This is a genomic window from Thermoanaerobacterium calidifontis (assembly GCF_055381745.1).
On record NZ_AP042436.1, the window covers coordinates 1,864,291 to 1,921,961 of the forward strand.

A 57,671-nucleotide genomic window follows, 5' to 3' on the forward strand; every position below is an offset into this window, starting at 1 on the left:
TTCCCAATGTTACTGGATGATTTTTGTCATATTTTTTTATCTCATTAGACAGTATATAATTCCACAGCCATGCATCGTGTCTCGACTCTGCTTTGACATAGTTGTCAGGCTCGTTGGAAAGATCCCAAAATAAAATCGCATCTTCATTTTTATATTTTTCCGCAAAAAAACCGACGAGTTTTACCTCTTGCCTTAGCATGAAAGAGTCATTGTATATGCTTTTGCCATTTCTCCAATTTACATCGAAATTTTCTCCACTCATGTGCCCTACGAAAAATGTAGGGATAATTTTAATGTCCACATCATGGCATATATTTATAAGTTCATCAAACTTACCGATAGCATCTTCTGATATAATATCAGGCTGTGGCTGAAAATCCTCCCACAAGAGATTTATCCTCATTACATCAAGTCCTAACGATTTAGCCTCCACAAACTCCTTTTTGATTTCTTCCTTATTCCATCTTTTCCACATGTCAATACCATAATTTCTTGGCCAATAATTAGCGCCTATTATGAATTTGTGAAAATAGTTGCCATAAGACGTACCCATTCTGTTGTCATCCCCTTCAATTATCATCTTTTTAAAAGATAGTCTTAGTCTTTTAAGCCGGTAAAAGTAATTCCTTCAATGAAATACCGTTGAGCAATAAAGAATAAAACAAGCATAGGAAGTGCTATCACAATTGACATAGCCATTAGATAATTCCAACTTGGTTGTTCATTTACACCACCCATGAAAAAGTACATACCAAGAGTCATCGTGTACTTATTCATATCATTTAGGTAAAGGACGGGCCCTAAAAAGTCGTTCCAATATCCTCTAAATGTAAACACGCAAATGGCCAAAAGAGCTGGTTTAATCTGAGGCAAAATCACATGAACAAAAGTCTGCAATGGAGTTGCACCATCAATTTCTGCAGCTTCATCTAATTCAAAAGGAATTCCCATCAAAAATTGTCTTAAGAGAAAAATGTAAAAGGGTCCCCATGCCGTCCATGCTCTTATAACTAAAGGATCAAATTGTCCTACAAGACCTAATTTCTGCCATATCAAATAAGTAGGTATCAATGTTACGTGAAAAGGCAACATCATCGTGCTTAAAAGTATGAAAAAGATCAAATCCCTTCCAGGAAACTTAAAGCGTGCAAACCCGTATGCTACCAAAGTTTCACTCGTTATCTCAGCAATCATTCCTAAAACAACAATAAATATGCTATTTATAAGGTAAATATTAAACGGCATAGCATGCCATGCTTTTGCAAAATTTCCCCATAACGCAGGTTTTGGAAAGAAATCCGGCGGCCATGCAAAAATATCCGCATTAGACTTTAAAGCCGTCGACAGCATCCAAAAAAACGGCATTAAAATTACTATGGCTATTGCTGAAAGAACAATGTACAAAATAGTTTTCTTTGTAATATTGCGAATTCTGTTAGACTTTTTATACATGCTTAATATGTCCACCATAGCTTAACATCTCCTTAATTACCTTTTGATTTCCCCTTCGTAGTGCACCCATGCTGGTGTAGATTTGAAAACTAAAAGCGTAAAAGCTAGTATTATTATAAACAATACCCAGGCTATGGCTGATGCTTGCCCCATGTGCAATTGTGTAAAACCTCTATTGTAAATCAATTGATTCATAAATATTCCTGCTCCTGTTGTAGGTCTTACAAACATCGCCACTGTAAATATTTGTAGAGCACTGATAATCCCCATCACTACCTGCAAAAGTATCACCGGTGATATCTGAGGAATAGTTATTTTCCAAAATTTAATCCACGAACTTGCACCATCAAGTTCGGCAACCTCGTAAAGGCTTCTTGGAACCCCTTGAAGTCCTGCGAGAAAAACAACCGTATTCGTTCCAAAAATTCCCCATACACTCATTATTATGAATGCCCATAAGACATATTTAGGATCACCAAACCAATCGATTTTCCCTATATGAAAAATCTTAAGGAATGGCGAAAGAACATAATTGATTAATCCTGATTGACTGTTAAAAAGCCATCTCCATATTAGTGCTACTGCCACATCTGGCATCACAGCAGGTAAATAATAGATTGTTCTAAATGTTCCTATCCCTCTTATGCGATTATTCAACAGCATTGCTATCATAAGAGAACCTATCACACCTATGGGAACTGTAAATATAGCATAAAGCAAAGTCAGTCTAACAGAAGGCCAGAATTCATAATCATTAGTAAAAATGTATATATAATTGTTTAATCCAATCCATTTTGGTGTACCAAATAAACTATAATCAGTAAAACTCAAATACAAAGAATAAATCAATGGAAATGCTGTGAAAATAATAAAACCTATAAGCCACGGCGATACTAATGCAAAACCAGTAGCAGCCCTTACCTTCCATCCAAATTTTCTTAGCACAAAATAAATCATCAAAGCTAAAAACATGAGAACTACAGGTGTTAAAAACCATCGTTCTGTAGTCCCTAAATATTGTTCCATTTGAATTCCTCCTTTTGTTTTAAAAGGAATGCCAATCTTATACTAATTAAGAATAAACGTGCTTATCTCATTAAATGGAAAGGAGGATAAACCTCCAATCCACTTATTTACTGCTATTATATTGTTTTAAAACATTGTCCAATTGCGGTTTGACTTTTGGAATAAGGTCATCAGGATTTGCTTTATTGTTGATTATTGGGTCCATAAGCTGATTCCAGAATATATTATCCCAATCCGGATAGTTTACAAAGTATCTAAAGCCTTCAGCGTAAGACATAGATTTTACTATAGTACCCAATGTATCTGTACTTCTATCTGGATGCAACTTCTTTAATGCATCTACATTTACTTCTGATTTTAAAGGTGGAACTACTTTCCACTCTTGAATTGCATTTGTTAAGTCGATAAACGCTTTAAACGCTACATCCGGATTCTTCGTCTTTGCATTTATTGCCATTCCGTACAAGTCTCCGAAAGTAACTTTTTTACCAGTAGGTCCTGACGGCACTTCATAAACACCGCAATTAAACTTTACTTGCGTCTCTAAGCTGTCTGCAGCACCACCCATAAACATAGCAACTTCTTGATTTTTAAACATTGTATCAAAACCTTGGTCTTTAATGGTCTGTTGTGAAGGTACTGCCGGACTATTTATCAACTCAGAGTAGAATTCAAAGGCCTTTTTTGCTTCAGGAGTATCTATAGGTGAACTTTTGAAGTCTGGTGTTATAACTTCACCGTTATTTTGCCATACAAACATCTGCACTGGCGGCCAACCATTAAGTGTGAAACCCCATTGTTTAATGTTATTCTTATCAAATCCAACTTCACCTGGATGTTTACCATTGGCATCAACCGTCAATTGCTGAGCAACGCTTAAGAATTTGTCCCAGTTCCATGTACCATCTGGATATGAAATTTTAGCTTTGTCAAACATATCTTTATTAATGTATAGAACTACAGGATTTTCAGCCCATGGCAAACCGTATATTTTATTTTGATATTTAAACGGTGCCAATGCATTTTCATAATAATCTGAAACATTAGCTGCTTTATTATCGGATTTAGATAAATAGTTTGTTATATCAAGTAATGCACCTTGTGCTGCAAGTTGTGTTGCTCTTTGTGCTGACACCCAAAAAAGATCTGGTCCACTGCCTGCTGAAAGCTGTGTCGTTATTCTTGTATCATAGTCAGCAGGATTTGAATTTTGCTCTATTACGTAATCTTTTGAGTTAGCATTTAATTTGTCGATAATTGTTTGCAATTGTTTTGCCTCGTCTGCTCCTGCCCATGTAGACAATTTTATAGTCACTTTATTATTTGTGCTCTTAGAAGCATTGGAAGAAGAATTCTGTTTATTTGAGCTGCTTGAACAGCCACTTACGAGTATTGATAAAATCATCAAAGCCGATATCAAAATCGAAATCCTCTTTTTCATCGTAATCGCTACCTCCTAAATTCAAATTAATTTCCGTGAGATAAGCACGTTTACATAACTGACTTAAGTCACTACTTCAATTCCTTTACAGATCCTCTTTCAATTAATTTGACTTCCATTCTTATATGGTCAAACGGATCTTTAATATTATTCATCCTCCACAAGAGCTTTTGAACTGCTTTGACTCCCATTAGCTCCTTATTTACATGAACTGTAGTCAATGGAGGAGTGACAATTTTGCATATATCAATGTCATCAAATCCAACAACAGAAATGTCATCAGGCACTCTCAATCCTAAAATGTTCAATGCATTGTAAAGCGTTATAGCTGCACTGTCGTTTGAACAAACCCATGCAGTCGGAAGCTTTTCCATCTTTGAAATAATATTCGCCACTTCTTTGTAGTTTTTGCTTAAAACGTATTTTTCAACTTTCCCTATGACACAGTACCCTGGATTTACATTTAATATAGGGTCAATGTTAAGTCCTGATGCTCTCATGGCTTCATTAAATCCAAGCCATCTCTCTTTAAAACTCAAAGAGAAGTCTATTTCCCCGAAAAAACCTATCTGCGTATGCCCTTTTTCAATGAGATATTTTGTAGCCATATACGAGCCAGGCATATTTTGAGTCAAAACTGCATCTGTATTTATCAAAAATGATGAATGATCGACTTGTACTATTGGTATCCCATAATCCAGAAGCATCCTTAAGTGTTGATCTTTTATCGTTCCTACAACTAATATTCCCGAAACTTTTCTGCTTTCAACGCTTTTGGGTATCTGAAAATCATCTTTGTTCATGAAGTTTACCAAGATGTCAAAATTGTTTTTTCTGGCCTCGTTTTCTATTCCAAGTATTACTTTTGTGTAAAAATGAGTATCTCGAAAATTTCTTTCCTCTATAATGAGACAAATATTTTTAAAGTGATTTTTGATGATGAACGATGGATTCTCATCAAAGTAGCCCATTTCATCAGCCGTTTTTAAAATCAGGTTTTTTGTATCTTCGCTTACTCCAACTTTATCGTTTAGTGCTATCGATACTGCATTTACAGATATATTCAATTTTTCTGCTATATCTTTCATTGTAACCTTTTTCTTTTTGATTGCCGGCAATCTAAACACCTCGGTGTAATTTTTTCTTGCAATTTTATTATACGTTATGCATATATAACTTTCAAGCAATTTTTACTTGAATTTATCATGATTTTACTTGAATTAAGTCTTATATTCATTCGAATAACGATTACTAATGCAATTTATACCAGATTTAGTATTTTGTTAAGTTTATAATTAAAGTAATTCAAGTAACCATTTAAAGAGCTTAAACAAGCACAAAAAAGCCGGCTTATACTTTACCGGCTTTATGCTTTATCTTAAACTCTATTCTCCATAAGAAGGTCTAAAAGCTCTCTATCCACTTTATATCCACGAAAGTCTTCGTATTTTGCGCCATCTCGGCCATGTTCTATGATTCCAAATGGACCTTTAAAGTTCCAGAGGGAATAACCCCATTCAAATTCTTTGTACAAACTTAAAAGGTCCTTAAACCATCTTAAAGCAACATCATTTGGTGTTTTGTTGAAACATCCAAATTCACCTATATGCACCTCAACGCCTTTTTCTTCCACATCTCGCCATGGCTTGTAGTACGCTCTTATGGTATCTTTATTCCACACCTTCCCGTCCCACACAAGATCTGGATATGTAGGCATCGGCAGCCCTTTGTAGCCATTCCACCATGTCGCTTCATAATGTGTTAAAGCCATTGGCTGATATCCTCTCCCACTGTGTATAACGCCAATATCAGTTAACTCAGGCATGGCTATATTTCCACCACCTAATCCATCTATGACTATTTCTCTTTCAGGATCAATTTGGCGTATTGCCTCAACAGTGCGCTTAATCACTGATGCGTGTACCTCGCGAGTCATGCCGTACTGCCCTATATCTGGCGGCTCATTTAAAAGGTCAAAGCTTAAATATTTACTCGGCACTCCCTTGTACCTTTTAGCAAATACCTGCCATTGATATACAAATCCGTCTTGAGCAACTTTATCAAGCCATAAATTATCGCGCTCAAGGTCATTGCGGTTAATGCAGTATCCAGGTCCTCTGTGTATATTGAGGCACATGTGAATATTTCTCTTTTTACACTCTTCCAAGTACAAATCTATATATTCAAAAACTCTTTCATCAGGATTTAAATAATCGAAATTCTTTATCCAAAATCTATAATCTGTCGGTATCCTTACGAAGTTAAAGCCTGTCTCCGCCAAAAAATCCAAAGCTTTTAAGTCTGGCTTTAAAGGTGACTTGCCTTCATCCCACACGTATATCCACTGAAAATTAAATCCATATTTTTTCATCAAATTCAACTCCTAAAATTTATTAAATATAAAGCTTTTTATCTCATATTTAATCCAAGGTTTTTCTTAATAAGCTCCTTTCTCTGCTTTACACAATCTAAAGATCTAAGTGCATCCGGTGGTGTGTTAAAGGCATAGTCTAAAAGCTTCTCGACAGTTGTAGTAGCAACGTGGATTCTGGTATCAGATGAGGCATAGTATATGTACACATCCCCATTATCCCTTGCAATTACACCATTTGTAAATACTACGTTAGAAACGTCGCCGACTCTTTCCTCGCCTCTCGGAGCAATTAAATAACCTCCTGGAGATGCTATGACTTTGCTTGGATCATTTAGATCTGTCACAAACAAGTATATGACGTATCTCAATCCTGCAGCAGTGTTTCTGACACCGTGTGCTATGTGTATCCACCCTTTTTCAGTTTTTATAGGGACACATCCAGCTCCATTTTTTACTTCTGTGATAGTATGGTAAACTCTTGGGCTCACAAGTTTTTCTTCGTCTATTGTTGGATTTTCTATGTCATCGCACAAACCAAAGCAAATTCCACTGCCGCTTCCTGCTTCTATGAAATCATCTTGAGGTCTTGTGTAAAATGCGTACTTCCCGTTTACAAACTCAGGATGTAAAACAACGTTTCTCTGCTGCGGTGATTTCGTCTTAAGATTAGGAAGCCTTTCCCATCTTTTAAGATCTTTCGTGCGAACTATCCCTGCACTGGCAATAGCAGACGATAAGTCACCTAAAGGTGCATTTGGATCTTTGCTTTCAGAACAGAATACGCCGTAGATCCATCCATCTTCATGCTTTGTAAGCCTCATATCGTATACATTCGTTTCTTCAGGGTACATATCATCAAACTCTACCGGATAATCCCAAAATTTAAATCCATCTACACCGCTTTCGCTTTCTGCTACAGCAAAAAACGATTTCCTGTCATATCCTTCAACACGAGCAACAAGATAAAACTTTCCATCTAATTCTATCGCGCCTGGATTAAATACAGCATTTACGCCAAGCCTTTCCATAAAATGTGGATTAGTCCTTTCATCAAGGTCATATATCCAAAAAAGCGGCACGTGCTCTCTCGTCAAAACAGGATACTTGTACCTTTCAAATATGCCATTGTACTCTTCTGTCTTTTCATTTTTCCTGCTTATTAGATCCTCATATTTGCGCAGTTCCAGCTCATACCTGTCCTTAAACCTCATTGTTTTTCACCCTTTCTATGATTTCTATGCACATTCTGCCATTGTGATACGGACATTTCCAAGGCTCTACGATAGGCATACTAAATGGATTGCCCTTTTCATCCACCTTCCAGTGCCATTCCCCTCCATCTCTTTTATCAATAACATATCTTTTTATATATTCCCAGATGTTCTTTGAAGCTTCCATGAATCTTGCATCATTTGTCTTTTGATATGCATTAAAAAAACCTACTACAGATTCAGCCTGAACCCACCATACTCTTGATTTATCGTCTACGCCATTGACAGTCTCATTTATGATGCCATCTTGAGAGTAGATATTTTCTAATATGTTTTTAGCAATTTGTGTAGTGTAATTTTTTGTCATGATTTTTAATTCATCATCGCCTAATACATCAACAGCTTTATCTAAAAGCCAACTTGCTTCTATATCGTGCCCATACGATTTTATATCGATGGTGGTGTTCCAATTGTCATCGAAAAATACTTTTAGATATTTTCCATCTTCACTGTATATTCTATCCTTAAAAATCTTGAGAAGATATTTTATGCTTTCTTTTAAGCTGTCATCTTTCCACACATCATATAGCAACGTGTAAGCTTCCAATATATGAAGGTGTGTATTCATCGTGCGGCTGGATATTACGCCATGCTCGCTAAGCTCATAATTTTCCTTTATATTCCATTGACGATCAAACTCCTCTAAATACCCTCTATCGTCTTTGCACTTATCTTCAATCATCTTATACAAATCAACTGCTGTATCTAAAGCTTTTTTATCACCTGTCGCTTTATAGTATTGAGCTAAACCATATATGCCAAAAGCCTGACAGTAAGTATGTTTTCTGGCATCAGCGACTTCACCTTTATAATCTACCATCCAATAAAGCCCGCCGTATTCATGATCTAAGAAATGATCTCTCAAAAATTCATAAGCGTGTTTTGCCATCTCTAATGATTTTACATTGCTGTCTAAGTTGTACAATGCCGAAAAAAACCACAGTATCCTGGAATTAAGTATTGAACCTTTTAATGCTTTCAAATCTATATTTAAATCGTAATCAACATATCCATAAAAGCCGCCGTTTTCTTCATCTTTTAATTTGCTCCAAAACGGGAAAATCCTTTCTTTCAACTCCAAATACATTTCTTGCTTTAATTTATCCATTTTACACGTCCTCTCCCTGTGAATTGCATCTAAAACGCGAAAACTAACTTATGCTCTTTACAGAATTTCTAACGACTAACTTTGTGTACAACCTAATATCTTCGTAAGGTTTATCGAGATTATTCATTCTGTACAAAAGTTGATTGACAGCCTTTTCACCCAAAGAGCTTTTTGGAATATCTACAGTCGTAAGAGCAGGATGAGAATACGCACTCATTTCAATATTGTCAAATCCTACAATGGAAACATCATCAGGCACTTTAACTCCTAAGTCTTCCAAACTTCTCATAAATGCCAATGCAATCTTATCATTTGCGCAAACCCAGCCAGTAGGGAACTTCTCAGCCACGGTAATCTTTTTCTTGAAGTAATCGGGATCTTTAAAAAATTCAGCACCTTTAAGGTTTATATCAAGCCATACATAATCTTCGTCAATACTAAGATCCAGATCTTCCATAGTCCTTACATAAGCATAATACCTTTCCCTAAAACTAAATGCCCATTCATTGTTGCCTATAAATCCAATCTTTCTATGGCCGTTGTCATAAAGATATTTTACAGCTTTGTACATTCCATTTTCATTTGCCGTATTTATGTAGTCGCAATCAATCCCATTGCTATAATGGTCTACAGCAACAAATGGTATTTTTGTCGCCTTAATCTTTTTGATAAATTCATCATTTAAAGTACCTACTATTATGATTCCGTTTGTGGTATCTTTTGTGATAGTGCTGGGAATGCTTAAATTTTCCTCCCCTTCTTCATCAATGCCTGTAATGCTTAATTTTAAATTGTTGTTTCTGGCTGCGTTTTCAATTCCATATAAGACATTGGACCAAAAAGTAGATTCAACGAGGAAATCTTCTCTGCAAAGTATGGTTACATTTAAGATCTTATTTGGTATGTCTTTGATCTTTTTGTACCCCATCTTCATAGCCGTCTCTAAGATGCGATTTCTCATTTCTGCACTTACACCTTCAGCACCTCTAAGTGCTTTTGATACGGTATTTTTTGATACGCCTATGACCTCTGCGATATCTTGTAAGGTTACTTTTTTCATGTTTATCACCTGCATTCGTTTGATTTGCACTTTATTTTTTTGCTTAATTTAAGTATAATGTAACTTTTATTTAGTGTCAACACGATTTTAAAATTTGATTTGTAGAAATCGTATCGCATTTATTGTACAAAATACAAGTAAATTAAAAGATAGGCTGCTTATCATCTAATACAGCCTATCTTGTCTTTTCACTTAAAAGCGTTTACTATTTTATACACCAATTTACACACTCATGTAACGTCTTCAAAAACGACTCGTTTAACAGTCCATCTTCCCTGTGGGCAGGAGTCAAGCAGCACACCTTGCCTTTACCAAAGTGATGATACCATCCTGCTATGGATTGTCCGTATTTAGAGAAAGAACGCAAAAATACATTTGTATCATTTTCTTCGCATTTGACGAAATAATGTTCATCAACAAACTCAAACGTCTGGATAGCACTTTCAAATTCTCCTAGCATATCTTTTTGTGGTACGTACTGTACAACATCGTTTTTTTCAGGATGATGTAAAAAATATCCCTTTAGCATTTTATTGTATTCTCCATCTTCCGGATATGATGATAGGCCAGAATGCCATGCAAATAAGCTTCCACCGTCTTTTACGTAGTTTACTATTTTCTTCTCTATCTCTTCTGTCATCCAGAGATTAACACTCTCTGACTGTGGATTTAATCTATTTTCTTTAAATAATATTACGCAATCAGGTTTTGATTCTAATTCCTTTTGTAACTCATCAATATCTATAAATCTAAGATTTACATTGCCAAGATTATTTATGACTCTATATAGAGATCTTTTTATAATTTCCTCATTGTGGTAAAAATCACCTAAAATCGCAACTATCTCTTTCACAATATCATCCCTTTTTTTAAAAATTCTCTAAAAGCTCTATGATTACCTTTAACTTCGAAAAAGTATCTATGTAAGCATATCTTCCACCTTCGTAATCGCCTTTTTGGACTAGGCTCATCTCATTTTTCTCTAATGCTTTTATCTTTTCATCCATGTCTTTTACTTGAAACGCTATATGATGTACACCTTCCCCGTGTTTATCCAAAAACTCCCTCCAAGTGCTTATGTTTTCATCTGGCTCAATAAGCTCTATTTGAACTTGCCCCATATCAAAAAAGGCAAGCTTTGCACGAGCATCAGATGGTTTTCCATTATATTCTGCATGTGACTTCTCATAGCCATCTGTCCAATTCCACTTAGGCTTTTCCACTCCAAAAAAGTCTGCAAAAGTCTTTGATGCTTCATCAATGTCTTTTACTATTATACCTATCTGCGTGACGATGTTGGTACCTAATAAATTTTTGTCCATAAATATCCCCCTAATATAAATTTTTAATTGAACTTACTGTAACTCATCTAATAAAATTATACACCTTCCATAATTTTTCCCAAAAAAAAGAGGAGAAAATCTCCTCTTTTTTACCTTATCAATACCTCAACTACTTTATCTTTTAACATCTCTTTTATATTTTTCAAAAATTCAATATCACACTGTTTTTCGCCGCACAAGTCTTTATCTAAAACACCGTCAGAATACTTGTAAGCTTGAAGCACATATCTTCTGCTGCCAGAAATCAAATCACCAATAGACGAAAAATCTTCTAAGCTAAATATCTTGTCATTTACAGTTGTCCTGAATTCATAATCTATTCCAGAGTTTTTAATTAAATCAATGCTTTTTACAATTCTCTCTATATCTTCATTGTTTTTTACGAATAAACCGTATTTATTTTTAGGTGCCTTTACATCCATAGCAATGTAGTCTACCAAATCATCTCTTAAAAGCCTTTCTATGACATCAGGGCGAGAACCATTTGTGTCTAGCTTGACGCTGAATCCTAAATCTCTTATTGTTTTAATGAAGTTTTTCAAGTCTTTCCACAGTGTTGGCTCTCCACCTGTTATACAAACGCCATCTATTAGATTTTTCCTTTTATTCAGATATTCCATGAAGTCAGCTTCACTCTTAACAGGTTTTTTGCGCTTAATAAGCTGGCTATTGTGACAGTATGGGCAAACAAAGTTACATCCACTTACGAATACCGTCGTAGCTATTTTGCCTGGATAATCCACCATAGACACCGGCAAATAATCATACATCATATTACAAATTCCTTCCTGTCAGAAAACTCCTCTCTTTTGCCTTCATTCCAGTTTTGAAGCGGCCTGTAGTATCCTACAACTCTGCTGTATACTTCGCATTCATTGCCACATTGCGGACAGTTAAAATGTTCTCCAGATATATAGCCATGGTTGTCGCATATTGAAAAAGTCGGCGTTATTGTGTAATAAGGAAGCCTATAATTGTAAGCTATCTTCTTCACCAATGCTTTGCATGTATCAGGATCGTTTATGTTTTCACCTAAAAAACCATGAAATACTGTTCCGCCTGTATATTTTGTCTGAAGTTCGTCCTGCAAATCAAGAGCCGTAAATATGTCATCTGTAAAGTCGACAGGAAGCTGTGTAGAATTAGTGTAATACGGCACATCTCCTCCTGCAGTGATGATGTCTTTGTATAACTCTTTGTCTTTTTTTGCCAATCTGTACGACGCACCCTCGGCAGGCGATGCTTCAAGGTTGTAAAGGTAATTTGATTCTATCTGATAGTCTTCCAATCTATTTCTCATGAAGTCCAAAACTTCCAATGCGAAATTTCTGCCTTTTTCACTCGTGATGCCGCATCCCATGAAATTTAAAAGTGCCTCATTCATTCCTATCAAGCCGATGGTATTAAAGTGATTCTGCCAGTATGAGCCAAATCTCATCTTTATATCTCTTAAGTAAAATTTAGAATACGGATAAAGCCCCATTTCAGTCATATTCTCCAGCACTTTTCTCTTTATCTCAAGGCTCTTTCTTGCTACATCCATTTGCTTTCCTAATCTTTCAAAGAACTCTTCTTTTGAATTTGACAAATATCCAATCCTTGGCATATTTATCGTTACAACGCCAATTGAACCTGTAAGTGGGTTTGCTCCGAAAAGACCGCCACCGCGCTTTCTAAGCTCTCTATTATCAAGCCTTAAACGACAACACATTGATCTTGCATCTTCTGGGTTTAGATCGCTATTTACAAAATTGCTGAAATACGGAAGGCCGTATTTTGCAGTCATTTCCATTATTTTATCAATGACAGGACTTTCCCAATCAAAATCCTTCGTTATATTGTAAGTTGGTATTGGAAATGTGAATATCCTTCCATTTGCGTCCCCTTCCATCATGACCTCAGCAAACGCCATATTAAGCATGTCCATTTCCTTCTGAAATTCTTTATACGATCTATTCATGGCTTTGCCGCCTATTATTACAGGTTCGTCAGCCAGTATGTCTGGCACCACAAGATCCATCGTTATATTTGTAAATGGCGTCTGAAAACCTACTCTTGTTGGAACATTTATGTTAAAAATAAATTCCTGTAATGACTGCTTTACTTCTTTATACGAAAGCTTGTCATAATATATAAACGGTGCCAAATAAGTGTCAAAATTAGAAAATGCCTGTGCACCTGCAGCTTCTCCTTGAAGTGTATAGAAGAAGTTAACTATCTGTCCTAAAGCAGATCTAAAATGCTTTGGAGGTCTACTTTGCACTTTTCCCTCTACGCCGGTAAATCCAGATACGAGGAGGTCTTTCAAGTCCCATCCACAGCAGTACACAGATAAAAGGCTTAAGTCGTGTATGTGCAAATCGCCATTTACATGAGCATCTCTTACTTCTTTTGGATATATCTTATTCAACCAGTAATTAGCCGTTATCGTACTTGCTATGTGATTATTCAAGCCTTGGAGAGAGTAGCTCATGTTGCTGTTTTCATTTACTCTCCAGTCAAGCTTACCTATGTATTCGTCCACCATTTTTTCAATGTCCATAAACATATTTTTAAATTCTCTTATGTCCTGATGTTGTTTTCTGTACAATATGTAGGCTTTTGCCGCTTTTGCAAATCCGTGTTTTATCAAAAATTGTTCAACAATGTCCTGAATTTCCTCTACACTTGCACGCCCTTCAAAATTATTTCCTATGTACTCTGTAACTTCTTCAGCTATCTTTGAAGCATCACTGTACTTACCTTCGCCGACAGCTTCAAATGCCTTGTATATAGCATTTGCGATTTTCTCTTTGTTAAATCCTTCTTCTTTACCATTTCTTTTGACTACTTTCATTTCCTTATCCAATTTCAAAACCTCCATTACTTTATCATCTGTAAAAATGATTCAGCAAATACCCCGATTAAAAGTTAATCAAATAAGCAAACATATCTGAAATTTTCTAATATTGACTCTATATATTGTATTTAATTAAATTATAACATCAATATATAGTATATCATTGATACATCCTTCAGTCAATAAAAATTTTCAAAAGCCAAAGGCAATTAAAAAAGGCGGAGCATTAAGCTCCACCTTAGTATAGATTTTTTATCTAAACAAGGATGCAAACACAAGTGTGATAGTGCTTATAAGTTTTATCAAAACGTGCAATGACGGACCTGCCGTATCTTTAAACGGGTCACCTACTGTATCGCCTACAACACCTGCTTTATGCGCATCTGACTTCTTACCGCCATAGTTTCCTAATTCGATGAACTTCTTAGCATTATCCCATGCACCACCACCATTGTTTAAGAACAAAGCCATTATTACACCGGATATTGTGCCAACCATCAAAAATGCTGCTGCAGATTCTTTTCCAAGCAAAATTCCTACTAAGATAGGCGCAACAACAACAATAAGACCTGGAATTACCATCTCTTTCAATGCGCCTTTTGTAACTATATCGACTGTCTTAGCGTAGTCTGGCTTTGATGTGCCCTCCATGATGCCGGGATTTTCTTTAAACTGCCTTCTAACTTCCAGTATGACGTACTGTGCCGCTTTACCAACAGCTCTTATGGCTGTAGAGCTGAAAAGAAATACTATCATAGCGCCTATAAATGCACCAATAAACACCTCTGGTTTGCCTATGTCTACAGCAAACCAAGAATCGATAGGTTTGCCTAATATCTTCTTAACTTCATCAAGGTATGCAGAGAAAAGGAGGAATGTTGCCAATGCCGCAGATCCTACTGCATAACCTTTTGTCAATGCCTTTGTCGTATTTCCGCATGCATCAAGCCTATCTGTGACAATCCTTACAGATTCAGGTGCTTCAGACATTTCAGTGATTCCACCTGCGTTGTCAGTTATAGGGCCAAAAGTATCCATTGCCAAAATATATGCCGTCGTTGATAACATTCCCATTGTAGCTATAGCAGTACCATAGAAGCCCGCTGTAGCTATATTTGGAAGTGCCAATTCACCAAGCCTGTATGCTATGATTATTGCTGCAGATATGAACAATACTGGAAGTGCTGGTGACTCCATGCCTACGGAGATACCAGTTATTATGTTTGTAGCTGCGCCTGTCGTTGAAGCCTTTGCGATCTCCTGAACAGGTCTTGTGCTCATAGATGTGTAGTAGTTTGTCAAAAATACAAATACGTAGCTTAACAATATGCCTGCTACTGCTGCACCGTATAGAAGTAAATAATTTACACTATTTCCATTTGCTAAATGACCTGAAAGCATAACCTTCACAGCGAAGAAAAGTACAATTATATTTATTATTGTGGTTACAAAATATCCTTTGTTTAAAGCAATCATAGGATCTTTTGATTCGTCTTTCGTGTTTACGAATACAATGCCGATGATTGAAGCGATAATACCAATAGCACGTGCTACAAGCGGGAACAATATGCCTTTTAATCCAAAGACAGGATACAAGCCTACACCCAAAATCATAGCACCTATATTTTCAGCGGCTGTTGATTCAAACAGGTCGGCTCCCCTTCCAGCACAGTCTCCAACGTTATCGCCAACCAAATCAGCGATTACTGCAGGATTTCTTGGATCATCCTCTGGAATGCCTGCTTCTACCTTGCCGACAAGGTCAGCCCCTACGTCAGCAGCTTTTGTGTATATACCACCGCCTAACTGTGCGAAAAGCGCAACGAAAGAAGCGCCAAATCCAAAACCTACTATCAATGATGGAGCATTTTTAACCAATTCCTGTTGTCCAGATGCTCCACCGTAAGCAAAAAACAAAGTCGCAACGCCAAAAAGGGATAATGCTGTAACCGCAAGGCCTGTAACAGCCCCACCTCTTAAAGCGATCTGTAAAGCTTTGTTAAGGCCTTTTCTTGCACCACTGGCTGCCCTCACATTTGAATTGACTGCCATGTACATGCCTATGTAGCCAGATATAGCAGAGCACAAAGCTCCAGATATAAATGCCAATCCAACATGCCATGCATAGCTTATAGCAGAGCCAACACCTTCTGCCTGATGTCCGTAGTAATTGGCAATTATTATTATGACGGCAACTATCAGTGCAAGGACTGTTATCGTTTTATACTGCCTGTTTAGAAAAGCCATTGCACCTTCTTTTATGGAGTCTGAGATCTGCTGCATCTTCTCGTCACCTTTGTCTTGACTGAAAATAAACCTAATAAAACCAATGATGGCAAGAGCTGCAATAATGACAACTCCATAGATGATAAATAGATAGGAATTCAATTAGACCATCTCCTTTAAATTTATTAATATGTTTATTAAAGTATTATTTCTACACTGGATAAAAAATTCCTTCATGTTTTTAAAAATATTTTATATTTTTTATTGACCAGTCAGTATCAATCGCGAAGTGGTTATGACCTTAGAATATTTTTTGTATAAAAAAAGGCTTTTGCACTATGACATATTCAGTCAATCGTGCAGAAGCCTTTCTTATTCTGCATCAAAAATATTCTTTAATGCTTCTTTGCTTTCATCGCTTACGACGCTTAAGACCTCATCCCCCGGTAAGATGTAAGTGCTGCCATCTGGAAGCAAAACCTTGTTGTTTCTTATTACCGACATAATGACGCAGTTTTTCGGCAGCATCAAGTCTTTGATCATCTTATTGGCGGCATTGGAGCCTCTTTCAATGATGCTCCTTACGATAGAAATTTTCCCTTCTGAGAGATTTATTATTGTCGTAATTCCACTTATTTCAGCTTCTTCTTCTATCAATCTTGCGATTATCCGGGCACTGCTTACAGCCGCATCCACCCCCATATCTTTAGTAAAAAGCCAGTCATTTTTTGGATTGTTTATCCTGGATACTACTCTCGATACCCCAAACTCGTATTTTGCCAGTTGACAAATTATAAGATTATCCTCATCATGTCCTGTCGCTGCGACGACAATATCCGTTCCTATTATTCCAGCTTTTTTTAAAACATCCGAGTTGCAACCATCTCCAACCACTACTTCACAATTTAATTCCTTCCTTAACTTATCCATCTTTGACTCATCTTTTTCAACAACTACGACTTTTTCTTGCCTTTCCTTCATCAGTTGAGCAAGATACAAGCCTAACCGACCAGCACCGACAATCATTATTGACATGATTATAACCTGCGACTTGGAAACACATTTATTGTTTCCGTCAGGTTTTTCACCTCCTTACCAATATTTACATAAACATCTGTTTCATCTTTGTCTTTCCAAAAGCCGTAACAGCTATAAATATCTTGTCTCCTTTTTTTACAACAGTGCTTTGTGTTGGAATCATAGCGATGCCATCCCTCACTATGCTGACTACATTCACTTCTGATGGGATTACTAAATCTTTTACGTATCTTCCATCCAGATAAGCCGAAACTTCCGTCTCCACTATCTCCACTTCACCGCTGCCAAAAGAAGAAACCCTAAAAAGATCTGGATGGCAAATCAAATCCTTCATCTTGTTTGCACCCCACAATGTAGGGGAAACAGTATTGATGCCCATTTTTCTGTATATCTCCGCTCTTATAGGGTCATATATCCTTGCCACAATAGTAGGAACATTGAACTTCTTTTTTGCAATCAAAGCCGTAACGATATTGGTGTTATCACCGTTTGTAGTTGATGCAACGGCATCTGCATGCTCAATGCCTGCTTTTATTAAAGTAGCCTTGTCAAAAGCGACTCCTTCAATGAACTTTCCTTTAAAAGAAGGCTTCAATCTTTTAAAGGCATTTGCGTCTTTGTCTATGACTACGACGCTATAACCATCTGAATCTAACATCTGTGCCAACTCAGCTCCAAGCCGGCCGCATCCAGCAACAATTATATTCATAAATCAGGCTCAAATAGAGCCTTTCACCTCCTTTTGGTTTGATGCGATTTTCCTCCGCAATAAATATTTCCTTATCTCTTCAGCGCCTATGAGTATAGGCATAAAAGCCACATAAAACAACCAATTCTTAAATGGCACCGGATACGTGTCAAATATCTTCTGCAAAAACGGAACGTATATAAGCAGCGCAGTTAAAACCAGCTCAAAAACTACACCGATGTTTAGCAATCTATTTTTGAAGAAACTTACACTGAACATTGAAGCAACCTCTGTGCGACATGCAAATACGTTTGCTACCTGCATAATGACTATCCCCAAAAAGCTCATTGTAGCAGCCTTTCTTGCCAATGGGTCAGACAGAGGAAGCGTCATTCCCCAATGCCATCCACCGCTATACAAAACCCAGAAATATCCAGATAAAACAGCTATTGAGCTTATTATGCCCAATAACACGTAGCCTCTTAAAAATAGCGATAGATTTAGAAGTTTTTCTTTTGGCGATCTTGGTGGCCTGTCCATGACGCCGGGTTCAGGTGGCTCCACGCCAAGAGCAAGAGCCGGCAACGTTTCAGTACCTAAATCTATAGCCAATATCTGCATTACCGTTATCGGCACAGGAATATTAAACAGTGAAAACAAGATATAAGGTATTGCCTCTGGCGTCAAGTGTGCAAAGATGTACGTTATAAACTTCCGCACATTGTCGTAGACTGCCCTGCCTTCTTCGATGGCATTTACGATGCTGGCAAAATTATCATCTGTCAGAACCATCGTAGCCACTTCCCTTGCCACATCCGTTCCTGATTTGCCCATTGCTATCCCTATATCGGCTTTCTTCAATGCAGGTGAATCATTGACGCCATCACCTGTAACAGCCACCACTTCACCCATATCTTTCAATGCAGCCACGACTTTCATCTTGTGCTCAGGTGCAACTCTTGCAAATATTATCTCATTATTTTTCAGTTCTTTTTTCAGATCCTCGTCAGACATCTTGTCCAATTCATTGCCTGTTATTACCCTTGGTCTTGGTCCTTTTACTATGCCTATTCTTCTTGCGATCGATTCAGCCGTCAATCCATAGTCACCTGTTATCATGATGATCTTTATACCTGCTTTGTGTGCATGTTTGACAGCCAATTCGACTTCAGGCCTTGGCGGATCCATCATTGCCACTAAGCCTACAAAAATCAAGTCGTTTTCCACATTTTCAATGCTATAATCTTTAATCTCATTATCTATTTTCTTGTATGCCATTGCAAGCACTCTAAGACCTGATTCAGCAAATTTGTCATTTTGCCTAACTATGTCGTCTATATCCGACTGCTCCAATTTTTTGATGCCGTCATCGCTTAAAATGTAATTGCATACTGAAATGGTTTCTTTTGGTGCACCCTTAGTAAACGCGTAAAATTCTTTTCCATACTTATGTACGGAAGTCATCCTTTTCCGCCTTGAGTCAAACGGCAGTTGAGATATTCTCGGGTACTCTCTCAACATTTCTTCTAATATAAATCCTGCCTTCTCCGCCAGTACCACCAATGAACCTTCTGTAGGATCGCCTATTATACCCCAAGACGGATTTTCATTCGTAGGTCTGACTAACCGGCTGTTGTTACAAAGTAAACCTATTTTTAATAACAATGAAAGTTCATTAGGCAGGTTTTTGACATCTACCTTTTCGTCGCCAACGTAAAAATCACCTTTTGGTTCATATCCAACACCACTTACATTGTAATATGCCACTTTAGTCCAGATTTCCCTTACAGTCATCTCGTTTTGCGTCAGTGTCCCTGTCTTGTCTGTGCAAATGACCGTTGCACCGCCTAATGTCTCAACGCTGGAAAGCTTCTTCACTAAAGCATGTCTTTTCGCCATTCGCTGTACGCCCATTGCAAGGGCTAATGTTACAGTAGGCAATAATCCCTCAGGCACATTTGCTGTGATTATACCTATTGCAAACATAAATGTATCAACTAATGACCTTCCCATCAAAAGACCTAAAAGGAAGAAGAATACTCCCATCACAAGAGACAAATACGCTATCACTTTTGCAACTCTCGTAAGCTGCTTTTGCAGTGGGCTTTGCTCTACGCTTATTGTTTGTGTCAATGAAGCTATCTTGCCAAATTGGGTATCCATACCTGTAGCATAGACAACTGCCGTTCCAGAGCCAGATGCGACATTTGTACCCATAAAGACAAGATTTGGCGCTTGTATAAGCGATACATCATCGTCTAAGACAACATCAGACGTTCTTCTGACAGGTTCTGATTCTCCTGTCAACGCAGCATTAATAGTCCTCATCTCAAAAGCTTCGATAAGTCTTGCATCAGCAGGCACATGGTCGCCTTCTTCAAGGTATATAAGATCTCCTGGTACTAATTCACGAGCTAATATTTGTTCTTGTTGTCCATCCCTTATGACTTTCACATACGATGGCAGCATCTTCTTAAGGCTTTCTGTAGCTTGTTCTGCCTTAAACTCCTGCCAGAAGCTAAACAAAGCATTTACGATTATTACAAGTATTATCGCCCACCCAAGCTGTGGCATTCCACCTATAAATGAAAGTATGCTGGCTATCCAGAGGAGTATCGCCAATAAATGCGTAAAATTTGCTATAAACCTTGAAAACATGGATGTCTTTTTGACTTCTTTTATTTCATTATAGCCATACTTTTCCAATCTTTTGCTGGCTTCTTCTTTTGAAATGCCCTTTATGGATGTGTTTAGCTCTTTAAACAATTGGTCTTCTGTAATTCTAAATATATCATCAGTTTTCAAAGCACCAAACCTGTATTAAACAGGTTTCACACCTCCCTCTATAATAATATTCTATAGTAAACACTTTGGAGAAGTGAAAATACTTCATAAAGGCATAATAATCACCTCATACATTTTTCTCCAGTATAGCATTATTCTGCTGCATAGTTAAACTTCAATTTAGCCTTATTATCCCTAATTAAAGCTATACAATCTTCTTCTTATGAAGCTTATAGCTTATTTTGTCTTGCAATCTTCATTTATCGCATAAAATCACACTTTTGCAAAATAAAAAAACCATAGCAAAATCATGCAACGCAAAATTCGCTACAGTAATTCTATATCATATTATTGATTCTGCAAAATCTCATGAAATTCTTTTTCACATCTTAAATCATCAGAGATTTCTGCAGTTTGCTCTTTATACGATTTAATGACGACAATAGGCGTCTGCTGTTCTGAATTTCCTGACGGATTGTCTAAAAAAAGCCTCTCAACGTATGATTTTGAAACACCTTTGGATGCACCGATGCAATCAGCACAGTGCAAATCATTTGCATCGATTATAACAGTATCGATGCCTGTTTTCTCTTTTATCATATCGCATACCAAGTCAGGTTCAGCAGGACCTAATACTATGTACTTGTGATAAGGTGCCATGGTTCCTGCCACGTCATCTATAAGCGCAACTTTTCTCCCTGCTATCTTGAAAAAAAGTCCTCTTTTCTTAAATATTTTGCCTATTGCACTTACAAGTGCAGCCACAAAAATCCTAAGCCAACCAACCTCATTTATGGCACACTGCATGGCTTGTGGCGAAGTTAGGCTCCCATTTCTCCCCGTAAACCTGCATAAGATTTTAGCCAAAAATCCCACTTTTATCTCATCAGGCATATATGCCCTTCCCTGGGTAATAGCCACAACGCTTTCTGCAATGGCTATCAAATCCCCTTCTTCTGCAATATCTTTTGTGTATCTTGATACCACATCAGCTATATCGTCATCTTTTGTTATAACATGGGTCCTTATAGGAATTTTCCCGTATGGCAATTAATATAACCCCCAATAAAACTTATTTCCATTTTCTTGATGTTGTGATATATTAAGGTTGTACATAAATAATTATATCACAAATGTATCAAATTTATGTCAACAATATAAGAAAGAAGGAGGTCTTTTATTTGAAAAGTATATTGACAAACATCAGGCTTGATACAAAAGCCGCAAATAACTGTATAAAGGAAAATAAAAGTTTAATAGGCTTTGACTTTTATACAGATATTCCGGAATACAGCGTAGAAAAATCGGATGGTGATTATATAATTGTATTTAAAGATGCTTCAATAAATATGCCAGACGGAACATATACAGTTGATGACGGCATCGTCGATAAGGTCATATTGAAGTGCAATGAAAAAAATGTAGATGCCACGATCAAACTGTCCATGGAATCAGATAGCGACATTAAAGTGTCAAATGGAGTACCCGCTAAGATGGATTTCTACGTTGACAGAACACCACTTAAAAAGATTTTATCAGACAAAAAAATCGCACTAAATCCTGTACATAAAAAAACTACTAAAAGCCCTACAAATCTTTTACCTCAAGTGCCAATGAAGGATATCGCAAAAAAGACAAGTGAATTGCTTAATTTGCTATATGCAAAGCCACATATAATAGGAAGCAATTACAGCGACTCATTTGCCATAAATGATGATGTAGAATACGATATTGCAATAAGTTTTGCAACCGAAGCATCTTTAAAAGATGAAAGCGGATTTAAGATATACTACGACGAACAAAATGACAAATCCATAAGGCTTGCTGAAATCCTCAATAAAGCTTTAGAGCGAAAATCTCCATTGAACAATTTGGGAATACATGCAAAAAAATACAAAGATGAATTTTTTGAAATACCTATTGTGACAATTGTACCTGCCATAGAAAACAGCAGATTAGATGATGCACATTTAAGAGACATAGACTACAGAAGCAAAATTGCATTAGCAGTATTTAATGGAATACTGGAGTATTTTAAATCTAATTAATAAAGCAAGTAAAAGCTATAATATAATCTGTATTAAATTTTATTTCTACTCTAAAAACAAGAAAAACCGCCCTGCTAACTCCAGAGCGGTTTAAAATATTCTACTTGATTTTTTCCTATTTTTCTCCTTATACATATTTTTATCTGCCATGATTATCACATTTTCCAGATTGCAAACAGAATTATAATATGCTGTTCCCGCACTTATTTCAATACGAATATCCCCAGTTTTGCATCTTTTGTTGATGCTTTTTCTGATTCTATTTATTACCATTTGTGCTACATACATTTTATTACTTGAAATCAATATAAAGAACTCATCACCTCCGTACCTTATTGCAATATCATCTTTTCGTATACTTTCCTTAATAGACTGTCCAACGATCTTTATAACTTTATCTCCTTCTAAGTGTCCCTTATTGTCATTAATAAACTTAAGATTATCAATATCAATGATGATTAAATAAAATCGTTTATGTAAATTTGCTTCCGATATTTTTATTTTTAATTGCTCCCAATAATTTCTGTTATACAATCCTGTTAAATAATCTCTATATGCATATTTATATAAATTGTCTTGTAATCTAATAAAGGCTAAATAGTACATTGTTTTGTCCAAATTAAATTTATAAACAGTCACTTTATAATATTTAATTTCATAACTAATAGTATTATCAAAAGGAAGATAATCAAATATATGTAATTCAGATAAATGTTCTTCGGCAATAGTTTTATCAACATTGCTATAACAAATGCTACGTTGCTGATTTATTAAAATGCATATTATATCTTCAGATTCAGTAATCTTATCCATTTTCATTCTCCTTTTAAAGTAATTGTGTGCTTTATTAGAACATATATTTATAAAATTTGAGTTAAACTAAAAATGTTCTAATTAAGCACGAAGGTGGTTAATATGAAACTAATACTTGACAATGATAACCGAAATATTATTGGTCCTCGCTTAAAAACCATAAGATTAAAAAATAAATTGACTCAACAACAATTATCTGCAAAATTAGAAACAATAGCTGTATACATAGACAGAGCAAGTATCTCTAAAATTGAGCAACAAAAACGCATCGTTACCGATTTTGAATTACTTGCTTTATCCGAAATACTTAAAGTCAGCCCTAATTGGTTGTTAGGACTTGAAAAATAATTTTGTTCTTTATTAGAACATTATATCATTTGTTTTATCTTTTGTAAATCAATTTTATTTCCATTATATTATATTGAATTAATAAATTTACTGCACTATAATTATAGTAGCGCGAGTTTAATAAAATCCAGATGAGGATGGCGAGAGACACCTTTTAAGGTGGCCGAAGGAGCAATATGAAGTGGGTCACGGCTTCATAAAATCTCTCAGGCAAATTAATCGCTATTTGATGGGACTCTGGAAAGCCGTATGGCACCGATGGGGCAATACCTTTTGGTAGAAACTCTCAGGTCATGATACAGAGGAATATGATGACACTTGTCTTCATATTCCTTTTTTGTTGACAAATTTAATTAGGAAGGGATGAACTGATTGGACAGCTTAAAAAGAACTCCACTTTACGACATCCATAAAAAGTACGGCGCAAAGATGATAGATTTTGCAGGATTTGAAATGCCTGTACAGTACGAAAGCATACTTAAAGAACACGAAGCAGTCAGAAAGAACGCAGGTCTTTTCGATGTATCACACATGGGTGAAATAATTGTAGAAGGTCGTGACTCTGAAAAATTCATAAACTACATGGTTACAAATGACATCACAAAAATTGGTGCAAACCAAGCAATGTATTCTCCTATGTGCTATTCTAATGGCACAACAGTAGACGATTTATTAGTGTACAAATTTTCTTATGAAAAATACATGTTAGTAGTAAATGCCAGCAATATAGATAAGGATTACAAATGGCTATGGGAAAACAAAAATGACTTTGATGTGGAAATAAAAGATGAATCAGGAGAGATCTCAGAGCTTGCTTTGCAAGGGCCAAAATCGCAGGAAATACTTGAGAAAATTACAAATTACGATTTAGACAGTTTAAAATACTACCATTTTGATTACATGGACTTAGACGGGATAAATTGCCTTGTTTCAAGGTCTGGCTACACTGGCGAAGACGGCTTCGAAATATTTTTAAAAAACGAATATGTAGCATTGATGTGGGAAAAAATCTTATCTGTCGGAGAAAATCTTGGCATAAAGCCCGCCGGCTTAGGGGCCAGAGATACGCTGAGATTTGAAGCAGGACTTCCACTATACGGCAATGAACTTTCTGATGACATAACACCATTAGAAGCTGGATTAGGTTCATTTGTTAAACTTGATAAATCGTTTTTAGGAAAAGAAGCTCTTTTAAATCAAAAAGAAGAAGGACTTAAAAGGAAAATAGTGGGATTTGAAATGGCAGATAATGCTATACCGCGCCATGGTTATGATGTTTATGCAGAAGGCGAAAAGATCGGATATGTGACAACCGGATATCTATCGCCTACGCTAAAGAAAAACATAGGTATGGCGTTAATAAATAGTCAATTTACCACTATTGGCAATGAAATAAACATAATAATACGCAACAAGCCATATAAGGCTTTTGTGACAAGCAAAAATTTTTACAAGAAAAATTACAAAAAATAGGAGGTTATTTTTATGAAAATTTTAGAAGGTCTTTATTACTCAAAAAATCACGAATGGGTAAAAGTTGAAGGCGACAAGGCATACGTTGGAATAACTGATTTTGCTCAGCATTCATTAGGCGACATAGTCTACGCAGAACTTCCTGAAATTGATACAGTATTAAATGCAGGAGATACATTAGGCACTGTTGAATCAGTAAAAGCAGCATCTGATGTCTACTGCCCTATAAGCGGCAAAGTAGTTGAAGTAAACCAAGCCGTCGCAGACGATCCATCACTTTTAAACAGCGATCCATACGAAAACTGGATGATTTGCATTGAAATAAATGACAATGGTGAATTAGACCAGCTTATGTCACCGGAAGAATACAGCGATTTTTGCAATTAATCAAAATTTTTCTAAAAGGAGTGGGTATAGTGCACAAATACATCCCAACATCCAATGCCCAACAAAGCGAAATGCTTAAATCTGTGAATGTAAAATCAATCGAAGATTTATTCGTGGACATTCCAGAGGATATAAGGTTAAAGCAGAAGCTTAATGTGGAAGGTCCTATGTCAGAGGCAGAGCTTATAAAAAGCATGAAAGAATTGGCTAAAGATATTAAGACGACAGATGATCTTATTTGTTTCTTAGGTGCAGGCGTATACGATCATTTTATACCATCTGTTGTAAAGCACATAGTATCAAAGCCTGAATTTTATACAGCTTATACGCCGTACCAACCTGAGATAAGTCAAGGTACATTGCAAGCCATATATGAGTATCAGACGATGATATGCAACTTGACTGGTATGGATGTTTCAAACGCATCTATGTACGATGGTGCTACAGCTTTAAGCGAGGCTGCAAAAATGGCCTCCGTTGTTACAAACAGAAAAAAAGTGCTTGTATCATCGTCAGTTAATCCTGAGGCAAAAAAAGTACTTCGTACATACATGAGATTTAGCGATATAGAAATTGTTGAGATAGATGATAAAGAAGGCACGATAGATGTAGATCTTTTAAAATCTTCTATTGACAGCAATACGGCAGCATTCATAGCACAAAATCCGAATTTCTTCGGCATAATAGAAGATTTTGATGATATAGAAAAACTTGTTCATAAAAACGGTTCACTTCTCATCATGTACGTTGAACCTATATCATTGTCTATATTAAAAACTCCTGGCGAAATAGGTGCTGATATAGCGGTTGGTGATGGTCAACCACTTGGAAATAGTCTTAACTTCGGCGGTCCTCACCTGGGATTTTTTGCAACTACGCAAAAATTAATGAGAAAATTGCCAGGTAGGATTATAGGCGAAACAAATGATGTAGATGGAAAAAGAGGGTTTGTATTGACGCTGCAAGCAAGAGAACAGCACATAAGGAGAGAAAAAGCCACATCAAATATTTGCACAAATCACTCACTGAACGCATTGACTGCCGCCGTGTATATGGCAACACTTGGAAAACATGGCATCAAAGAGGTTGCTTCACAGTGCTACAAAAAGGCTCATTATGCATATAATAAGCTACTAAAAACTGGAAAGTTTAAGCCTCTATTTGAAAAGCCATTTTTCATGGAGTTTGCAATTAATTGTGAAAACAACGTGGATGACTTAAATGAACTTCTTTTGTCAAATGGCATAATTGGCGGTTATAACCTTGAAAAAGAGTATAAAAAGTACAAAAATTCAATGCTTATCTGCGTCACTGAAAAAAGGACTAAAGAAGAAATTGATAAGCTTGTGAATGTCATGGGAGGTGCAAGTGATGAGCTACGATAAACTTATATTTGAAGTATCAAAACCAGGCCATACAGCGTACAGCCTTCCACCATTAGATGTAGACGATTTTGAATTAGAAGAATCCATTCCAGACGAACTTTTAAGGCATACAGAGTTAATCCTTCCTGAAGTCAGCGAGGTAGAGCTTGTAAGGCATTATACAAATTTGTCATATAAAAACTACAGCGTCGACGAGGGATTTTATCCATTAGGGTCTTGCACTATGAAGTACAATCCAAAAGTAAATGAAGATATTGCCAGCTTTGAAGCATTTACTGATATACATCCACTGCAAAGTGAAAGCACTGTACAAGGCGCTTTAAAGCTTATGTACAATTTGCAAGAAATGCTAAAAGAAATAACAGGCATGGATGGGATAACGCTTCAGCCTGCTGCAGGAGCTCATGGAGAGCTTACTGGAATGATGATAATTAAATCATACTTCGAAAGCATCGGTGAATACAAAAGAAAAAAAATCTTAGTACCTGATTCTGCCCACGGCACAAATCCAGCCAGCGCCGCGACAGCCGGTTTTGAAGTTGTAGAAGTAAAATCCGGGCATGATGGCCTTATAGACATAGATTCATTAAAATCAATGCTTAACGATGATGTGGCAGGGTTAATGCTTACAAATCCAAATACTCTCGGCCTTTTTGAAAAAAACATCATAGAAATAGCTAAGCTAGTTCATGATGCTGGAGGCCTTCTGTACTATGACGGAGCAAACATGAATGCCAACATGGGTATAACAAGACCAGGTGACATGGGATTTGACGTGGTCCACATAAATCTCCATAAGACTTTTGCCACACCACACGGTGGAGGCGGGCCTGGAAGCGGACCAGTGGGAGTTAAAGGCAATCTTGTAGATTTTCTGCCTGTACCTGTAGTTGAAAAAAACAATGATAAATATTATTTTAAGTATGATTTACCGCATACAATAGGAAGAGTAAGGAGTTTTTACGGCAATTTCAACGTACTTGTCAAAGCGTACGCATATATATTGACTATGGGTGCTGAAGGACTTAAGTTTGCCAGTGAAATGGCTGTTTTAAATGCAAACTATCTTAAAGAAAAGCTTAAAAGCCACTATGATCTTCCATATGATACAATATGCAAACACGAATTTGTCTTAAGTGGCCTCAAGAATAAAGAAACTGGCATAACAACGCTCGATGTGGCAAAAAGATTGATAGATTATGGATTCCATCCTCCTACTATCTACTTCCCTCTCATAGTTGACAGCGCACTAATGATTGAACCGACTGAGACCGAAAGCAAAGAGACTTTAGATGAGTTCATAGATGCGATGAAATCAATCGCTAAAGAAGCAGAAGAAAACCCAGAAATATTAAAGACAGCACCTCACAATACGCCTGTAAGAAGGCTTGATGAAGTAAAAGCAGCAAGAAATCCAATAGTAAAAGCCAGTGTCTAATGACACCGGCTTTTATAATATTATTCTACAACAACGTCTGACAAAACTAACTTTACAGGATTCGCTATAGAATCACCTACTGGGCATGTTTTTTCAATAAACTTTGCAAACTCCTCTGCTTTTTCTTTTGAAGCATCTGTCTTAATGTGCATCTTAAATCTTATCTCTTGGAAGCCTGGTCTTACGTCGGATTTTCCCATGAAGCCATCCAAATCAATATCGCCTTCTAGTTCTACCCAGAAGTCTTGAAGATTTATGCCTTTTGCCTTTGCAAAAGCTGATGCTACAATGGTTTGGCAAGAGCCCAAAGCACAAAGCAATGCCTCTACAGGATTCATTCCTTTATTTGTACCGCCCATTTCTTTCGGCTCGTCTAAAACCATCTTAAAGCCTCTTACTTCGCTTTCCACTGCCAATCCTTCCGGCAATTTTTTAGAAACCGCCTTAAAAGTTTCCACTGCCATTTTAATTACCTCCTTATTTATTTCAAAGCTTTTATATAAGCTTTGATCGCTATTTACACTTTATGTATCGATTCTTTAAAAATGTCTTTTACTGCCTCCATTATAGTCTCACTTCTGGTAGGATGAGTGTATATGGCTTTCTTAAGATCATCTGCCTTTGCACCACTTTGACATGAAGTAGATAATATCTGAGCAATTTCAGATGCATCGCTTCCCACAACCCATGCTCCCAAGACATCTCCATCTTCGGAAGATATGATCTTGGCAAAACCTTTTGTTTCACCGTACGTTTTTGCTCTGCCATTAGCTGCAAAGTAAAATTTACCCACTTTTACATTTCCAAATTTGCTCTTAGCCTCTTCCTCCGTATAGCCGAAATAACCTATCTCCGGCTCTGTAAATACAGCAGCAGGTATTTTCATATAATCGAGAGCAACATTGCCTCCAAAAATATTGTCAACTGCTGCTTCTCCTTGCGCTGATGCCACATGTGCCAGCATCATTTTGTTTGTAACATCGCCAATGGCGTATACATTATCAATATTCGTCCTTAAGTATTCGTCGACTTTTATAGCTTTTCCATCGAATTCTAAAAGTTCTGAAATTGGCCCTACATCTGTATTTAGTTTTCTTCCAATGGAAATAAACACTTTGTCAGCATATATACATTTTGTCCCACCATCTTTTTCTATCGTTACAATGCTTCCACCGTTTTCTTCTTCTAAAATCTTTTCGACCTTAGAAGATGTGTAAATCTTCATACCACGCTTCTGCGCCTCAGACTTTATTAAATTGCTTACTTCTTTATCAAGTTGAGGAAGAAGTCTTGGCATCATCTCAACGATAGATACTTTTACTCCAAATTGGTTCATTATAAAGGCAAACTCCATGCCAATTACACCACCACCTATTATGCACATGCTGTCAGGCAATGATGTAATCTCCAAAATGTCGTTGCTATTTATGACGTTCTTTGATTTAATGCCTTCAATAGGCAATTCTTGCGGATTAGAACCAGTTGCTATTATTATGTTTTTCGCCTTTATCTTATTTTCTCCAAATAATATGTTTTTATCTTTGTCTATTTTTGCTTCTTCAGAATACAAATCAACACCATTGGCTTTAAGCAATGCTTTTATGCCAGATACAAGCTCGTTTACTATACTATCCTTTCTTTCAACCACTTTTTTGTAATCAAAAGATTTTACATCTACACTAAGGCCAAATTCATCTGCCCTTTTTATAATGTCATAAACTTCTGCAACTCTTGCGTAAGCTTTTGTGGGTATACAGCCTCTATTAAGACAAGTACCGCCCACTTTATCTTTTTCGAAAAGTGCCACTTTTGCACCTTTTTTTGCAGCTTTTATAGCAGCCACATAACCTCCAGGGCCGCCACCTATGACAGCCAAATCATAATCATTTACTTCACTATAAAATGTATCTGCATCACCTGAAATTGACTTTTGAGAAACTTCTTCAGATTCTGATATCAACGAAATGACATCTCCTGATTTTACTGTACTACCGGCAGGAAAAATAATCTTAGAAATTATGCCATCATATTCTGAATACACTTCAAAATTCATTTTACCAACCGATATATCGCATAAAGAAGTTCCTTTTTTAACAAATTGCCCTTCGCTAATATACCATTTAGTTATTTTGCCCTCATTAATAGTATCAGACAAAACAGGTACCTTAACTTCTAACTCCATAAGGTACACCTCCAATTTTAATCACTATTCACTAAATTATTATTGCTTGAATTAAAATCATTAAACAGGTTAATTATTTGACAACTCACTCTAACCATATTTTAGTACTATTTAGGCAATAATTCAATATTTTGAACATAATTTTGATTAAAACATGACCTCAAGCAAATTCTCTAATGTTATGTTTGAAAAATATTCTCCAATATCTATTGATGATAACACATCTTTCACATCATTCTCAGAATGCTTTACACCTTTTAGCATTTCCTCTACATCTTTTACATCCTTTTTCCCAAAAAAATCTCCGTATATCTTTATGTCTTTTATTATTCCATCAGACACGTTCAAATCCACTTCTACTGTGCCACCCGAGAATTTCTTTTCATTTTTTAAATTGTAATCTGGAGACATGCCAAAATTCCATTCCCAAGTGCTATACTTTTCATTTTTAAGTTTTTCTATATTTCTTATATCTTCGTCTGTGAATTCATAAAGCCCACTTCCACCTGTAGTTAACCTTATATCATCCATTATAAGGTTAATAAATTCTTCTATATCTATAGGCTTTTCCAAATGTTCGTTTATATTCGTCACTCTTTTAGATACAGATTTCACACCTTTGTCTTCAAATTTTATAGGCCGTACCTTTAATGCTGCTGATAAATCTGCCATATTTGACGACACCAGCAGTGTTCCATGATGAAGTATCCTATTTTTATAATAATACTGCGCATTACCTGAAATTTTCTTGCCATCGATTGTTATATCATTTCTGCCAGAAAATTCAGCATTTAAAGATAGCTTTCGCAGTACATCAATAATAGGCTGTGTAAATCTTCTAAAATCATTAAATCCATTCAAATCATCGTTTACAATAAAGGTGAAGTTAACATTGCCTAAATCGTGAAACACTGCTCCACCTCCAGACAGCCTTCTCACAACCGGTATATTGTACTCTTTAACATAATCAAGGTTAATCTCCGCCAAAGCATTCTGATTTTTTCCTATTATTATGCTTGGCCTATTTCTCCAAAGCATAAAACATTCATCGCTAAATTGCTTTAGCACATATTCTTCTGCTGCTAAATTGAAATAAGGATCTGTGATTTTGTTGTAGATATAAATCATAGTGTACACCCTTTCCAAAAATTAAACTATTCCTATTAAAGTATATCATTTAAAACAATAAAGGCCAATAATATACTAAGCTTTATATGAATTCAATATTGTCTCTTATCGAAAAGCCAAAAACTTATGGCAAAAAATATTAAGCTATATGCTAAAAATAATACAATGATATTTAACACATTAAAGACTGGTATTACTGAGCCAATAAATAGTAGATACTAACTTGTATACGATGTAAATGATAAAGGATATGTTTTAGGGAAAATAACAATTACTACATAGATGGTAATATAAGTTAATACAGAAATCATCACCGTGCCAGATGTACTTCTCGATATCTGTGAAATTGTAATAGCAAAAAATATTATTGGAATCAATGGAAAAACTGACAATATATATGCTACTATAGTAGAACCTATACTAATTGACATGAAAGAGTTTAAAATTATTCCACATGCAAGGCTTGAGATAAATCCCAAAAGCAATATCATACATGAGTATATTAATATCGCCATAAATTTTGAAATGTATATTCTGATACGGCTTACGGGTCTTGTCAGGATCGCTTTTATAGTGCCATTTTCTTGCTCTGATGTAAACACATCAGCAGTAACCATAAAGACGATCAACGGCAAAATAAAAGTAACTAATACAGATAAAACTGTCATTGGAAAATTCGATATATAAAGGCCTATTAGTCCATTTACAAATTTACCAATCAACGCAAATGCAATAGACATAAAAAATATAAACATAAGTAAAAGCAAATATTTTTTTCTGTACAGAATCTTTATCAACTCATTAAGCAAATCTTTTTTTATCTTTATCATTGCAATCCTCCATCCGTTTTATTTATGGTTTCCATAAAATACGCTTCAAGACTTCCTTTTTTTAATGCTTCTTCCATTGTAGCAACGCTTAATAAACGACCTTCCTTCATGACAGCGATCTTATTGCACATAATTTCTAATTCATGTGCTAAATGGCTTGATATTAAAAATGTAGTTCCTTTTTCTCTATTTTCATTCATTATAATTTTTCTTATGGATACCATTCCTTCTATATCTAATCCATTGGCTGGTTCATCAAGTATGACAAGCTTTGGGTTCGATATAAGCGCCAAAGCCAACCCTAACCTTTGCTTCATTCCAAGCGAAAACTCTTTTACTTTTTCATTTTGAAATTTTACCAATCCGGTGATGTTCAGCATCTCTTCAATTCTATAATCATCAATGTCATCATAGTAAGATGCAGCGATTTCTAAATTTTTCCTGGCACTCAAAAAATCGTACAATGCTGGTGCTTCAATTAAACACCCTACATCCCTCAGATACTTCTCCTGAATATCATCTATTTTATTTGAAAAGATCTCTACGCTTCCACTATCAGGTTTCATAAGGCCTACTATAATTTTCATTGTGGTTGTCTTGCCAGAACCATTTGGACCAAGCAATCCGAAAATATCCCCATCGTCAACACTAAAAGAAATCGAATTGATTCCTCTCCCATTGTGATATCTTTTCGTTAAGTTATCAACTTTCAAAACCATCGCATTCCCTCCAAAATAAAAAAGTGGCACAACAGGCCACTCTTTTATAAATTATTTAGTGTATACCATGAAATCTTCCAGCATTATTTACAGTAATTACTTGCTTTCCAGTAGTATCAATCGTATCAATTTTTGTATTGCCTACATTGCTGATGTTTGCATCTACTGTCAAATTTATATTGTGCACATTGCCACTGGTATCGGTGCCTGAAATTGCAATGTTAAATTCGTTGCTTTTTAATAAATTGCCATCAACAGTAGCTGTCAATCCTATTGATTTAACATCGATGTTGCTAAGGGTCGGAATCAGGTTCATTATGTTTTTCATGCTTGCCATACCATTGTTTGATATTTCTGCACTGCTGTGATTTTTAATTCTATCCATATTCTCTGCCATAGCTGAAATAGCTAATTTAGCAAGTTCTGGAATTTGTGATCCTTGTAAATTTACACTGATTGTCTGTCCATTCTCAATGAAATCATTTTTTACATTGCCAACCAGAGTATCTGCCAAAACTTCCGCTAATTTAACAGTACTACTGGAGCTTGTCAAATTCTCCATCTTGTCAAATCTCTTTCCACTCATGCTGTAGTACTTTCCATTAACTTCTGTTATCAAGTTGCCGTTATCATAACTGCTTTCAAAGTCGTTAGTTAAGCCCATAATATTTAGACTTGTTTTAGTAGAAAAATTGCCATTGTCAATTTTTTTAGTGGTAGTTCCTGTTAAAACTGTATTACCATTATCTGTAACTGTAAATTGCGCATCAATAGTTGAATTTTTAGCCAGCAAAGTTGAAACTACAGCATTTTTGTATGTTTCGTACCCAGAACCGGACGATGCAAAAGCCATTAAGCTGTAAGTCAATAGCATTGTGCCAACCACTAAAGCTACAATCGCAATTTTTAGTCCTTTCTTTTTCATAATATTATCTCCTTTTTATAAATTTGTTTACATACATTATAGTTCTCATTTTTACCATTATCAATGACTGTAGCGATTTTTAATGATCTTTTAATAAAATAATTCTATTATTGCCCATTTGAGCCTGAAAGTTTCACATTAACTGTAAGTGTTTGACCGTTTCTCCAAATTGTCACGCTTATCACATCACCAACATTGTGTTTATTTAAAATATTTTCAAGTTGATTAAATGTGGTTACATTATTTCCATCTACAGCGGTTATTATATCACCTGCTTGAAGGCCTGCAGCATCAGCACCGCTTCCTTGCTGCACTTGTGCAATATAAAGTCCTACCGGTATATTGTATTGATTTGCTTGCTGCTGCGTTATTTGTTGCACACTTACACCTATAACAGGTCTTTCAATATATCCCTTTTGAATAAGCTCTTCAATTATAGGTTTTGCCTCGTTTATAGGTATCGCAAAACCCATTCCTTCAAGCGGCACACTTTGGCTTTGAAATAGTCCAAAAGGATCCCCAGAACTTGAACCGCCAGTTGATGTAAGCTTTATGCTTGTTATTCCTATCACTTCACCGATGCTATTTACAAGAGGTCCTCCACTGTTTCCTGGATTTATCGCAGCATCTGTCTGGATAAGATTTACCGGACCATAATCACTTTGCAAATTTCGATTTAAACCGCTTATGATACCTGCTGTCGCAGTTCCAGCAAAGCTGTCACCCAATGGATTTCCTATAGCTACTGCTAATTCTCCTACTTCAAGCTTTGATGAATCTCCTAATTTTGCAGGTGTCAAATTTGTAGCATTTATCTTTAAAACCGCAAGATCTGTCCTTGAATCTTTACCTACCAATTGTGCAGGAAATTTCCTTCCGTCAGACAAGTTTACGGTTATCTTTGATGCGCCTTCCACAACATGATCATTTGTGACAATGTGACCTTCCGAATCTATGATTATTCCAGAGCCGCTTCCTTCCTCAACGTAAGAATTGCCACCGTATCCATAAGCCCCATAACCATTAATATATGTATCTATACCGACAACAGATGGGCTTACAGCCTTTACAATGTTTGTAATCAAGTTAAAATTGTTGTTGTCAGATGAAAGCGGTAAATACCTATTCACAACTTGAGTATTGCCTGTATCAACGTATTTAACAATTCCAGCTCCTAAAGCACCACCAGCCAATGCAGCAACAAGTGCTACAGCTACAAATGACATAAACATTTTTCTTCTATATCTTTTAACCATCTTGCCTAAACTTTTCTTATCATTTTTTGGATTGACCTCAGGAAGCCTGTAATTTTCAAAACCATTGTTGAATTCCATTTATACCAACCTCCTTACAATTTTTTCTTTTCATGATTATATTATAAATAACATTTTTTAAGAATTTGTGAATACTTTGTAAATATTTTTTTACGTTTTAAAAAAATAATACTATCCTTATATAGGATAGCTTAATTTTATGTACTATGAGCACGTTAAAAGTTAAATATAGATATATTTTATATCAATTGATAGTTTTTTGTAAAAAATTGGGTATATGATAAAAGTGCAACTGTAAAACACGCTATTGCTGTAGTAGACGTCATCATAAATGTAACCATCATTTGGTATTTTACTGCATTTACAGGATCGACGCCACCAAGAATAAGGCCTGTCATCATGCCTGGTAACTGCACAATTCCAAGTATTTTCATGCTGTCTATCGTAGGCATCATTCCTGTTTTAATAGCTATTTTTAATATTTTTTGTGATGCTTGTCTTGAATTGGCTCCCAAAGCAAGGTACGTTTCAATTTCGTGTCTTCTGTTTTTTACCTCGTCTTTAAGCCTTGACACTGTCAAGCCTGATGAAACCATTGCATTTCCTATTATCATCCCAGATACAGGAATCACTTCCTGCGGTCTAAAATGGATGCTACCAAATAATATAAGTGCTGTAAGTGTTATAGCAGCACCAAATGCAATAGATATCGTTATAAAATAAAACACATATGGTATTCCCTTTCCCCTTTTGGCTGCATTGTTTCCCGCCACAATAGTCATTAAAATAACCATTGCAAGTGTAAAAAATATATTATTTGCTCTAAAAATATAATGAAGAATATATCCAACAATCGTCAGTTGTACAATTGCTCTTATAGAACCAATAATAACTTCTTTTTCAACCCCAAGTTTCTGATAATATGAAATGAAAATTGATACTAATACGAGACTTGATGACAATATAAGCGACAAAACGCTCATTTAATCCCCCTCCTTTGTCAATTTTCCATTAATAAAAAGCCTTGTCACATCATTTTTGGGATTTGAGAAAAAATCTTTCGTATTTCCATATTCAATCAGTTTACCATTGTTAATGAAAATGGTAAAGTCTCCAACACGCTTCGCTTGTTCCATGTTGTGCGTAATCCAAATAATTGTAAGATTTAATTTGTTTTTTAACTCCATGACAAGATCCTCAATCACTTGTGTAGATGCTGGATCAAGTGCAGACGTAGGTTCATCTAACAGTAATACTGTAGGCTCATTTGCAAGTGTTCTTGCTATTGAAACTCTCTGTGCTTCACCACCAGATAAGTCATCAACTTTTCTTTTTCTATAATTTTTATCAAGCCCAACTATACTCAAGTAATATTCAACATCAATATTTTTCTTTCCTTTAAGCATAGGTCCGTATTTAATATTGTCCTCAACAGTTCCTTCAAAAAGATATGGCTGCTGAAAAACCATCCCAATCTTTCGCCTAAGTTCTATTACGTCGTAATCCTTTATGTCTCTCTCATTTATCAATATTTTCCCTTCAGTTGGATCGATAAGCCTATTTATTAATTTTATAAAAGTAGACTTGCCAGCGCCAGACGGCCCTATTATTGTATATATATAACCTAAAGAAATTTCCATTGATATATCTTTCAATATTACATCATCATGATCCTTAAAACCTACATCAATGAACTTTATTTTTTTCATTTCACACAAATGTATCCTCCTCGTATAATTATTATTAAAGGAAATAAATTTGTCTCACACATCTTTTGAAAAATACCCTCTCTTACACCTCTGATTCTTTATTTCCCTGAAATCGACTTAAACTTAGTATAACTGCAATTAAAGCCGCAGAGGTAAGTCCAAGAACACCGCCAAACCAAAATGGCGCATCTGGACTTATATGTACCCACATAGCTCCAGCTATAATAGATGCCAACAATAATCCTATACCTTGCATCATACCATAGATACCCAATACTGTACCTTTATATTTATCAGGGGAAACTTCGGCCACAAATGCCCGCTCAGCACCGCTTATAAATGCTGTATAAGCTCCATAAAATATAAATAAAAGAAAAATCACGGTTTTTGAACTAAGCACTGCAAACCCCAAATAGACAAGTCCATAAATAACATAACCAGAAACCAAAATCAATCTCCTCCCAAATTTATCTGACAACTTTCCGGAAGGGATGGCAAGTAGTGACGTGGAAACATTAAATACGAGATAAAGAAGCATTACATATGGAGAAGAAAAGCCCAAATTTTGTGCTTTCAAAAGTAGAAAAGTATTTGATGAATTCCCAAGGTTAAAAATAAATATGACAGCCAGATAAAGTTTTAATTTTAAGCTTAAATTTAAATTTTTGAACGTCAATTTTTCACTTTTTTGTTTCTTACTTTTATCCTCTTTGATAAATGGAATAATCATAATGCCAAGAATAGCAGGTATAATCGACCACATAAATGCTACCCTATACTTTAGCCCAATTGTTACTATGATAAAAGCAATAAAAGCACCTACAGATGATCCAGCCATATCAAGCATTTTATGGAGTCCATAAGATCCGCCAAGTTTATCCTTTTCACTAGACTGCGCAATAAGAGCATCCCGCGGTGCAGTACGGATGCCTTTTCCTGTGCGATCTATAATTCGCGCTATCAAAACACCTATCCATGATCCTGCTAAAAGAAGAAGTATTTTATAGATAGCCGAAGCTGCATATCCTATAAAAGTCAGCACTTTCTTGTTTTTGTATTTATCACCTATGTAACCGCTAAAGACCTTTAAAATCGATGCTATGCTTTCAGCAATACCTTCGATAATTCCTACAATTGCTGGCGAAGCCCCAAGTGTTGCCGTCAGGAAAAGAGGGACTATCGGATACACCATTTCTGTACTCATATCAATTAGCAAACTTACCATGCCAATCAGTACAATATTTGATACAACAACTTCTTTTTTTGAATTTGTCATGATCGATTGACTCCTCCTAAAAATTTCTCATTTTGCATGAAATAATAAAAGCTATATTGAAACTTGTTAAGATAATTTTAAATCAAATTAAAGTAATTTTGCAAATATTTATAGTAGAAAATAAAAAAGCTATCCTCATATATGGATAGCTCCTCTCCTATTCTTCAAATGCCTTTACAGGACAATGACCGTACTTCCTATCCTTAGCGACCAAAGTTGTAACATATGCTTTAGAATTTTTGTTAAATAATATATCATGTCCAACGCAAAGCCCAACAACCACATTCAGTTCTGTATTTTCTTTATTCATTATTTCAGCTTGTGTGATTGGATTGCATGTTGCAATGAATTTGTCCCTCTTTTTCTCTATTCCAATTTCTTTTACATCTACTGAACCTACCTTGCAACACACTGGTACAACTGTAATGTCGTATTTATCAAGCATCTTTACAAATTTCTTTGCTTCTTTTTCAAGTGAATAGCAAAAAGCAACGCCAATCTTCTTTATACCCATTTGCACAATTAAATTGATTATTTCATCTGCTCTGCTCCTTAATTCGCCATTTTCAGCCACAGGAAGCGTATTGGCTATTTTAATAATCTTATTCACATCATCATCGTTGTTATATTTTTCAATTGATTCATTAATAATATCTTTTTCTATAACTGTAGGACAATTCTTTGGGAAATTTCCATCACCTTTTGCGCAAGGTTTGTTAGGACATACTGCACAAGAAAATATAGAATCCATAAAATCACTCCTTGTATACTGTATTCATTTAATATTATATCATATACCCATCCCATTGTATAGGGGGTTAGTATATGATTGAATTTCGTGTATTTTCTTTCTCTAAGGTAAAATAAAATGAAGTTCCTTTATTTATCTCGCTTTCTATATGATATTCACTGCCATGCAAATCCAATATTTCTCTTACTATCGCAAGTCCCAACCCTGTACCTTTATTATCACCTTTGTAAAATTTTTTAAAAACATCTTGCATCTTTTCTCTCTCTATTCCTTTACCCGTGTCTGATACAATGACTTTTGCATGATCATCCTCTAATATCGAAGAAATAGTAATTAAACCTGCTTCATCAATGCTTTTTATCGAATTGCTTAAGAGATTCATCAGAACTCTTCTAATTAGTTCAACATCTCCATTTACAATAACATCAAGATTCTTCGTGACAATATTTATATTTTTACCATGTAACAATGGTTCAAAGCTTAAAATTACATCATCAACTAAATTTTTTAAATTAAAAGACGTTATTTTTAATTTAACTAAACCTGATTGAAGCTTTGATAATGATAAAACATCGTCTATCATTTTTGACATTCGATCGACTTCATTTAATGCAGCATTTAAATATCTATTCCTTTTTTCTTTATCATCACCATAAAAATCTAATAACATTTCACAGTATCCTTTTATAAGTCCTAAAGGCGTCTTAAGGTCGTGTGTAATATTTGCTATTAAATCTTTTTTAAATTTCTCTGCTGTACTGAGGTTTTTTGCCATACTATTCATCGACATTGCAAGATCTTCTAATTCGTCATTTGTCTTTACATCTAATTTCACGTCAAGATTCCCAGAGGCTATATTTTGCGCCGCATTTTTTAAATCATCAATTGGCTTTGTCAGCCTTTTCGACATGATAATTGACATAATGATTATTACAACAATACATATTAGTAGCATCAAAAAAAATTCACTTTTAAATATGACGGTAGTATCAGTAATAGTCGATAGTGGAATAGTCAATACCAGTTTTGCGTTTTGATTATTGTATGAAAATGATCTTATAACTGCAAGAGATTTTACACCAATTGATGGATGCGTAAATTCCACCACACTTAATTTTTCATTTGTATTAAGGAAAGTTTTTGGCAACCCTATTCCATAGCCTTGTCCGTTCCCATGTGTTCCAAAAATCAATTTACCTGTATCAGCTACTGCAATTACTTTTGCATTGGATTCTTCCATAAGCTCATTAGCAGTTTTGTCATCATTTTTAGATAACGCATTGGCAATTTCTAAGCTATAGTTTTTCAACTGATTAATCTTATAATAAGTGTATATCTTACTTATAAAGACAACTTGAGACAAGTAAAACAATAAAAAAATTATTCCTGTTATAATCAGATACGTAATAAAAAGCTTTTTTCTTATGCCTCTCACTTTAATCACCACCTAATTTATATCCATAACCCCATACTGTTTTTATAATGTCCCTTTTATCGCCAAGTTTTTCTCTCAACTGCTTTATATGTGTATCGACTGTCCTTAAATCGCCAAAAAATTCATATCCCCAAACAATATTAAGGCATTTCTCACGGCTTAACGCCTTCCCCATGTTTTGTGCAAGTAGATTTAAAAGATCAAATTCTTTTGGAGTAAGATCTATTTTCTTTCCATCAACTTTAACAACTCTTGAATCAGTGTCAATAGTAATACCCGAAAAAGATATTAGATTATCAGATTCAGTCCATTTAGATCTCGATAAGATAGCTTTTATCCTTGCTATGACTTCTCTCGGACTAAATGGTTTGACTACGTAATCATCAGCGCCAAGTTCAAATCCTAAAAGCCTATCGTATTCTTCACTGCGGGCAGTTATCATCATTACAGGTATTTTAGATGATTCTCTTATTGTCTTTAAAACATTCCAACCACTCATATCTGGCAACATTACATCCAACAAGACTATATCAAATGAATTATTTTTAAATATATTTATTCCTGTAATGCCATCTTCAGCAAATAAAGCATCGAAATTGTTCTTCTCTAAGTAAGTTTTTAAAATATCCCTCATTCCCTCCTCGTCTTCAATGACCAACACTTTTTCCATCATAAAACACCTCCAATTTTAGTTTACATATTCTAAAAACTATTTACAATATTATCAAAAAATCTTCACAAAAACATCACAATTTCATTAAAGATGTATCAAATATAATGGGTAGAATAAAAGTGTAAGATAAATAAATTTTGAAAGGAGATGTTTTTATGAACATCAAAAAATTAGTAGCATCAATAATGGTAGGAGGTTTACTTTTAACAGGCATTGCTGCATATGCAGAGACAGCAAATAACAATTCGCCTCAAATAAACACATCATATACTGCACCAAGGTATAGCAGAGCTCAAATGGTAGATTTTATGGCAAATCTTTTAGGAAAGTCTACAGACGAAACATTGAAACTTTTAAATTCCGGTAAGACACTGGAACAAATAGCAGTTGAAAATGGTGTAAAATTAGAAGACTTCAAAAATGCCTTGTTAAAACAAAAAACCGACTATATAGACCAAATGGTTAAAAATGGTGTAATTACAGAAGAAAGGGCAACAGAGCTAAAATCACTACTTAAAGAAAGAATAAATGCATGTGATGGTACTGGCAATGGTGGTGCAGGACTTGGAATAGGCTTTGGAAGAAATGGAATGTCAGGTAATGGATATGGCAAAGGACACGGTACAGGTTTCGGTAAAAATATGCATTTTCAATCAGGAAACAACTAATTCAGTTCCTAATGATAGTTTTGCACATTGATAATATACAATTTGCTGATTCATTTAATATGGCCACAGGAATTATCCTGCGGCCATATTATTTTTTATATTTTTAGTCTTCACAGTGTCCTTCATGTTCATGTTTTTCACATGCACTACCTGTAGATATCAAAGATCCATCAATATATTTCTTTACCACATCTTCAGCATCGCCAGACGCACCTGTAATGACATCAATGCCGTAAGAATTAAACAAATCTATTGCGCTTGAACCCATTCCACCAGAAATGATGCATTCAACGCCTTTGTCTTTCAAAAATTCCGGCAAATATCCTGGTCTATGTCCTGGATTTTCAATAAAATTGGCACTTACTATTTTATTTTCTTCCACATTAAAAATCCTAAATCCCTCACAATGTCCAAAATGCATTGAAACGCTTCTTCCATCAGTAGCAACAGCTATCTTCATTTAAACATCCATCCTTTCAACATTTCAAACATACGTCATATACAATTATAAATATATAATTATTTTTGTCATATGTCAACAAAAATATTAAAATTTCTCTGTAAAAAAATCCGGGATAACCCGGATTTTTTTAGAAGTACAGATCTCTTTCACCATTTTCTAACCGTTTGAGTCTATTTTTCGTCTCTTCTCTTACCTTATCAGAAGGAATATTTTCTATGTTTGCAGCAATCGTTTCTTCACCTATAGCCTTTGTAGCTTCATCACCGTAATCTAAAAGGAACTCCTTAAATGTAAGTATAGCATTTGGCAAACAGAAATTGTGAATCTGTCCTGATTTAGCAAAGCTCATAAACCTATCGCCAGTACGCCCCATTCTGTAACATGCTGTACAATAACTTGGCAAATAATGCTGCTCACATAGTGTTCTCAATATCTCATTTGGCGTCCTATGATCCCCTACTTCAAACTGAGGTTTCGTACTTTCTTTCCTTGATATTTCTTCGTAATAGCCACCTACACCTGTACAAGAACCAGCACTTACCTGAGATATGCCTACGCTTATAACTTCTTCTCTAAATTCAGGAAGTTCTCTTGTAGATAAGATCATTCCCGTATACGGTACGGCAAGCCTTATTACAGCTACAAGCTTTTTAAAATCTTTATCAGACACCAGATATGGGTATTCATCTAACGTTATATTTAAAGCAGGTCTAAGTCTTGGAACAGATATAGTATGTGGTCCAACACCAAATTTTTCATCAAGATGATTTGCATGGTACAAAAGTGCTATTGTCTCGTACTTGTAGTCATAAAGTCCATACAAGACTCCCAAGCCTACATCATCAATACCCGCTTCCATGGCTCTATCCATGGCAGTTGTATGATAATCGTAGTCATGCTTTGGCCCTGTAGGATGCATATATTCGTATGTGGGCCTGTGGTAAGTCTCTTGGAATAATATATACGTCCCTATGCCTACATCCTTTAACTTTTTATAATTTTCAACAGTGGTAGCAGCAATATTTACATTGACTCTCCTTATGCTGCCATTTTTCAATTTTGTATCGTAAATTGTCTTAATCACATCTAAGACATAATCAATAGGACAATTTACAGGATCCTCACCTGCCTCAACCGCCAATCTTTTATGTCCCATTTCCTCCAATATCTCTATCTCACGCCTTACCTCATCCATAGTAAGTCTTTTGCGTTCTTGTTCATTGGAGTGTTTGTAACCGCAATACCTGCAATTGTTAACACAATAATTGCTAATGTAAAGTGGCGCAAATATGACTATTCTGTTGCCGTAAATTTGCTCTTTAATATATCTTGCAACTTTGTACATTTCATCAAGAAGCTCATCATCTTCCAAATTTAGAAGAACTGCCGCTTCTTCAGGCGTAATACCTTTCAAATTTTTGGCTTTTTCAATGATTCTCAGTGCTTCATCTTTTGATGCACCTTCACCATATTTTAAAGCCGCTTTTATCTTCTCGTCGTCAATAAAATCTGCAATTTGCCTATCCATATATTGATTTCTCCTTCCCTTGCCCTCAGTAAATCCCTTGGGCTTAGTATTTATAATAAAATTATATACCTATTTTGTTAAATATTCAACAATGAAATTTTGCTAAAATAAATCGTCCATAAATCCTTTCCCTCTTACCTCAGAAACGTCTAAAATTGATATAAATGCATTGCTGTCAATGCTGTAAACTAGATGTTTAATATATGGAATTTGTGAAAGTGATACAACGCAATACAGTATTCTGCGATTAGTCTTTGTATATGCACCTTCAGCTTGAATAAACGTAACACCTCTTTTTAAATCATTCATGATTGCATTGCTAATCTTTTCCTCATCATTTGTAATTATAAAAAGCATCTTTCGCCTGTTAAACCCATTTATCGTCTTATCCAGCACAATCGAATTTATTGACATTGAAACAAGTGTGTATAAAGCACTTTTAAGCCCTATAAATATGGCTCCAGCCAAGACTATGAAAAAATTAATATATAGGTTTGTCTTACCCAATTCAAAATTCTCATATTTTTTCTTTACTAATACAGATATTATATCAAGTCCACCAGTTGAGCCATGATTAGCAAATACTATTCCCATGCCTGCACCTGTAAGTACACCACCGTAAAGGCATAATAATATGGGATCGTCAAAATTGATTAATTTATCTAAAAACTGAGTTAATATCAAAAAAACAGATAGAGAAGCTGTACCTAATATCGTATAGAAAGTAAATCGAGAACCTATTTTTTTGTAGCTTAAAATAAGCAATGGTATATTAAGCATGAAAATCGTGTATCCGGCAGGAAGTCCTGTCAAATACTGTACAATTAGAGAAATACCAGATACACCACCACTTAAAAGTCTTGCATGTACGATAAATGTATTAATTCCAATTGAATAAATAAAAGTGCCAAAGAGGATTCCCAGTATATTTTTTACGCTTAATCTGCTTCTTAATTTATTGTTGCCAACAAACATTATTATAATTGCCTCCTACAGTCTTATATAAACAAGATATTATATCAATGAAACATCTTCCAAAATTAAGTTTAAACTATGTCAGTTAATTATGCAATAAATTATTCAAAATAATTTTTTAAAAAGTAAAAATTTCATTTATGCTATTCTGATACATTTATATTCATAAAAACTAAAATAATTATGCATAAATTTTTATATTCACTTTCAAAAAAATAAAGCCAGCAGCAATGATTGCCACCAGCTTTTCATAATATTACTTGTTATCTTTGTCTTCGTCGTCTAAATCCTTCAATCTGTCTTCTATATATTTAAGTTGGTCCTTAAGGTATTGGGCTTGTGCATTAAGGTAAGATTTCTCGTCAACAGCATTTCCATATCTTGCCCAAAACGGTGCTTTAGTTGCGTAATACATGTTTCTATATCCTCTGTGTATACCATGTCCACTCATATATCCTGGAGCACCATGCCCACAGCAAAATCCCATACCTCTTCCAGACATCGGACCATAGCCCATTGGACCTGTTCCGTCTCCTCTTGGCATATAAACCACTCCTTTAAATTATTTTGGTCTTATGACCGTTTCACAATTATATATTACCACCGTTTTTGTCATATGTCAATAATATTTTAAAAAATTTCTTCTCTCCAAATCTTTGTATGACATAAATATCTACAAAGACTCTAGCTTGACATTCTACATAAATAGCTTTTAGCATCATTCTCAATTACTACAGTGCTTGCTCAAAGTTTGCTGAGCAAAAATGCTGCAATGGCTTCTGGCTTGGCACTTGGATTTGGAACAGGAATAGGTGGTCTTGGCGTAGGTTTATTTGGAATACTCATTGACTTTAATGGTGTTACATCAGCAATTTTACTAATGGCAATCATACCAATTTTAGCAGGTTTAATAAGCTTAAGTATAAGAACACAAAGCTAAAATCAATTTTATTAATAGTAGCTCTTATATTTTATAGAGATGCTACTATTAATTTTTTATTCTTTGAGTTTTTCTCTGCATTTTTTACATATACCATATACATTAATGCTGCCATAATTTATATCAAATCCATATTTATCTTTTACTAAATTTAGAAACTGTATGATTTCATAATCTGAATACTCTTCTACATTGTTACAATGCTTACAAATCAAATGTATGGGAATATTGCCCTTTTGAGGTGTAATTAACTCATAATATTTTACATTATTGATTGTATTGGCAGAAATAATATTTTTTTTAATCAACATGTCCAGATTTCTATAAAGAGTCGCTATGCCATAATTGGGATCTTCTTTCTTGACAATCTTCAGTAAACTATTGAAATCAAAATGAACATAAGGATTGTTTGTAAATATCTTTAAAAGTATCAATCTGGTTAATGTGATTTTTACACCAGTCTTTTTTAAAAAATCTATTAAATTTTGTAAAGATACATTTTCCAATTCTATCACCACTTAAATTATAATTAACATATGTTCATTATATATGATATAATTAATTTCTTTATATGTCAATAATTTATCACAAACTAAGGGTACACAACTTTGTGTACCCTTCAGCTTTATGTTACGTACTGTACTTTTTTAATACGTCCTTCTTGATCGTACAATTTTACTATGAATTTATTTTCCTTTACTTTAATTTCACAAAAACATTCTCTGCAGAAAAATAAATTGCCTCCAATTTTACCGACATTCTTACTTTTACAATTAGGACACCTCATTTTGATTACCTCTTTTTACAATCATTCTGTATTTTAAAAATGCAGCCTAACCTAATGTTAGGCTGCTTTATAGGGAGGTTATATTAATTATGTTATGTCCTTTGTAATCATTATTATTATCATAATGTATTAGAAGCATCTGAATTTACTGTCGTGGTGCTTTTAGGAGTATTTGTTTTGCTTCCTTTTAAGTCATTAAGTATTTGTTGCTCTTGCGTCGATGTTATTTGATTCTTCTTAACTGCTTCATCAAGCACTTTTTTAAATCTTCCCATAAAACTAAATCTTTCGTGTACCACACCCATGTACTTCTTCAAATAACGTGTAACAAATTGTGGATAGCCATTCCCATCCCATTTATTGACTTTATCGGTAAAATTCTTAATAAGAGTATTAGCTTTGTCTTGTGTAATCTTGCCATTCTTTACTTGATTATTAACGATATTTGTAAAATCATCAATAAGCGTTTGCTTTTTTTGATCTAAAGTCATATTGTTAAAATCTTCTATCTTCTGCTCAGCAGTATTTATTTTAGTCAAAATCTTGTTTTCCTCATCTTGGCTAATCTTGCCTTGATTATACTTCTCTTCAATTTTTGTCTTGAGATTTTCTAAAGTTTGTATTGGGTCAAACTTTTTGTTTGTCTTAACTGTCTGGCTTGTTGAGGCATTTGAATTAGCCTGTGAAGATGATGTTGATGTATCCGCAAAGGCTATTGATGTCAAAAGAACCGTGCCTATGACAGCAGTCGCTATGATTTTTTTGCTTTTCCCTGTCATAAAAAATCCTCCTTATGTTTTATTTTAAACTCATTATAGCCCAAAATTTTTAACAAACTGTTAAATAAGTGTATATTTTTTGTTAATGTTTATTTCCATTGCCATTCTTTACTCATACCGCAAAGCCTCAATCGGTTTAAGCCCCGCTGCCTTGTTTGCAGGATATATCCCAAAGAATAAGCCTATTAAGAGGGAAAATGAGAATGATATTAATATCGTATTTACAGATGGACTTACTGTCATGTTCATAAAGTGTCCCATCAGATACGATGCTATAAATCCAAAGATTACTCCTACTATTCCTCCTACTCCGCTTATGGTCAACGATTCTATCATAAACTGCAGCAGTATGTCCCTTTTCTTAGCTCCTAATGCTTTTCTTATGCCTATTTCTCTCGTCCTCTCTGTGACTGATACTAACATTATGTTCATTATGCCTATGCCGCCTACTATTAATGCTATGCCTGCTATTCCACCCAGCATCATGGACAGTGTGTTGCTGACGCTGTTTACTGTTGATAATAGGTCTGATTGGTTTAATATTCTGTATGCGTTTGTGTCGCCTTTGAATATGGTGTTTAGCATGTTTTCTACGTGGTACTGTGCTATGTTTACGTATTGTTCTGATGATGCGCTTAGGTATATCTGAGTTATTCCTCTGTTTCGCTGAAATACGAACATCGTCTTTATCGGGATGAATATTGAGTCATCATAGGAGTTTGATATTGATGATCCTCCTGATGCTAATACTCCTACTACTGTGAAGTTGTTTCCATCCAATTGTATTGTTTTGCCTAATGGGTCTGTGAATCCAAATAGGTCACTGGCTACGTTGCTGCCTATTACTGCTACTTTTTGCCTCATGTCATTGTCTATTGATAGTATGAACCTACCTTCAGCAAGTTTTAAATTTCTCAGTGTGGCATAGTTTTCGTTTACTCCGCTTATGTTTTCTTCGTATGATTGGTCACCGTATTTGGCATATGCGTTGGCACTCATTATTGGGGATATTTGCGATATGTACGGTGAGTCTCCTATTGACATGGCTTGGCTGTAGGACAAGGATGTGTCCATACCCCTGCCCATTATTGATACCATTATCAGGTTTGACCCCATGCTTTTTATCTGTGATGTTACTCCTTCTGTGGCTCCTTGTCCTAAGCTTACCAGTCCTATTACTGACATTACGCCTATTACTATTCCAAGCATGGTAAGAAATGATCTTAGTTTGTTGTCTATTATGCTTTTTAAGGACATTTTTATTGCCTGCATCAATGCCATTCTACGCACTTCCTTTTATTCATATATTTTGCCGTCCATTATTTTTACAGTCCTTTTTGCTTGATTTGCTACGTTTATGTCGTGGGTTATGAGTATTATGGTGTTGCCTCTTTCGTTTAATTCTTTTATTATTTTCATGACTTCTTTGCCGCTTTGGGAGTCTAAGTTTCCTGTCGGTTCGTCTGCCAGTATAAGATGCGGGTTGTTGGCTAAGGCTCTTGCTATTGCTACTCTCTGCTGCTGTCCTCCTGATAATTCTGTAGGTTTATGGTGTATTCTTTTTTCCAGACCTACCATGGTAAGGAGCTCTACTGCTCTATTGTACCTTTCTTTTGCAGGTATGCCTTTGTATATCATTGGAAGTTCTACATTTTCTAATGCTGTAAGTTTTTGAAGCAGGTTGAAGCTTTGGAATATGAACCCTATTTCGCTGGATCTTAGTTCAGCCAGTTTGTTTTCATTTAGCTTGCTTGTGTCGTTTCCGTTTAGGTAGTATTCTCCTTCTGTCATTACGTCTAAACACCCTATTATATTCATCAATGTAGATTTTCCTGAGCCTGATGGTCCTACTATTGACACAAATTCTCCTTCGTCGACAGTTAAGTTTATGTTGTCCAAAGCTCTTACTTCGTTGTCTCCCATCTTGTATATCTTTGACAGGTTTCTCATGGTTATGACATTTTTGTTTAATTTGCCGTTATTCTCCATAGCTAATTTCTACTCCTATTCCCACCAGATTGTTGTCTCACTATAAAACCGGCTCCTCCTGATCCACCACCAAAGCTTCTACTGCCAAAATTGCCACCGCCGCCAAATCCGCCAAAACCAGTGCGATTGTTATTGCCATTTGACGAAGTTGCCGCAGCACCAAATATCAATACTTTATCACCTTCGTTTAATCCGCTTACTATCTCTATATATTTGTCGTTGTAAAGGCCTGTTTGAACTTGTCTTATATTTCTTCTTCTGTTACTGTTATTCGAATTATTTTCATCATATAATATCACGTATTTGTTATTCCCATTAGTCTGAACCGCTTCAATTGGCAATAGAAGCGCATTATCCTTCTCTGCCACGATTATCGAAGCATTCATTGTTTGTCCTAATTTCAACTTATCTGTATAAGGCAGCGATACAGTTACATCATAAGACGCCACATTATTTTGTATCGTTGGAATAGACGATATTTCCGTTACTGTTCCATCAAAAGTTTCTCCAGGTAAATCGTCTGTCGTCAAAGTGACTTTTTGTCCAACTTTAATCTTGCTAATATCGGTTTCGTCTATAGGTACATCTACCGAATAATTGCTATCATTAATTATTACGGCTGTTTCTGCTTGACTTGTCAGTGATGACAAACTGCTTACAGCAACATTACCACTGCTGTTGGCACCACTACCGCTGTTTGCATTTGAACCTGTGCCGCTACTTGCAGATGCACTGTAAGAATTTGAGCCAAGCTCGTCTCCTTCATTTATATTTTGTGAAATGATGACGCCATCAATCGGTGCATATATACTTAAATTATTTAACTGATTTTGCAGGTTATTGTAGTTATTTTGAGCTTGCTGCAGATTCAATTGATCTCTTTTTATCGCCGTATCATCTACATTAGTTGTCAACGTCGCTAATATCGTACCAGCATTTATCTTTTGTCCTTGCTTTACATTGACGCTTGCTACAGTACCTTGTATCTTTGATGAAACTATATTAGTTGTCTTGACACTTAGTGTACCATCTTGAATCGCTCTTTCATCACCAGCACTTGTATGTATTGTCACTTGCACTTTACTTCCATCAGTCAATGCACCTGGATTTGGCAATGTCACCGTTACATAGTAATACGGTGCTCCATTGACAGGTATGGCTTGCGTCGAAACATCTGTCACAGTGCCTGTTACTGTTGCGAAAGAGTCGTATAAATATATATCTGCAGTCTGACCAACTTTTATATCATCTATCTGTGAACCATTAAACGGCACTCTCACAGTCGCATTGGAATAATCGGCAATTGTAGCTATAGTTGTTCCAGGATTGACGTTCTGTCCTGTTGAAACATTTACACTATCAACAATTCCTGAATATGGCGATACAATATTTTGATTTGACACAGTATCGTTATATGTTTTAGTATCATTATCAAGCTGCTGTTGAGCAAGCTGTACACTTACAAGAGCATTTTGTACCTGTTCGTTTAAATTGTCATCTTCTATTTGATAAAGTAACTCACCAGCTTTTACCTTATCTCCAACTTTGTGATAAACTTTTGCCACTGTTCCATTGCCTTTTAACGTTATCACCCTTTTATCCACATCAAGATTTCCTGAACCGTCTATATGCATGACTATGTTTCCTCTTGTTACTGTGGCGTATGGAGCTTCTGATGTCTTCTGAGTGTTTCTTACTTTTGCAAAATAATAAGCTGTACTGCCAACAATAAGGACTAAAGCAACAATGATGGCAATGTATTTCTTTTTCATCATATCCTTCCTTTCCAGCGAAAAATATAAATTAGTACTTAACTATTAATTATACACGTTAGTTTTAAAAAATTGTTGAATAATTTGTTAACTTTTTGTAAGAAAATAATATTAAAAAGTAAAATGCAGCCCAAAATTTTTCGGGCTGCTATTATTAATAAGGGAGGTCAAGGAGAGGCTTTAACTTTCAAGTATAATTATATAGTCTATTTGTGAAAAAATTATGAACAATGTGTAAAAATTTATTTAAAATAATCTGTTCAAAAGTTAATTTTATTTTTCCTCATGCCAATATTTATCAGCAAGCCTATTGACATCATATTGACAATCAGAGAAGTGCCTCCATAGCTAACAAATGGTAGAGGTATCCCTGCTATCGGCATTATGCCTACTGCCATCCCAATATTTTCAAAGACATGAAACGCAAACATTGATAGTATTCCAATCGAAATTAGTCTTCCAAACTTATCCTTAGCATTGTATGCTATCTTCCAAGCTCTGTATAGCAACAAACTATATAGTAAAATCAAAGTTGCTGAACCAATAAATCCTAATTCTTCGCTTAACGCTGAAAAAATAAAATCTGTTTGTGATTCTGGCAAAAAAAACAACTGTGTCTCTGTTCCATGAAATAATCCCTCACCCCAAAACATACCTGATCCAACAGATATAATCGACTGTATAACATGATATCCAGCACCTAAAGGATCAAGGTTAGGATTTATAAATGATAAAAGCCTTTTCCTCTGATATGGTTTTAATAGCTTATACACTATTGGCATAATCGCTATACTAGAACCAATTAGCATGATAGCATCATGGTAAGAAGCTGATGTCCCCAAACTTGCTTTCCTTTTAAATGTGATTGATGAAATCCTGTTGCCTGGATAGAATGTTTAGCCTGTGACGAAGGCTTAGTTTTTTCAGCAATAGTATCATCAAAAATCACAAATATCGGCTTTTTGCAAGTTTGTGATAATTCAAGTATAATACGAATAACTTCCCGCCTTATAGCTCTCCATGCATACTCTATATTCCAAACACCTTGACTTAAGAATTTGCCAAAGGTAGTTCTATGGCAATTAGCAAAGCTTAAATTAACTATATCAGTAACAGTACCACTATAACCCTTTTGAGTGGCAGCAATTATAAATTCTACAATATGGCGAATAACAGGTTTAGTAAAATATAATGCAAAATTTAATTTCATTAAGTACTGGATTATTGATGAATTTTCTGTTATTCTTTTATTATGAGACATTTGCTCCACTCCTACGGTTAATATTGTTATAGTGCAACAACATATTAATACCATAGAAGTGAGCATTTGTCTCTATTTTTTATTAAATTTTTTCATGTAAGTTTATTATGGTAATTTATGTAAGCTAATTTTCTCATCTATAGTATAAATAGATTTTTACCATCAAACATATCAAATATTGCTGGCAGTCTTATACTTATTATGTTAGGCTTATGGTTTATTTTAGACTATTATAAGAAACGGAAAACAGATACTTTTGACTTTAAGAATAATTACGAAATCCTGATTAATTCAAAAATAGAAGGAAATGATAATTTAAAATATATAGATATGAAAGAATCTATTATTCTTGCTTTTGGTTTAACAATAAACAATTTAGGTTTAGGAATTGGAGCAAGCATTACAGGACTTAACATATATTTTACTACATTATTAACAATTATTTTCAGTTTATTATCCATTCTTTTGGGTTTTATCATAGGCAATACTTACTTAGCCAAAGCGTTTGGCAGTTATGCACCATTAGTTTCAGGTATTTTAATTGTTTTTTTGGGTATATACGAAATTTTCATTTAAATCGTTAAATCTTTATGCTATATAAGAAATTTCCCATCTTTTAGAGGTGGGAAATTTCTTATATTTATTGTTAAATTAATGAATTTATAAATTGACCAGATGGCATCAGCATTGTTTGAATTAATGACGCATCAAGCATTCCAGTTGAATCATAAATTCCCATATTGTTATTGACTAAAGACATCGTTTCATTTGCATAGTCTGTAAGAGGACTTTCAGCTATTTGCCCAGCAAATTGACCTACATTTACAGCCAATCCATCAAATCCAGCAAAGGCTGCTTGTACAGTGCTAAAATTGTTCTGTATTGCATTATTTAAAGTATTTTGGTCTATCGAAAGAGTCATGTCTGGATTTTGAGTAATTCCAATGGCTTGTAAATTTGATGCCTGATATTCATAACTTTGAGTAAGCTCTGAAGCAACAAGAGGACTTATATATTGCTGGTTCTGATTCACATATGTTAACATCTCGTTGTAGTCATTGACAAAATTATTTATGCTGTCGCTTATGGATTGCGTATCAGGCGCCACTGTCACTGTAGCATTGCTTACAGTCTTATTAAATGTCATGGTCAAGTTGTTATTGTCAACATTGACGGTATTTGTTTGAGATGTACCACTTACTCCATTAATAGTATAATTTGCGTTTGTTGCTTCTACTGTTACTGTATTTGCGCCAGTATATGAAACTGCATTGCCGCTGACATCTGTCAACGTGAATGCATTATTTGTTCCAGTATTATTTGCATTTATTTCTAACTGGCTCGTACCAAGATATGGATTGTTATTTACAATGGCTGTAATCCCTATATTTGCAGAGTTAATTGCTTGAGCCATATTATCTAAGACAGTTTGGTTAGTGTCTCCTTGATTGACATTGAAAGATATATTATACTGTTGCCCACCTACTTGTGCTGTAAAGCTGTATGTTCCAGGTGTAAGGCTTGTAACACTATTGCTTGACAAACTTGTCCCATTGTTCTGTTGTGCCATGGCAAGCTGATTTACAGTAACACTATAGGTAGAAGCAGTTGCACCTGGTTGAGCTGATACACTTATGGAATTTGGATCACTGGATGTAGCGACCATCTGGTTAAAAACATTATCAGGCGATGTAAGTTGCAACTGTGACGCCGTTTCATTTAAATTATTTGCGTAACTATTCAGCATGACAAGGGCATTTGTCGATTGCATTGGCAACTGTTGGTTCTCCATATCTGTGTACAATGCTTGCTGTGCGATTTGAGATATATTGTCAGAAGAAATATTTGATAGTGAAGTCAATGGATTGCTCGTATTAAAAAGATAGCTGTAGTCGCTGTAATAAGGATACATCATATACATATAACTTGTATCAAGATAGCTTGCCATATTTTCACCTCCAATCTTTTTATTTTTTTATCGGTAAAACTGTTAAAATTTTTATAGAAGACATCAATTTTTTGTTAATTGCCCAATAAAGTATTTTTAACGAAGGCTTCACAGAAATCTCTAGTCCTATATATGGTAGCAAGTTCCATCTTCTATAGGATGGAATAGGTTCACAATTGATTTTTAGAGTGATTTGGTTTATGCTATAAGAGTAATCTTTTGTTTAGCGCATCGGAGTGATAAATGATGACATTGATTAAGTCAAAAAAATCAGCTATCTTACTTTTTCTGCTATTAGTAATAATAGGATTTACTCTTTTTTATGGAAAAAGCTTATTTGTCAAACATAATTCCGCAAGCAGTGTCAAATCTGCTAAAATTGTATCTAAGATAAAGACTAAAAAAACAAGCAACAAGCCAATAACAACTGTTGTTGCTACTACAGAATATCCGAGTAAAAGTAGTACAAGTAAAATTACATCTATAATATCATCAAACGCAATACCTGACAATGACATATTGTCGCTGGTGGACAGAAGCAATAGAAACGAACTCTTTGAAAGCCCAATACCTCTTAATACTCCTATATTCAGCAGTAACAAAAAAGCCAAAAAATTGCTGGCGCTTACATTTGATGATGGACCTTCAAAAGAGTTTACTAAAAAATATGTAGATGTTTTAAAAAGCTTAAATATAAAGGCGACTTTTTTTGTTGTAGGAAAAATGGCGGAAAAAAACCCTAATTTACTTAAATATATTGCAGAAAACGGCGATGAAATAGGTATTCATTCATACAGTCATAAATATATGCCTCTAATGCCACCTGAGCAGATGATTGACGAGTTTTATAAGACGCAGGCAATTGTTGTCAACGTAGCGGGAGTAAAACCCGATTTATTTAGACCTCCATATGGAGCGTTCAATAATACTCTCGTGAAAATATCAAATGCACTGGGACTTCATGTTGTGCTTTGGACTGTTGATCCAGATGATTGGAAAAGGCCCGGAATACCAAATATAATTAATACAATTGTATCAAAATCATCTTCTGGCTCAATCATTCTTATGCATGAAGGCAATTCAGAAACATTAGCAGCATTGCCACAGATAATTACAAAACTTAGATCTAAAGGATATTCTTTTGTGACAGTATCTGAACTTATGAAAGCTTATCAATAATCAATAGTATTATATAGCTACTTCATGTTCCGCCTCATGCTGGACACCACATAGTGGTTCACACTACCAAGCCCTCAGCGGACTTTCACTGCCAAGTTATCGCCTATACCACGAGCACATTAAAAAGAGAAAGCAGGTTAACCAATTAACCAACTTTCTCTTCTGTTTCTACCTTACCCGGCACACACGCAGTTTCGTCCATTATTTTTCGCTTCATAAAGCATATTGTCTAATCTTAAGAGTACTGTATCAATATTATCGCTTTCTTTAAAGTCAGTCGCTCCAAAGCTTGCTGTCACATTGCCAACATCGTCAAATTTTTCAGTGCTGATCTTAAGTCTCAATACTTCTGCTATATCTGAAACATTACTTAAAGAAGTCTCAGGCAAAAGGATGATGAATTCTTCTCCACCCCATCTAGCAAAGCAATCGGTTTTGCGTATTCTTTCTTTTACAATTTCAGCGACTCTTTTTAGTACCATATCACCTGCTGCATGTCCAAAATAATCATTGACATTTTTAAAATGGTCCAAGTCAAACATGATAAGCGAAAAAGGCTTTTTATTCCCTTTTGTCATTTCTACTTCTTTTTCAAGTACATCCATAAAGAAACGCCTATTGTATATACCTGTAAGTAGATCAGTAACTACAGTTTACAGTTATAGTATTCAAAATTTCGTTTTTCTCCATAAGATCATTTTCAATTTTTCTTTGCGACAACTTTATAATTTCATACTTTAGCCTTCATTGAAAATTTTATATGCCTTCAAAAATTTGTCAGACATTTCTTTATCACCTAAGCCATCGTATATCTTATAGTACAAAAGGTAAAATCTCGGATCGTCTGGATTGACCTTAGATTTTTTAAGCATGTCCAGTGCTTCGATGAAATTATCATTATCAATTAAGTTTTCTATTTCGTTTATTAAATTATTTGTATCATTCTCTTTCGTTTTTTCATGTTCATCAATCATTTTTTCCAAAACAGATTTAACTCTTTTAACAGTAAATGGTTTTTGTATATATTCTACAGCACCTAATTTTGTGCACTCAATCGCATTTTTTATCGTGGCAAATGCCGTTATTATTATGACCGGCGTTGTTATCCCACAAGACCTTATCTTTCTTAAAACTTCGGTGCCACTTAAAAGCGGCATTTTAATATCTATAAACGCAAGCTCTACATCCCCATTTTTTAATATTTTAAGCGCTTCTTCACCGTCTTTAGCCGTTATAACATTATATCCTTCTGATTCAAGGCAAGTAGTAAGAAGCATTCTAATATTCTTAGTATCATCTGCAACTAAAACTTTCTTCATAAAATTTACCCTCTTTCATCGCATATAGGAAGTGTAAACATGAAATTGCTTCCTACGTCTATATCGCTTTCACACCATACTTTTCCACCGTGAGCCTCTACAATCTCTTTTACGACAGCAAGTCCTAATCCTGTACCTTTAATCTCAAATTCATCATCATTTTGTACGTGAAAAAACTTATCAAAAATTTTATCTTTGTATTCTTTCGGTATACCTGCACCAGTATCTTTAACAGAAATTTGCATGAAGTCGCCATCAACCGACGCACTGATTGTAATATCATCACCTGCATCAGTGTACTTCAAAGCATTTGTTATGAGATTGTTTAAGACCCACGTTATTTTCTCTGGATCGGCATATACGCATGGCATATCTTCGTCAATTGTATTAGTAAGATTTACACCTTTTTCGTTTGCAATATTATATAGAGGCTTTACAGTATTTTGCGCTATTCCAAATATAGAACAACATTTAAAGTTGTACATCTCTTTGCCAGATTCAATCTTAGTAAGTTCGATTAGTTCATTAACCAATTCAGTAAGCTTTTCACTTTCTTCTTCGATTGCCACGAGTGTACTTCTTTGTTTATCATTAATCGCACCTATTTTTTCTTCTAAAA

Annotated in this window: 56 protein-coding genes, 2 pseudogenes and 2 riboswitches (2 of these 60 only partly in view); of the genes and pseudogenes, 10 read left to right on the forward strand and 48 right to left on the reverse strand. The window is 35.2% G+C overall.

Features of this window, described 5'->3' with window-relative positions; translation table 11 throughout:
* The 18 genes from ACZ42G_RS09735 to ACZ42G_RS09820 all read right to left on the reverse strand — a co-directional run.
* Positions 1 to 580, reverse strand: partial view of a beta-galactosidase trimerization domain-containing protein gene (locus ACZ42G_RS09735; RefSeq protein ID WP_464850271.1) — the 5' end (the start) only. Its footprint begins 1,316 nt before the window's first position; the window shows 580 of its 1,896 coding nt (coding positions 1-580); the start codon lies at positions 578 to 580; its stop codon lies beyond the left edge, outside the window.
* Positions 581 to 597: 17 nt separating this feature from the next.
* A complete protein-coding gene (locus tag ACZ42G_RS09740) occupies positions 598 to 1,470 on the reverse strand; it encodes a carbohydrate ABC transporter permease (protein ID WP_464850272.1) in 873 nt (290 codons plus the stop codon).
* Positions 1,471 to 1,488: 18 nt separating this feature from the next.
* A complete protein-coding gene (locus ACZ42G_RS09745) occupies positions 1,489 to 2,478 on the reverse strand; it encodes a carbohydrate ABC transporter permease (RefSeq protein WP_464850273.1) in 990 nt (329 codons plus the stop codon).
* A gap of 103 nt (positions 2,479 to 2,581) precedes the next feature.
* Complete coding sequence (locus tag ACZ42G_RS09750; RefSeq protein ID WP_464850274.1) at positions 2,582 to 3,919, reverse strand: ABC transporter substrate-binding protein; 1,338 nt, start codon at positions 3,917 to 3,919, stop codon at positions 2,582 to 2,584.
* 71 nt (positions 3,920 to 3,990) lie between these two features.
* The gene (locus tag ACZ42G_RS09755; RefSeq protein ID WP_464852154.1) at positions 3,991 to 5,037 is read right to left on the reverse strand and encodes a LacI family DNA-binding transcriptional regulator; all 1,047 of its coding nucleotides are present in this window, start codon (positions 5,035 to 5,037) and stop codon (positions 3,991 to 3,993) included.
* Between the two features lie 260 nt (positions 5,038 to 5,297).
* Entirely contained in the window at positions 5,298 to 6,290 is a 993-nt protein-coding gene (locus ACZ42G_RS09760; RefSeq protein ID WP_464850276.1) for a glycoside hydrolase family 5 protein, read from the reverse strand.
* A 38-nt stretch (positions 6,291 to 6,328) separates the two neighbouring features.
* Entirely contained in the window at positions 6,329 to 7,504 is a 1,176-nt protein-coding gene (locus ACZ42G_RS09765; RefSeq protein WP_464850277.1) for a glycoside hydrolase family 130 protein, read from the reverse strand.
* Positions 7,494 to 8,672: an AGE family epimerase/isomerase gene (locus ACZ42G_RS09770; RefSeq protein ID WP_464850278.1), complete on the reverse strand. Its 1,179-nt coding sequence runs from the start codon at positions 8,670 to 8,672 to the stop codon at positions 7,494 to 7,496. The genes ACZ42G_RS09765 and ACZ42G_RS09770 overlap by 11 nt, the downstream gene beginning before the upstream one ends.
* 43 nt (positions 8,673 to 8,715) lie before the next feature.
* The gene (locus ACZ42G_RS09775) at positions 8,716 to 9,732 is read right to left on the reverse strand and encodes a LacI family DNA-binding transcriptional regulator (protein ID WP_464850279.1); all 1,017 of its coding nucleotides are present in this window, start codon (positions 9,730 to 9,732) and stop codon (positions 8,716 to 8,718) included.
* Positions 9,733 to 9,937: 205 nt separating this feature from the next.
* Complete coding sequence (locus ACZ42G_RS09780; RefSeq protein WP_085113515.1) at positions 9,938 to 10,585, reverse strand: ThuA domain-containing protein; 648 nt, start codon at positions 10,583 to 10,585, stop codon at positions 9,938 to 9,940.
* A gap of 16 nt (positions 10,586 to 10,601) precedes the next feature.
* Positions 10,602 to 11,054 (reverse strand): VOC family protein, encoded by a 453-nt coding sequence (locus tag ACZ42G_RS09785; RefSeq protein ID WP_085113514.1) that lies wholly within the window; start codon positions 11,052 to 11,054, stop codon positions 10,602 to 10,604.
* 110 nt (positions 11,055 to 11,164) lie between these two features.
* Positions 11,165 to 11,848 (reverse strand): anaerobic ribonucleoside-triphosphate reductase activating protein, encoded by a 684-nt coding sequence (locus ACZ42G_RS09790; RefSeq protein WP_274893050.1) that lies wholly within the window; start codon positions 11,846 to 11,848, stop codon positions 11,165 to 11,167.
* Positions 11,845 to 13,911, reverse strand: coding sequence for a ribonucleoside triphosphate reductase (locus ACZ42G_RS09795; RefSeq protein ID WP_464852155.1), 2,067 nt, complete (start codon positions 13,909 to 13,911; stop codon positions 11,845 to 11,847). Before ACZ42G_RS09795 ends, ACZ42G_RS09790 begins: the two co-directional genes overlap by 4 nt.
* Positions 13,912 to 14,166: 255 nt before the next feature.
* Positions 14,167 to 16,302 carry a sodium-translocating pyrophosphatase gene (locus tag ACZ42G_RS09800; protein WP_464850282.1) on the reverse strand — a complete coding sequence of 712 codons (2,136 nt, stop codon included), beginning with the start codon at positions 16,300 to 16,302 and terminating at the stop codon, positions 14,167 to 14,169.
* A 210-nt stretch (positions 16,303 to 16,512) separates the two neighbouring features.
* The gene (locus ACZ42G_RS09805) at positions 16,513 to 17,175 is read right to left on the reverse strand and encodes a potassium channel family protein (RefSeq protein WP_464850284.1); all 663 of its coding nucleotides are present in this window, start codon (positions 17,173 to 17,175) and stop codon (positions 16,513 to 16,515) included.
* A 67-nt stretch (positions 17,176 to 17,242) separates the two neighbouring features.
* On the reverse strand, positions 17,243 to 17,887 hold the full coding sequence (locus ACZ42G_RS09810) for a potassium channel family protein (RefSeq protein WP_274893053.1): 645 nt from the start codon (positions 17,885 to 17,887) through the stop codon (positions 17,243 to 17,245).
* Positions 17,888 to 17,896: 9 nt separating this feature from the next.
* Positions 17,897 to 20,671, reverse strand: a complete 2,775-nt coding sequence (locus ACZ42G_RS09815) for a cation-translocating P-type ATPase (protein ID WP_464850286.1) — start codon at positions 20,669 to 20,671, stop codon at positions 17,897 to 17,899.
* A 327-nt stretch (positions 20,672 to 20,998) separates the two neighbouring features.
* Positions 20,999 to 21,700, reverse strand: a complete 702-nt coding sequence (locus tag ACZ42G_RS09820) for a coenzyme F420-0:L-glutamate ligase (protein WP_464850288.1) — start codon at positions 21,698 to 21,700, stop codon at positions 20,999 to 21,001.
* A gap of 131 nt (positions 21,701 to 21,831) precedes the next feature.
* Between ACZ42G_RS09820 and ACZ42G_RS09825 the strand changes: the two genes are divergently transcribed.
* Positions 21,832 to 22,698, forward strand: coding sequence for an N-acetylmuramoyl-L-alanine amidase (locus ACZ42G_RS09825; protein ID WP_464850289.1), 867 nt, complete (start codon positions 21,832 to 21,834; stop codon positions 22,696 to 22,698).
* A 90-nt stretch (positions 22,699 to 22,788) separates the two neighbouring features.
* Here the strand turns inward: ACZ42G_RS09825 and ACZ42G_RS09830 are convergent, their stop codons facing one another.
* Positions 22,789 to 23,511: a GGDEF domain-containing protein gene (locus tag ACZ42G_RS09830; RefSeq protein WP_464850290.1), complete on the reverse strand. Its 723-nt coding sequence runs from the start codon at positions 23,509 to 23,511 to the stop codon at positions 22,789 to 22,791.
* A 102-nt stretch (positions 23,512 to 23,613) separates the two neighbouring features.
* Here ACZ42G_RS09830 and ACZ42G_RS09835 point away from each other — a divergent pair, with 102 nt between their 5' ends.
* The 5 genes from ACZ42G_RS09835 (at position 23,614) to gcvPB (ending at position 28,542) form a co-directional block, all read left to right on the forward strand.
* Positions 23,614 to 23,859: a helix-turn-helix domain-containing protein gene (locus tag ACZ42G_RS09835; protein ID WP_045410528.1), complete on the forward strand. Its 246-nt coding sequence runs from the start codon at positions 23,614 to 23,616 to the stop codon at positions 23,857 to 23,859.
* A 131-nt stretch (positions 23,860 to 23,990) separates the two neighbouring features.
* Positions 23,991 to 24,091, forward strand: a riboswitch (glycine riboswitch).
* Between the two features lie 3 nt (positions 24,092 to 24,094).
* A riboswitch (glycine riboswitch) is annotated at positions 24,095 to 24,163 on the forward strand.
* 68 nt (positions 24,164 to 24,231) lie between these two features.
* Positions 24,232 to 25,332, forward strand: a complete 1,101-nt coding sequence (gene gcvT, locus ACZ42G_RS09840) for a glycine cleavage system aminomethyltransferase GcvT (RefSeq protein ID WP_464850291.1) — start codon at positions 24,232 to 24,234, stop codon at positions 25,330 to 25,332.
* A gap of 12 nt (positions 25,333 to 25,344) precedes the next feature.
* Positions 25,345 to 25,719, forward strand: coding sequence for a glycine cleavage system protein GcvH (gcvH, locus tag ACZ42G_RS09845; RefSeq protein WP_464850292.1), 375 nt, complete (start codon positions 25,345 to 25,347; stop codon positions 25,717 to 25,719).
* A gap of 29 nt (positions 25,720 to 25,748) precedes the next feature.
* Positions 25,749 to 27,104: an aminomethyl-transferring glycine dehydrogenase subunit GcvPA gene (gcvPA, locus tag ACZ42G_RS09850; RefSeq protein WP_464850293.1), complete on the forward strand. Its 1,356-nt coding sequence runs from the start codon at positions 25,749 to 25,751 to the stop codon at positions 27,102 to 27,104.
* Positions 27,091 to 28,542: an aminomethyl-transferring glycine dehydrogenase subunit GcvPB gene (gene gcvPB / locus ACZ42G_RS09855; RefSeq protein ID WP_464850294.1), complete on the forward strand. Its 1,452-nt coding sequence runs from the start codon at positions 27,091 to 27,093 to the stop codon at positions 28,540 to 28,542. The genes gcvPA and gcvPB overlap by 14 nt, the downstream gene beginning before the upstream one ends.
* 20 nt (positions 28,543 to 28,562) lie before the next feature.
* Here the strand turns inward: gcvPB and ACZ42G_RS09860 are convergent, their stop codons facing one another.
* The 13 genes from ACZ42G_RS09860 to ACZ42G_RS09920 form a co-directional block, all read right to left on the reverse strand.
* Positions 28,563 to 29,006 (reverse strand): OsmC family protein, encoded by a 444-nt coding sequence (locus tag ACZ42G_RS09860; protein ID WP_085113502.1) that lies wholly within the window; start codon positions 29,004 to 29,006, stop codon positions 28,563 to 28,565.
* 53 nt (positions 29,007 to 29,059) lie between these two features.
* Entirely contained in the window at positions 29,060 to 30,724 is a 1,665-nt protein-coding gene (lpdA, locus tag ACZ42G_RS09865) for a dihydrolipoyl dehydrogenase (RefSeq protein WP_464850296.1), read from the reverse strand.
* 147 nt (positions 30,725 to 30,871) lie between these two features.
* Positions 30,872 to 31,852, reverse strand: coding sequence for a lipoate--protein ligase (locus ACZ42G_RS09870; protein WP_014759186.1), 981 nt, complete (start codon positions 31,850 to 31,852; stop codon positions 30,872 to 30,874).
* Positions 31,853 to 32,070: 218 nt separating this feature from the next.
* Complete coding sequence (locus ACZ42G_RS09875) at positions 32,071 to 32,682, reverse strand: ABC transporter permease (protein WP_464850298.1); 612 nt, start codon at positions 32,680 to 32,682, stop codon at positions 32,071 to 32,073.
* Positions 32,679 to 33,401 (reverse strand): ABC transporter ATP-binding protein, encoded by a 723-nt coding sequence (locus ACZ42G_RS09880; RefSeq protein ID WP_085113498.1) that lies wholly within the window; start codon positions 33,399 to 33,401, stop codon positions 32,679 to 32,681. Before ACZ42G_RS09880 ends, ACZ42G_RS09875 begins: the two co-directional genes overlap by 4 nt.
* 55 nt (positions 33,402 to 33,456) lie before the next feature.
* Entirely contained in the window at positions 33,457 to 34,326 is an 870-nt protein-coding gene (locus ACZ42G_RS09885) for a hypothetical protein (protein ID WP_464850300.1), read from the reverse strand.
* Between the two features lie 107 nt (positions 34,327 to 34,433).
* Positions 34,434 to 35,660, reverse strand: a complete 1,227-nt coding sequence (locus tag ACZ42G_RS09890; RefSeq protein WP_274893067.1) for a S1C family serine protease — start codon at positions 35,658 to 35,660, stop codon at positions 34,434 to 34,436.
* Positions 35,661 to 35,839: 179 nt separating this feature from the next.
* The gene (locus tag ACZ42G_RS09895) at positions 35,840 to 36,583 is read right to left on the reverse strand and encodes an ABC transporter permease (RefSeq protein WP_274893068.1); all 744 of its coding nucleotides are present in this window, start codon (positions 36,581 to 36,583) and stop codon (positions 35,840 to 35,842) included.
* Positions 36,584 to 37,309, reverse strand: a complete 726-nt coding sequence (locus tag ACZ42G_RS09900) for an ABC transporter ATP-binding protein (protein WP_274894065.1) — start codon at positions 37,307 to 37,309, stop codon at positions 36,584 to 36,586.
* Positions 37,310 to 37,391: 82 nt separating this feature from the next.
* Positions 37,392 to 38,585, reverse strand: a complete 1,194-nt coding sequence (locus ACZ42G_RS09905; protein WP_464850303.1) for an MFS transporter — start codon at positions 38,583 to 38,585, stop codon at positions 37,392 to 37,394.
* A 157-nt stretch (positions 38,586 to 38,742) separates the two neighbouring features.
* The gene (locus ACZ42G_RS09910) at positions 38,743 to 39,336 is read right to left on the reverse strand and encodes a DUF1847 domain-containing protein (RefSeq protein ID WP_464850305.1); all 594 of its coding nucleotides are present in this window, start codon (positions 39,334 to 39,336) and stop codon (positions 38,743 to 38,745) included.
* A gap of 67 nt (positions 39,337 to 39,403) precedes the next feature.
* Positions 39,404 to 40,771: a HAMP domain-containing sensor histidine kinase gene (locus tag ACZ42G_RS09915; RefSeq protein WP_464850307.1), complete on the reverse strand. Its 1,368-nt coding sequence runs from the start codon at positions 40,769 to 40,771 to the stop codon at positions 39,404 to 39,406.
* Position 40,772: 1 nt separating this feature from the next.
* Positions 40,773 to 41,441: a response regulator transcription factor gene (locus ACZ42G_RS09920; protein ID WP_464852157.1), complete on the reverse strand. Its 669-nt coding sequence runs from the start codon at positions 41,439 to 41,441 to the stop codon at positions 40,773 to 40,775.
* A gap of 158 nt (positions 41,442 to 41,599) precedes the next feature.
* On the opposite strand from ACZ42G_RS09920, the gene ACZ42G_RS09925 reads away from it, so the two are divergent.
* Positions 41,600 to 42,112, forward strand: a complete 513-nt coding sequence (locus tag ACZ42G_RS09925; RefSeq protein ID WP_464850309.1) for an alkyl sulfatase-like hydrolase — start codon at positions 41,600 to 41,602, stop codon at positions 42,110 to 42,112.
* A gap of 103 nt (positions 42,113 to 42,215) precedes the next feature.
* Here the strand turns inward: ACZ42G_RS09925 and ACZ42G_RS09930 are convergent, their stop codons facing one another.
* From ACZ42G_RS09930 to ACZ42G_RS09945, 4 genes are all read right to left on the reverse strand, one after another.
* Positions 42,216 to 42,572, reverse strand: coding sequence for a NifB/NifX family molybdenum-iron cluster-binding protein (locus tag ACZ42G_RS09930; RefSeq protein WP_464850311.1), 357 nt, complete (start codon positions 42,570 to 42,572; stop codon positions 42,216 to 42,218).
* A 130-nt stretch (positions 42,573 to 42,702) separates the two neighbouring features.
* Complete coding sequence (hydG, locus tag ACZ42G_RS09935) at positions 42,703 to 44,103, reverse strand: [FeFe] hydrogenase H-cluster radical SAM maturase HydG (protein ID WP_085113490.1); 1,401 nt, start codon at positions 44,101 to 44,103, stop codon at positions 42,703 to 42,705.
* Positions 44,104 to 44,205: 102 nt separating this feature from the next.
* Entirely contained in the window at positions 44,206 to 45,078 is an 873-nt protein-coding gene (locus ACZ42G_RS09940) for a YitT family protein (RefSeq protein WP_085113489.1), read from the reverse strand.
* Between the two features lie 256 nt (positions 45,079 to 45,334).
* Positions 45,335 to 45,622, reverse strand: a complete 288-nt coding sequence (locus tag ACZ42G_RS09945; protein ID WP_085113488.1) for a DUF5320 domain-containing protein — start codon at positions 45,620 to 45,622, stop codon at positions 45,335 to 45,337.
* Between the two features lie 207 nt (positions 45,623 to 45,829).
* Here ACZ42G_RS09945 and ACZ42G_RS09950 point away from each other — a divergent pair, with 207 nt between their 5' ends.
* Positions 45,830 to 46,018, forward strand: coding sequence for a hypothetical protein (locus tag ACZ42G_RS09950; protein ID WP_045410552.1), 189 nt, complete (start codon positions 45,830 to 45,832; stop codon positions 46,016 to 46,018).
* 56 nt (positions 46,019 to 46,074) lie between these two features.
* Here the strand turns inward: ACZ42G_RS09950 and ACZ42G_RS09955 are convergent, their stop codons facing one another.
* From ACZ42G_RS09955 to ACZ42G_RS09990, 8 genes and pseudogenes are all read right to left on the reverse strand, one after another.
* Positions 46,075 to 46,533, reverse strand: a complete 459-nt coding sequence (locus ACZ42G_RS09955; protein WP_274894067.1) for a Fur family transcriptional regulator — start codon at positions 46,531 to 46,533, stop codon at positions 46,075 to 46,077.
* A gap of 110 nt (positions 46,534 to 46,643) precedes the next feature.
* Entirely contained in the window at positions 46,644 to 46,805 is a 162-nt protein-coding gene (locus ACZ42G_RS09960; protein WP_168170207.1) for a hypothetical protein, read from the reverse strand.
* Positions 46,806 to 46,924: 119 nt separating this feature from the next.
* Positions 46,925 to 47,584, reverse strand: a complete 660-nt coding sequence (locus ACZ42G_RS09965; RefSeq protein ID WP_464850313.1) for a hypothetical protein — start codon at positions 47,582 to 47,584, stop codon at positions 46,925 to 46,927.
* 108 nt (positions 47,585 to 47,692) lie between these two features.
* Entirely contained in the window at positions 47,693 to 48,865 is a 1,173-nt protein-coding gene (locus tag ACZ42G_RS09970) for an ABC transporter permease (protein ID WP_435619909.1), read from the reverse strand.
* A 15-nt stretch (positions 48,866 to 48,880) separates the two neighbouring features.
* Complete coding sequence (locus tag ACZ42G_RS09975) at positions 48,881 to 49,573, reverse strand: ABC transporter ATP-binding protein (protein WP_014759209.1); 693 nt, start codon at positions 49,571 to 49,573, stop codon at positions 48,881 to 48,883.
* 2 nt (positions 49,574 to 49,575) lie between these two features.
* Positions 49,576 to 51,345 carry an efflux RND transporter periplasmic adaptor subunit gene (locus tag ACZ42G_RS09980; RefSeq protein ID WP_464850314.1) on the reverse strand — a complete coding sequence of 590 codons (1,770 nt, stop codon included), beginning with the start codon at positions 51,343 to 51,345 and terminating at the stop codon, positions 49,576 to 49,578.
* Positions 51,346 to 51,605: 260 nt separating this feature from the next.
* Complete coding sequence (locus ACZ42G_RS09985) at positions 51,606 to 52,154, reverse strand: FtsW/RodA/SpoVE family cell cycle protein (RefSeq protein WP_464852158.1); 549 nt, start codon at positions 52,152 to 52,154, stop codon at positions 51,606 to 51,608.
* 2 nt (positions 52,155 to 52,156) lie between these two features.
* Positions 52,157 to 52,606 (reverse strand): annotated as a pseudogene (locus ACZ42G_RS09990) (IS701 family transposase); the annotation flags it as partial.
* A 201-nt stretch (positions 52,607 to 52,807) separates the two neighbouring features.
* Between ACZ42G_RS09990 and ACZ42G_RS09995 the strand changes: the two are divergent.
* Positions 52,808 to 53,182 (forward strand): manganese efflux pump, encoded by a 375-nt coding sequence (locus ACZ42G_RS09995; protein WP_350494222.1) that lies wholly within the window; start codon positions 52,808 to 52,810, stop codon positions 53,180 to 53,182.
* A gap of 70 nt (positions 53,183 to 53,252) precedes the next feature.
* Here ACZ42G_RS09995 and fliD read toward each other — a convergent pair whose 3' ends face one another.
* Entirely contained in the window at positions 53,253 to 54,554 is a 1,302-nt protein-coding gene (fliD, locus tag ACZ42G_RS10000) for a flagellar filament capping protein FliD (protein ID WP_085113724.1), read from the reverse strand.
* A 243-nt stretch (positions 54,555 to 54,797) separates the two neighbouring features.
* Between fliD and ACZ42G_RS10005 the strand changes: the two genes are divergently transcribed.
* Entirely contained in the window at positions 54,798 to 55,733 is a 936-nt protein-coding gene (locus ACZ42G_RS10005) for a polysaccharide deacetylase family protein (protein ID WP_085113725.1), read from the forward strand.
* A gap of 173 nt (positions 55,734 to 55,906) precedes the next feature.
* Here the strand turns inward: ACZ42G_RS10005 and ACZ42G_RS10010 are convergent.
* From ACZ42G_RS10010 to ACZ42G_RS10020, 3 genes and pseudogenes are all read right to left on the reverse strand, one after another.
* Positions 55,907 to 56,380: pseudogene (locus tag ACZ42G_RS10010) on the reverse strand (GGDEF domain-containing protein); the annotation flags it as partial.
* Positions 56,381 to 56,470: 90 nt separating this feature from the next.
* A complete protein-coding gene (locus ACZ42G_RS10015; protein WP_045410556.1) occupies positions 56,471 to 57,052 on the reverse strand; it encodes a response regulator in 582 nt (193 codons plus the stop codon).
* Positions 57,053 to 57,057: 5 nt separating this feature from the next.
* Positions 57,058 to 57,671 carry the 3' end of an ATP-binding protein gene (locus ACZ42G_RS10020; RefSeq protein WP_085113727.1) on the reverse strand. 1,219 nt of this gene lie beyond the right edge of the window, so 614 of the gene's 1,833 nt are visible here — the last part of the coding sequence; its start codon lies beyond the right edge, outside the window — the gene reads right to left on this strand; its stop codon occupies positions 57,058 to 57,060.

Excerpts from the sequence above, each read along its gene's own strand:
- ACZ42G_RS09740 (WP_464850272.1), bottom strand. The coding sequence starts at position 1,470 with ATGGTGGACATATTAAGCATGTATAAAAAGTCTAACAGAATTCGCAAT.
- ACZ42G_RS09745 (WP_464850273.1), bottom strand. The coding sequence starts at position 2,478 with ATGGAACAATATTTAGGGACTACAGAACGATGGTTTTTAACACCTGTA.
- ACZ42G_RS09750 (WP_464850274.1), bottom strand. The coding sequence starts at position 3,919 with ATGAAAAAGAGGATTTCGATTTTGATATCGGCTTTGATGATTTTATCA.
- ACZ42G_RS09760 (WP_464850276.1), bottom strand. The coding sequence starts at position 6,290 with ATGAAAAAATATGGATTTAATTTTCAGTGGATATACGTGTGGGATGAA.
- ACZ42G_RS09765 (WP_464850277.1), bottom strand. The coding sequence starts at position 7,504 with ATGAGGTTTAAGGACAGGTATGAGCTGGAACTGCGCAAATATGAGGAT.
- ACZ42G_RS09770 (WP_464850278.1), bottom strand. The coding sequence starts at position 8,672 with ATGGATAAATTAAAGCAAGAAATGTATTTGGAGTTGAAAGAAAGGATT.
- ACZ42G_RS09775 (WP_464850279.1), bottom strand. The coding sequence starts at position 9,732 with ATGAAAAAAGTAACCTTACAAGATATCGCAGAGGTCATAGGCGTATCA.
- ACZ42G_RS09785 (WP_085113514.1), bottom strand. The coding sequence starts at position 11,054 with ATGGACAAAAATTTATTAGGTACCAACATCGTCACGCAGATAGGTATA.
- ACZ42G_RS09790 (WP_274893050.1), bottom strand. The coding sequence starts at position 11,848 with ATGATGTATGATTATTTGCCGGTGTCTATGGTGGATTATCCAGGCAAA.
- ACZ42G_RS09795 (WP_464852155.1), bottom strand. The coding sequence starts at position 13,911 with ATGAAAGTAGTCAAAAGAAATGGTAAAGAAGAAGGATTTAACAAAGAG.
- ACZ42G_RS09805 (WP_464850284.1), bottom strand. The coding sequence starts at position 17,175 with ATGTCAATAATGATTGTCGGTGCTGGTCGGTTAGGCTTGTATCTTGCT.
- ACZ42G_RS09810 (WP_274893053.1), bottom strand. The coding sequence starts at position 17,887 with ATGAATATAATTGTTGCTGGATGCGGCCGGCTTGGAGCTGAGTTGGCA.
- ACZ42G_RS09830 (WP_464850290.1), bottom strand. The coding sequence starts at position 23,511 with ATGGATAAGATTACTGAATCTGAAGATATAATATGCATTTTAATAAAT.
- ACZ42G_RS09835 (WP_045410528.1), top strand. The coding sequence starts at position 23,614 with ATGAAACTAATACTTGACAATGATAACCGAAATATTATTGGTCCTCGC.
- gcvH (WP_464850292.1), top strand. The coding sequence starts at position 25,345 with ATGAAAATTTTAGAAGGTCTTTATTACTCAAAAAATCACGAATGGGTA.
- gcvPB (WP_464850294.1), top strand. The coding sequence starts at position 27,091 with ATGAGCTACGATAAACTTATATTTGAAGTATCAAAACCAGGCCATACA.
- ACZ42G_RS09860 (WP_085113502.1), bottom strand. The coding sequence starts at position 29,006 with ATGGCAGTGGAAACTTTTAAGGCGGTTTCTAAAAAATTGCCGGAAGGA.
- lpdA (WP_464850296.1), bottom strand. The coding sequence starts at position 30,724 with ATGGAGTTAGAAGTTAAGGTACCTGTTTTGTCTGATACTATTAATGAG.
- ACZ42G_RS09870 (WP_014759186.1), bottom strand. The coding sequence starts at position 31,852 with ATGATTTATATCTACAACAAAATCACAGATCCTTATTTCAATTTAGCA.
- ACZ42G_RS09875 (WP_464850298.1), bottom strand. The coding sequence starts at position 32,682 with ATGATAAAGATAAAAAAAGATTTGCTTAATGAGTTGATAAAGATTCTG.
- ACZ42G_RS09880 (WP_085113498.1), bottom strand. The coding sequence starts at position 33,401 with ATGGTTTTGAAAGTTGATAACTTAACGAAAAGATATCACAATGGGAGA.
- ACZ42G_RS09885 (WP_464850300.1), bottom strand. The coding sequence starts at position 34,326 with ATGAAAAAGAAAGGACTAAAAATTGCGATTGTAGCTTTAGTGGTTGGC.
- ACZ42G_RS09890 (WP_274893067.1), bottom strand. The coding sequence starts at position 35,660 with ATGGAATTCAACAATGGTTTTGAAAATTACAGGCTTCCTGAGGTCAAT.
- ACZ42G_RS09895 (WP_274893068.1), bottom strand. The coding sequence starts at position 36,583 with ATGAGCGTTTTGTCGCTTATATTGTCATCAAGTCTCGTATTAGTATCA.
- ACZ42G_RS09900 (WP_274894065.1), bottom strand. The coding sequence starts at position 37,309 with ATGAAAAAAATAAAGTTCATTGATGTAGGTTTTAAGGATCATGATGAT.
- ACZ42G_RS09905 (WP_464850303.1), bottom strand. The coding sequence starts at position 38,585 with ATGACAAATTCAAAAAAAGAAGTTGTTGTATCAAATATTGTACTGATT.
- ACZ42G_RS09910 (WP_464850305.1), bottom strand. The coding sequence starts at position 39,336 with ATGGATTCTATATTTTCTTGTGCAGTATGTCCTAACAAACCTTGCGCA.
- ACZ42G_RS09920 (WP_464852157.1), bottom strand. The coding sequence starts at position 41,441 with ATGGAAAAAGTGTTGGTCATTGAAGACGAGGAGGGAATGAGGGATATT.
- ACZ42G_RS09925 (WP_464850309.1), top strand. The coding sequence starts at position 41,600 with ATGAACATCAAAAAATTAGTAGCATCAATAATGGTAGGAGGTTTACTT.
- ACZ42G_RS09930 (WP_464850311.1), bottom strand. The coding sequence starts at position 42,572 with ATGAAGATAGCTGTTGCTACTGATGGAAGAAGCGTTTCAATGCATTTT.
- hydG (WP_085113490.1), bottom strand. The coding sequence starts at position 44,103 with ATGGATAGGCAAATTGCAGATTTTATTGACGACGAGAAGATAAAAGCG.
- ACZ42G_RS09940 (WP_085113489.1), bottom strand. The coding sequence starts at position 45,078 with ATGTTTGTTGGCAACAATAAATTAAGAAGCAGATTAAGCGTAAAAAAT.
- ACZ42G_RS09945 (WP_085113488.1), bottom strand. The coding sequence starts at position 45,622 with ATGCCAAGAGGAGACGGAACAGGTCCAATGGGCTATGGTCCGATGTCT.
- ACZ42G_RS09960 (WP_168170207.1), bottom strand. The coding sequence starts at position 46,805 with ATGAGGTGTCCTAATTGTAAAAGTAAGAATGTCGGTAAAATTGGAGGC.
- ACZ42G_RS09965 (WP_464850313.1), bottom strand. The coding sequence starts at position 47,584 with ATGACAGGGAAAAGCAAAAAAATCATAGCGACTGCTGTCATAGGCACG.
- ACZ42G_RS09970 (WP_435619909.1), bottom strand. The coding sequence starts at position 48,865 with ATGGCATTGATGCAGGCAATAAAAATGTCCTTAAAAAGCATAATAGAC.
- ACZ42G_RS09975 (WP_014759209.1), bottom strand. The coding sequence starts at position 49,573 with ATGGAGAATAACGGCAAATTAAACAAAAATGTCATAACCATGAGAAAC.
- ACZ42G_RS09980 (WP_464850314.1), bottom strand. The coding sequence starts at position 51,345 with ATGAAAAAGAAATACATTGCCATCATTGTTGCTTTAGTCCTTATTGTT.
- ACZ42G_RS09985 (WP_464852158.1), bottom strand. The coding sequence starts at position 52,154 with ATGCTAATTGGTTCTAGTATAGCGATTATGCCAATAGTGTATAAGCTA.
- ACZ42G_RS09995 (WP_350494222.1), top strand. The coding sequence starts at position 52,808 with ATGTTAGGCTTATGGTTTATTTTAGACTATTATAAGAAACGGAAAACA.
- fliD (WP_085113724.1), bottom strand. The coding sequence starts at position 54,554 with ATGGCAAGCTATCTTGATACAAGTTATATGTATATGATGTATCCTTAT.
- ACZ42G_RS10005 (WP_085113725.1), top strand. The coding sequence starts at position 54,798 with ATGATGACATTGATTAAGTCAAAAAAATCAGCTATCTTACTTTTTCTG.
- ACZ42G_RS10015 (WP_045410556.1), bottom strand. The coding sequence starts at position 57,052 with ATGAAGAAAGTTTTAGTTGCAGATGATACTAAGAATATTAGAATGCTT.